This window comes from Variovorax sp. OV084 (genome assembly GCF_900111625.1).
Classification (GTDB): domain Bacteria; phylum Pseudomonadota; class Gammaproteobacteria; order Burkholderiales; family Burkholderiaceae_C; genus Variovorax.
In genome coordinates this window covers 166728-220649 of the sequence record NZ_FOII01000007.1, presented here as the reverse complement: position 1 = coordinate 220649, position 53922 = coordinate 166728, and the positions used below count along the sequence as shown (strand labels likewise).

The 53922-nt window shown below is 66.6% G+C and carries 60 protein-coding genes (2 of these 60 running past the window's edge); 23 read left to right on the top strand and 37 right to left on the bottom strand.

The annotated features are described in order from the left end of the window. The 3 genes in view from BMW87_RS19960 to BMW87_RS19950 are tightly spaced (at most 32 nt apart) and all read left to right on the top strand, a layout consistent with a single transcriptional unit that may run on beyond the window. Positions 1-420, top strand: the 3' portion of a protein-coding gene (locus BMW87_RS19960; RefSeq protein WP_093078184.1) for an ABC transporter ATP-binding protein. Its footprint begins 312 nt before the window's first position; only the last 420 of its 732 coding nucleotides appear in the window; its start codon lies off the left edge, out of view; it ends in the stop codon at positions 418-420. Next, the gene (locus BMW87_RS19955) at positions 413-1117 is read left to right on the top strand and encodes an ABC transporter ATP-binding protein (protein ID WP_176928755.1); all 705 of its coding nucleotides are present in this window, start codon (positions 413-415) and stop codon (positions 1115-1117) included. Before BMW87_RS19960 ends, BMW87_RS19955 begins: the two co-directional genes overlap by 8 nt. 32 nt (positions 1118-1149) lie before the next feature. Then, a complete protein-coding gene (locus BMW87_RS19950; protein ID WP_093078182.1) occupies positions 1150-2136 on the top strand; it encodes a TRAP transporter substrate-binding protein in 987 nt (328 codons plus the stop codon). Here BMW87_RS19950 and BMW87_RS19945 read toward each other — a convergent pair. After that, positions 2118-3038, bottom strand: coding sequence for a LysR substrate-binding domain-containing protein (locus tag BMW87_RS19945; RefSeq protein ID WP_093078181.1), 921 nt, complete (start codon positions 3036-3038; stop codon positions 2118-2120). The two genes, BMW87_RS19950 and BMW87_RS19945, sit on opposite strands and share 19 nt — an antisense overlap. Positions 3039-3108: 70 nt before the next feature. Between BMW87_RS19945 and BMW87_RS19940 the strand changes: the two genes are divergently transcribed. Genes BMW87_RS19940 through BMW87_RS19920 form a run of 5 tightly spaced genes read left to right on the top strand, consistent with a single transcriptional unit; the run spans position 3109 to position 6815 of the window. Further along, positions 3109-3948 carry an amidohydrolase family protein gene (locus tag BMW87_RS19940; protein ID WP_093078179.1) on the top strand — a complete coding sequence of 280 codons (840 nt, stop codon included), beginning with the start codon at positions 3109-3111 and terminating at the stop codon, positions 3946-3948. Continuing rightward, on the top strand, positions 3945-4745 hold the full coding sequence (locus BMW87_RS19935; protein ID WP_093078178.1) for an SDR family NAD(P)-dependent oxidoreductase: 801 nt from the start codon (positions 3945-3947) through the stop codon (positions 4743-4745). The genes BMW87_RS19940 and BMW87_RS19935 overlap by 4 nt, the downstream gene beginning before the upstream one ends. Before the next feature lie 35 nt (positions 4746-4780). Further along, positions 4781-5740 (top strand): Bug family tripartite tricarboxylate transporter substrate binding protein, encoded by a 960-nt coding sequence (locus tag BMW87_RS19930; RefSeq protein ID WP_093051989.1) that lies wholly within the window; start codon positions 4781-4783, stop codon positions 5738-5740. After that, positions 5740-6267, top strand: a complete 528-nt coding sequence (locus BMW87_RS19925; RefSeq protein ID WP_093078176.1) for a carboxymuconolactone decarboxylase family protein — start codon at positions 5740-5742, stop codon at positions 6265-6267. The genes BMW87_RS19930 and BMW87_RS19925 overlap by 1 nt, the downstream gene beginning before the upstream one ends. A 14-nt stretch (positions 6268-6281) precedes the next feature. Then, complete coding sequence (locus BMW87_RS19920) at positions 6282-6815, top strand: DUF4286 family protein (RefSeq protein WP_093078175.1); 534 nt, start codon at positions 6282-6284, stop codon at positions 6813-6815. A gap of 22 nt (positions 6816-6837) precedes the next feature. Here BMW87_RS19920 and BMW87_RS19915 read toward each other — a convergent pair whose 3' ends face one another. After that, a complete protein-coding gene (locus tag BMW87_RS19915; RefSeq protein WP_093078173.1) occupies positions 6838-7491 on the bottom strand; it encodes a hypothetical protein in 654 nt (217 codons plus the stop codon). A 510-nt stretch (positions 7492-8001) separates the two neighbouring features. On the opposite strand from BMW87_RS19915, the gene BMW87_RS19910 reads away from it, so the two are divergent. Together BMW87_RS19910 and BMW87_RS19905 are read left to right on the top strand one after the other, a co-directional pair. After that, the gene (locus tag BMW87_RS19910) at positions 8002-8574 is read left to right on the top strand and encodes a tetratricopeptide repeat protein (protein WP_177192813.1); all 573 of its coding nucleotides are present in this window, start codon (positions 8002-8004) and stop codon (positions 8572-8574) included. Between the two features lie 532 nt (positions 8575-9106). Then, positions 9107-9448, top strand: coding sequence for an RcnB family protein (locus BMW87_RS19905; RefSeq protein ID WP_093078170.1), 342 nt, complete (start codon positions 9107-9109; stop codon positions 9446-9448). A 119-nt stretch (positions 9449-9567) separates the two neighbouring features. Here BMW87_RS19905 and BMW87_RS19900 read toward each other — a convergent pair whose 3' ends face one another. The 20 genes from BMW87_RS19900 to BMW87_RS19805 form a co-directional block, all read right to left on the bottom strand. Then, the gene (locus BMW87_RS19900; protein ID WP_093078169.1) at positions 9568-10179 is read right to left on the bottom strand and encodes an alkylhydroperoxidase domain protein; all 612 of its coding nucleotides are present in this window, start codon (positions 10177-10179) and stop codon (positions 9568-9570) included. A gap of 13 nt (positions 10180-10192) precedes the next feature. Further along, the gene (locus tag BMW87_RS19895; protein ID WP_093078167.1) at positions 10193-10837 is read right to left on the bottom strand and encodes a CMD domain protein; all 645 of its coding nucleotides are present in this window, start codon (positions 10835-10837) and stop codon (positions 10193-10195) included. A gap of 10 nt (positions 10838-10847) precedes the next feature. After that, positions 10848-11921 (bottom strand): putative FMN-dependent luciferase-like monooxygenase, encoded by a 1074-nt coding sequence (locus BMW87_RS19890; RefSeq protein ID WP_093078166.1) that lies wholly within the window; start codon positions 11919-11921, stop codon positions 10848-10850. A gap of 141 nt (positions 11922-12062) precedes the next feature. Beyond that, on the bottom strand, positions 12063-13598 hold the full coding sequence (locus tag BMW87_RS19885) for a GGDEF domain-containing protein (protein ID WP_093078164.1): 1536 nt from the start codon (positions 13596-13598) through the stop codon (positions 12063-12065). Between the two features lie 106 nt (positions 13599-13704). Beyond that, entirely contained in the window at positions 13705-14133 is a 429-nt protein-coding gene (locus BMW87_RS19880) for a hypothetical protein (RefSeq protein ID WP_093078163.1), read from the bottom strand. 146 nt (positions 14134-14279) lie between these two features. Further along, positions 14280-14561, bottom strand: a complete 282-nt coding sequence (locus BMW87_RS19875; protein ID WP_093078161.1) for a hypothetical protein — start codon at positions 14559-14561, stop codon at positions 14280-14282. A gap of 44 nt (positions 14562-14605) precedes the next feature. Beyond that, positions 14606-14875, bottom strand: coding sequence for a hypothetical protein (locus BMW87_RS19870; protein ID WP_093078160.1), 270 nt, complete (start codon positions 14873-14875; stop codon positions 14606-14608). Between the two features lie 284 nt (positions 14876-15159). Then, positions 15160-15429, bottom strand: coding sequence for a hypothetical protein (locus tag BMW87_RS19865; protein ID WP_093052028.1), 270 nt, complete (start codon positions 15427-15429; stop codon positions 15160-15162). 94 nt (positions 15430-15523) lie between these two features. Continuing rightward, positions 15524-16471: a cupin domain-containing protein gene (locus tag BMW87_RS19860; RefSeq protein ID WP_093078158.1), complete on the bottom strand. Its 948-nt coding sequence runs from the start codon at positions 16469-16471 to the stop codon at positions 15524-15526. After that, complete coding sequence (locus tag BMW87_RS19855; protein WP_093078157.1) at positions 16468-17748, bottom strand: Zn-dependent hydrolase; 1281 nt, start codon at positions 17746-17748, stop codon at positions 16468-16470. Before BMW87_RS19855 ends, BMW87_RS19860 begins: the two co-directional genes overlap by 4 nt. Continuing rightward, positions 17748-18629 (bottom strand): alpha/beta fold hydrolase, encoded by an 882-nt coding sequence (locus BMW87_RS19850; protein ID WP_093078155.1) that lies wholly within the window; start codon positions 18627-18629, stop codon positions 17748-17750. Before BMW87_RS19850 ends, BMW87_RS19855 begins: the two co-directional genes overlap by 1 nt. A 25-nt stretch (positions 18630-18654) precedes the next feature. Continuing rightward, positions 18655-19830: a pyridoxal phosphate-dependent aminotransferase gene (locus tag BMW87_RS19845; RefSeq protein WP_093078153.1), complete on the bottom strand. Its 1176-nt coding sequence runs from the start codon at positions 19828-19830 to the stop codon at positions 18655-18657. After that, positions 19827-20660 (bottom strand): SDR family oxidoreductase, encoded by an 834-nt coding sequence (locus BMW87_RS19840; RefSeq protein ID WP_093052042.1) that lies wholly within the window; start codon positions 20658-20660, stop codon positions 19827-19829. Before BMW87_RS19840 ends, BMW87_RS19845 begins: the two co-directional genes overlap by 4 nt. 61 nt (positions 20661-20721) lie before the next feature. Then, positions 20722-21459: a GntR family transcriptional regulator gene (locus BMW87_RS19835; protein ID WP_093053149.1), complete on the bottom strand. Its 738-nt coding sequence runs from the start codon at positions 21457-21459 to the stop codon at positions 20722-20724. Between the two features lie 71 nt (positions 21460-21530). Then, positions 21531-22370 carry a TauD/TfdA dioxygenase family protein gene (locus tag BMW87_RS19830; protein WP_093078152.1) on the bottom strand — a complete coding sequence of 280 codons (840 nt, stop codon included), beginning with the start codon at positions 22368-22370 and terminating at the stop codon, positions 21531-21533. A gap of 43 nt (positions 22371-22413) precedes the next feature. Then, positions 22414-23184, bottom strand: coding sequence for a class II aldolase/adducin family protein (locus BMW87_RS19825; RefSeq protein ID WP_093078290.1), 771 nt, complete (start codon positions 23182-23184; stop codon positions 22414-22416). After that, entirely contained in the window at positions 23184-23942 is a 759-nt protein-coding gene (locus tag BMW87_RS19820) for an ABC transporter permease (RefSeq protein WP_093078150.1), read from the bottom strand. Before BMW87_RS19820 ends, BMW87_RS19825 begins: the two co-directional genes overlap by 1 nt. Next, the gene (locus BMW87_RS19815) at positions 23921-24679 is read right to left on the bottom strand and encodes an ABC transporter permease (protein WP_093078149.1); all 759 of its coding nucleotides are present in this window, start codon (positions 24677-24679) and stop codon (positions 23921-23923) included. Before BMW87_RS19815 ends, BMW87_RS19820 begins: the two co-directional genes overlap by 22 nt. Next, positions 24676-25527, bottom strand: coding sequence for an ABC transporter ATP-binding protein (locus tag BMW87_RS19810; protein WP_093078147.1), 852 nt, complete (start codon positions 25525-25527; stop codon positions 24676-24678). Before BMW87_RS19810 ends, BMW87_RS19815 begins: the two co-directional genes overlap by 4 nt. Before the next feature lie 17 nt (positions 25528-25544). Beyond that, the gene (locus BMW87_RS19805) at positions 25545-26552 is read right to left on the bottom strand and encodes an ABC transporter substrate-binding protein (RefSeq protein ID WP_093052056.1); all 1008 of its coding nucleotides are present in this window, start codon (positions 26550-26552) and stop codon (positions 25545-25547) included. A gap of 137 nt (positions 26553-26689) precedes the next feature. Between BMW87_RS19805 and BMW87_RS19800 the strand changes: the two genes are divergently transcribed. Both BMW87_RS19800 and BMW87_RS19795 read left to right on the top strand, forming a co-directional pair. Continuing rightward, the gene (locus tag BMW87_RS19800; protein ID WP_177192812.1) at positions 26690-28132 is read left to right on the top strand and encodes an amidase family protein; all 1443 of its coding nucleotides are present in this window, start codon (positions 26690-26692) and stop codon (positions 28130-28132) included. Between the two features lie 79 nt (positions 28133-28211). Continuing rightward, positions 28212-28514, top strand: coding sequence for a hypothetical protein (locus BMW87_RS19795; protein ID WP_093052060.1), 303 nt, complete (start codon positions 28212-28214; stop codon positions 28512-28514). Here the strand turns inward: BMW87_RS19795 and BMW87_RS19790 are convergent. Genes BMW87_RS19790 through BMW87_RS19765 form a run of 6 tightly spaced genes read right to left on the bottom strand, consistent with a single transcriptional unit; the run spans position 28444 to position 35060 of the window. Next, positions 28444-29241, bottom strand: coding sequence for an ABC transporter ATP-binding protein (locus tag BMW87_RS19790; RefSeq protein ID WP_093078144.1), 798 nt, complete (start codon positions 29239-29241; stop codon positions 28444-28446). The genes BMW87_RS19795 and BMW87_RS19790 overlap by 71 nt on opposite strands. Continuing rightward, a complete protein-coding gene (locus BMW87_RS19785; RefSeq protein WP_093078143.1) occupies positions 29234-31045 on the bottom strand; it encodes a branched-chain amino acid ABC transporter ATP-binding protein/permease in 1812 nt (603 codons plus the stop codon). Before BMW87_RS19785 ends, BMW87_RS19790 begins: the two co-directional genes overlap by 8 nt. After that, the gene (locus BMW87_RS19780) at positions 31042-31902 is read right to left on the bottom strand and encodes a branched-chain amino acid ABC transporter permease (RefSeq protein WP_176928731.1); all 861 of its coding nucleotides are present in this window, start codon (positions 31900-31902) and stop codon (positions 31042-31044) included. Before BMW87_RS19780 ends, BMW87_RS19785 begins: the two co-directional genes overlap by 4 nt. Next, on the bottom strand, positions 31902-33134 hold the full coding sequence (locus tag BMW87_RS19775; RefSeq protein WP_093078141.1) for an amino acid ABC transporter substrate-binding protein: 1233 nt from the start codon (positions 33132-33134) through the stop codon (positions 31902-31904). Before BMW87_RS19775 ends, BMW87_RS19780 begins: the two co-directional genes overlap by 1 nt. A gap of 54 nt (positions 33135-33188) precedes the next feature. After that, entirely contained in the window at positions 33189-34043 is an 855-nt protein-coding gene (locus BMW87_RS19770) for a fumarylacetoacetate hydrolase family protein (RefSeq protein WP_093078140.1), read from the bottom strand. A gap of 39 nt (positions 34044-34082) precedes the next feature. Further along, positions 34083-35060, bottom strand: coding sequence for a VOC family protein (locus BMW87_RS19765; RefSeq protein WP_093078288.1), 978 nt, complete (start codon positions 35058-35060; stop codon positions 34083-34085). Between the two features lie 157 nt (positions 35061-35217). On the opposite strand from BMW87_RS19765, the gene BMW87_RS19760 reads away from it, so the two are divergent. The 4 genes from BMW87_RS19760 to BMW87_RS19745 all read left to right on the top strand — a co-directional run bounded on the left by BMW87_RS19760 (position 35218) and on the right by BMW87_RS19745 (position 38754). Further along, positions 35218-35886 carry a GntR family transcriptional regulator gene (locus BMW87_RS19760; RefSeq protein WP_177192811.1) on the top strand — a complete coding sequence of 223 codons (669 nt, stop codon included), beginning with the start codon at positions 35218-35220 and terminating at the stop codon, positions 35884-35886. Positions 35887-35959: 73 nt separating this feature from the next. Further along, entirely contained in the window at positions 35960-37117 is a 1158-nt protein-coding gene (locus tag BMW87_RS19755; protein ID WP_093078137.1) for a DSD1 family PLP-dependent enzyme, read from the top strand. A gap of 121 nt (positions 37118-37238) precedes the next feature. Then, positions 37239-38498: an acyl-CoA dehydrogenase family protein gene (locus tag BMW87_RS19750; RefSeq protein WP_093078135.1), complete on the top strand. Its 1260-nt coding sequence runs from the start codon at positions 37239-37241 to the stop codon at positions 38496-38498. Between the two features lie 34 nt (positions 38499-38532). Further along, positions 38533-38754: a hypothetical protein gene (locus BMW87_RS19745; RefSeq protein ID WP_093052083.1), complete on the top strand. Its 222-nt coding sequence runs from the start codon at positions 38533-38535 to the stop codon at positions 38752-38754. Positions 38755-38764: 10 nt separating this feature from the next. Here BMW87_RS19745 and BMW87_RS19740 read toward each other — a convergent pair whose 3' ends face one another. Both BMW87_RS19740 and BMW87_RS19735 read right to left on the bottom strand, forming a co-directional pair. Further along, positions 38765-39079, bottom strand: a complete 315-nt coding sequence (locus BMW87_RS19740; RefSeq protein ID WP_093052086.1) for a hypothetical protein — start codon at positions 39077-39079, stop codon at positions 38765-38767. A 365-nt stretch (positions 39080-39444) separates the two neighbouring features. Next, positions 39445-40275 carry a crotonase/enoyl-CoA hydratase family protein gene (locus BMW87_RS19735; RefSeq protein WP_093078134.1) on the bottom strand — a complete coding sequence of 277 codons (831 nt, stop codon included), beginning with the start codon at positions 40273-40275 and terminating at the stop codon, positions 39445-39447. Between the two features lie 93 nt (positions 40276-40368). Here BMW87_RS19735 and BMW87_RS19730 point away from each other — a divergent pair, with 93 nt between their 5' ends. The 3 genes from BMW87_RS19730 to BMW87_RS19720 are packed head-to-tail and all read left to right on the top strand — an operon-like array spanning position 40369 to position 43161. Further along, on the top strand, positions 40369-42237 hold the full coding sequence (locus BMW87_RS19730; protein ID WP_093078132.1) for a PhoX family protein: 1869 nt from the start codon (positions 40369-40371) through the stop codon (positions 42235-42237). A 38-nt stretch (positions 42238-42275) separates the two neighbouring features. Next, positions 42276-42674 (top strand): DUF488 domain-containing protein, encoded by a 399-nt coding sequence (locus tag BMW87_RS19725; RefSeq protein ID WP_093078131.1) that lies wholly within the window; start codon positions 42276-42278, stop codon positions 42672-42674. Between the two features lie 28 nt (positions 42675-42702). Beyond that, positions 42703-43161: an Lrp/AsnC family transcriptional regulator gene (locus BMW87_RS19720; protein WP_093078129.1), complete on the top strand. Its 459-nt coding sequence runs from the start codon at positions 42703-42705 to the stop codon at positions 43159-43161. On the opposite strand, the gene BMW87_RS19715 is transcribed toward BMW87_RS19720, so the two are convergent. Continuing rightward, a complete protein-coding gene (locus BMW87_RS19715; RefSeq protein WP_093052098.1) occupies positions 43162-44064 on the bottom strand; it encodes an SDR family oxidoreductase in 903 nt (300 codons plus the stop codon). A 152-nt stretch (positions 44065-44216) separates the two neighbouring features. Between BMW87_RS19715 and BMW87_RS19710 the strand changes: the two genes are divergently transcribed. Continuing rightward, the gene (locus BMW87_RS19710) at positions 44217-45089 is read left to right on the top strand and encodes a CoA transferase (protein ID WP_093078128.1); all 873 of its coding nucleotides are present in this window, start codon (positions 44217-44219) and stop codon (positions 45087-45089) included. 4 nt (positions 45090-45093) lie between these two features. On the opposite strand, the gene BMW87_RS19705 is transcribed toward BMW87_RS19710, so the two are convergent. Then, on the bottom strand, positions 45094-46008 hold the full coding sequence (locus BMW87_RS19705) for a hypothetical protein (protein ID WP_093078287.1): 915 nt from the start codon (positions 46006-46008) through the stop codon (positions 45094-45096). A 149-nt stretch (positions 46009-46157) separates the two neighbouring features. Between BMW87_RS19705 and BMW87_RS19700 the strand changes: the two genes are divergently transcribed. Together BMW87_RS19700 and BMW87_RS19695 are read left to right on the top strand one after the other, a co-directional pair. Then, positions 46158-46538, top strand: coding sequence for a tautomerase family protein (locus BMW87_RS19700; RefSeq protein ID WP_093078126.1), 381 nt, complete (start codon positions 46158-46160; stop codon positions 46536-46538). A gap of 17 nt (positions 46539-46555) precedes the next feature. Then, positions 46556-47221, top strand: a complete 666-nt coding sequence (locus BMW87_RS19695; protein WP_093078125.1) for a DUF1294 domain-containing protein — start codon at positions 46556-46558, stop codon at positions 47219-47221. Between the two features lie 3 nt (positions 47222-47224). On the opposite strand, the gene BMW87_RS19690 is transcribed toward BMW87_RS19695, so the two are convergent. Beyond that, positions 47225-49627, bottom strand: a complete 2403-nt coding sequence (locus BMW87_RS19690) for a YgiQ family radical SAM protein (RefSeq protein WP_093078123.1) — start codon at positions 49625-49627, stop codon at positions 47225-47227. 140 nt (positions 49628-49767) lie between these two features. Here BMW87_RS19690 and BMW87_RS19685 point away from each other — a divergent pair, with 140 nt between their 5' ends. After that, on the top strand, positions 49768-50724 hold the full coding sequence (locus BMW87_RS19685; protein ID WP_093078122.1) for a bifunctional helix-turn-helix transcriptional regulator/GNAT family N-acetyltransferase: 957 nt from the start codon (positions 49768-49770) through the stop codon (positions 50722-50724). 7 nt (positions 50725-50731) lie between these two features. On the opposite strand, the gene BMW87_RS19680 is transcribed toward BMW87_RS19685, so the two are convergent. From BMW87_RS19680 to BMW87_RS19665, 4 genes are all read right to left on the bottom strand, one after another. Continuing rightward, positions 50732-51514 (bottom strand): 3-hydroxybutyrate dehydrogenase, encoded by a 783-nt coding sequence (locus BMW87_RS19680; RefSeq protein WP_093052117.1) that lies wholly within the window; start codon positions 51512-51514, stop codon positions 50732-50734. A 46-nt stretch (positions 51515-51560) separates the two neighbouring features. Further along, positions 51561-52310 carry an acetoacetate decarboxylase gene (locus BMW87_RS19675; protein WP_093052120.1) on the bottom strand — a complete coding sequence of 250 codons (750 nt, stop codon included), beginning with the start codon at positions 52308-52310 and terminating at the stop codon, positions 51561-51563. Positions 52311-52383: 73 nt separating this feature from the next. Next, positions 52384-53595, bottom strand: coding sequence for a patatin-like phospholipase family protein (locus tag BMW87_RS19670; protein WP_093052123.1), 1212 nt, complete (start codon positions 53593-53595; stop codon positions 52384-52386). Positions 53596-53659: 64 nt separating this feature from the next. After that, positions 53660-53922, bottom strand: the 3' portion of a protein-coding gene (locus tag BMW87_RS19665; protein WP_093052127.1) for a CHRD domain-containing protein. 187 nt of this gene lie beyond the right edge of the window; 263 of the gene's 450 nt are visible here — the last part of the coding sequence; the start codon falls outside the window, past its right edge — the gene reads right to left on this strand; it ends in the stop codon at positions 53660-53662.

Below are 53922 nucleotides of genomic sequence, written 5' to 3'. Positions count from 1 at the left end.
GGCGGCTTCGTGCGCCACGCCTCGTCGAAGGCGGCTCGCCTGGCCGCACTGCAGGTGCTCGACTTCACCGGCCTCTCGCGCACGGCCGGCACCCTCACCGGCGAACTCACGCCACCCGAGAAGCGCCGCCTGGAGGTTGCACGGGCGCTGGCCACCGAACCCAAGCTGCTGCTGCTCGACGAAGTGCTCACGGGCCTCACGCCGAGCGAGGCGCAAATGGGCGTCGAGCTGATCCGGCGCGTGCGCGACGCGGGCATCACCGTCGTCATGGTCGAGCACGTGATGCAGATCGTGATGCCGCTGGTCGACCGCGCCATCGTCCTCAACCTGGGCACCGTCCTTGCCAGCGGCAGCCCCGCCGACGTCGTGCGCGACCCGGCGGTGATCTCCGCCTACCTTGGAACACGCCATGCTGCTTGAAGTCAATGGCCTGACAACGGCCTACGCCGGCATGGTCGCCATCGCCGATATTTCGGTGTCCGTGAACGAAGGCGAGATCGTCGTCGTCGCCGGTGCCAACGGTGCCGGCAAGTCGACCCTGCTCCAGTCGATTGCCGGGCTGGTCAAGACGCAGTCGGGCCAGGTCCGCTTCGCCGGCGAGGCCATCGATGCCCTGCCCGGCCACCAGATCGCCGCGCGCGGGCTGGCGTTCGTTCCCGAGAGCCGGCGGCTGTTTCCGCGCCTGTCGGTGGAAGACAACCTGCGCCTGGGCAGCTACCTGCATCGCAAGAAGGCAGACCGCGACGCACCGCTGGCCCAGGTGTTCACGCTGTTTCCGCGCTTGAAGGAGCGCCTGAAGCAACGGGCGGAGACGCTGTCGGGTGGCGAGCAGCAGATGCTGGCCATCGGCCGCGCCTTGATGACGCGGCCGCGTCTTCTGATGCTTGATGAACCCTCGCAAGGAATCATGCCCAAGCTGGTCGACGAAATCTTCGAGGCGGTCCTGACGATTCGCAAGGCTGGCGTGACTGTGCTTCTGGTCGAGCAGCGCCTGGCTGAAAGCCTGGAGATCGCGGAGCGTGCCTACGTGCTGCAGACAGGCCGGCTGATGCTGTCAGGCAAGGCAGCCGAGGTGCGCGACAACCCCGAAGTACGTCGCGTGTATCTGGGCATGTGACCCCCCCTTCGCAGCATCAACCGAGGCCATTCATGAACCATCGAGTCACTCGTCGTACCTTTACCCTGCTGGCGTGCGGCGCGGGGGCTCTTTCCTCCGTACGCGGTGCAACTGTTTGGCGGATTGCAACGGGATACCCGCTGGAGAACTTTCACACGGCCAATCTCATCGCAATGGCCAAGGATGTTGAGCTCGCGACGCAGGGGCAGCTTCATATCGACGTCTATCCCAAGAACTCCCTGTATGCGCTGAATGCCATCCAATCCGCCGTGCAGGATGGAAAAGTCGAAGCTGGCGAAGTCATCATGAGCAGTCTTGTCGCCGACCTTCCGATCGCGGGCGCAGATTCGGTTCCATTCATCACCGACAGCTATGCCGATGCACTTCGGCTCTGGCGAATTCAGCGCCCCCTGATCGAGAAAGCCTTCGCAAGCCGGGGACTGGAGGTTCTGTATGCCGTGCCGTGGCCACCGCAAGGCTTGTACTCGACCCGACCGCTTGGCGGATTGGGGGACATGCGTGGCATGCGAATGCGCACGTTCAACGCAAACACTGCAAAGATCGCAACGCTCATGGGCACCGAAGCCGTCGATGTTCCAGCTACAGAACTCAACAAGGCACTCGCTGATGGACGCATCGACTGCATGATGACGTCCGCCGTAACTGGAGTGGAAAGCCGTGCATGGCAGTCCATGCACTACTTCTACGAAATCAATGCGTTCTTTCCCAAGAACATTGTGTTTGCCAACAAGAAGGCATGGGACGCCATTGGCGCCCCATTGCGCGAGGCATTGAAGAACGCGAGCGCAGCGGCAGAACTTCGCGGATGGTCCAACAGCGCATCGGTTGCCGCTCAGTCCCTGGAAGAGTTGAAGCGAAGCGGCATGAAGATCGAATCACCTTCCTATTTGTTCGGCCGAGACGTCAAGCGTCTCGGGGAACGTTTTTCGCTGGATTGGGTGAAGCAAGTAGGCGTATCCGCCAACGATGTCTTCATTCCCTATTTCGACAAGCGATAGATATCTCCCGGATCCGTCTCGCGACGCCGGAAATCCAGCTCCTGAAGAACTTCTGCCGTGCCGCGGACAAGACGGGTGGCCGGACGCGCGGTCGGTGTCGCAAGCACCAATGCATTCCAGATGCTGGGCGGCCCGATCGGCGCCCGCGGCAATGCCTCGCCGCCGGGTGCGCCGAGGGCACTCTCCGGAAGAATCGTGCACCCGACCCCGGTTGCAACGAGCGCAAGCACGGTGTGGACAGCTCCCACCTCCGCAAGCACCTGGAGCTCGATGCGACGCGGGCCAAGGACGGAGTCGAGCAGGTGCCGGATTGCGTTTGGCGCGCTGGGCAACACCATCGGGTAGTTCGCGAGTGCCGCCAGTCCGACGCGAGCCGGCAGCTTGCTCTTGGGCGGCGCGACCAGCAATAGCTTTTCGCGCATCAAGGGCTGAAAGCTCAGCTGGGGCGAAGCGGCGGGATCGAACAGCAACGCCAGATCCAGCCGCCCCGCGATCAGGGATTCGCGCAGCGAGACGCTCAGGCCTTCGAGGATGGTGATGACTGCGCGCGGAAACCTCTCCCGGAACTGCTGGATCAGGGGCGTGCTCAAGCCCAGGGCCACCCGCGGCGGCATGCCGACCACGATACGGCCGCCGGGACTCTCATCCAGTTCCTGCAATTCGTCGCGGGCACGGCGGGAGATGTCCAGCATCGCGCGTGCGTGAACGAGCAGCGCAGCGCCTGCATCCGTCGTGGTCACGCCGCGTCCGGTTCTCACCAGCAAGCGTTGCCCGAGATCTGCCTCCAGCAAGGCGATCTGCCTGCTCAAGCTGGGCTGCGCGAGGTTGAGCGCTACCGCGCCGCGGCTGAAGCTCCCCGCATCGACCACGGTGACGAAATACAGAAGCTGGCGCAATTCCATAGGAATTCAGCATAGCTGATATAGGCATGTTGTCCTTACGCCGGTGGCTATCGATGGGGAAACTGCCTGCATGACCTTCCCCCTTCCCCCAGGCGCCTGCAACGCCCACTGTCATGTGTTCGGGCCCGGCGCGCGCTTTCCTTACGCCCCGGACGCCGCCTCCATTCCCGAAACAGATGCGCCCAAGGAAGCCCTGTATGCGCTGAACGACCGCCTCGGCCTGCAACGCTGCGTGGTCGTGCAGTCGACCTGCCACGGCTTCGACAACCGCGCCGCCGAGGACGCCGTTGCGTCGCGGCCCTCGAGCTACCGCGCGATCTCCCTGCTGCCGACCGACGTCGACGACTCAGAACTCGAGCGGCTCCACGCCGCAGGCTTTCGTGGCGTCCGCTTCAACTTCATGGGCCACCTCGGCCGGCACGCGGACATGGAGGGGATCCTGTCGTTGGCGGGCCGCTTCGCGCCGCTTGGCTGGCATCTGCAGATTCACGGCGATCCCGCGCTGCTCACGGACCTGGCGCCCGCACTGCGTCGCTCGCCCACGCCGGTGGTCATCGACCACATCGGGCGCATCGATGCGGCGTTGGGTCTTGACCAGCCGGACTTCCAGGCGCTGCTGCGGCTGATGGCGGACGAGCGCTTCTGGGTCAAGGTGAGCGGCATGGACCGCATCACGCGGCTGGGCCCACCCTACGCCGACGCCCAGCCCTTTGCCCGAACGCTGGTCGCCGAGTTCGGCGACCGGGTCGTATGGGGCAACGATTGGCCGCACCCGAACCACGCCGGCCCCATTCCCGACGAGCAGCAACTTGTCGACCTCATTGCCGAGATCGCCCCCACGGAATCTGCGCGCCATGCGCTGCTGGTCGGCAATCCGGAACGCCTCTATCAGTTTGGAGACAGGCCATGAGCCTCCGATTCGAGAACAAGATCGCCATCGTGACCGGCGCCGGTTGCGTCGGCGCCGGCTGGGGCAATGGCCGCGCCATCGCCGTGCGCCTCGCCCAGGAGGGCGCCAGGGTCCTGGCGGTCGATCGCGATCGCGCCCGGCTCGACGAGACGCTCGAGCTGGCCGGTGACGTCCGCGCGTCGATCACGCCATGGGTCTGCGACGTCACGAACAGCGAGAGCGTGGCGGCCATGGCGGCCGCGTGCCTGGACGCGTACGGGACCATCGACGTCCTCGTCAACAACGTGGGAGGGTCCGCGGCGGGCGGGCCGGTGGAGTTGGCCGAAGAAGCATGGGATCTGCAGGTCGACACCAACCTCAAGAGCGTGTTCCTGACCTGCAAGCATGTACTTCCCACGATGCTGGCGAAGGGCGCGGGTTCGATCGTCAACATCTCTTCGACTTCCGGCCTGCGCTGGACCGGCAGTGCACAGGTGGCGTACGCCGCGACCAAGGCCGGCGTCATCCAGATGTCGCGCGTGATCGCGGTCCAGCACGCGGCCAAGGGTGTCCGGGTCAACAGCGTCGTGCCGGGACAGCTGCACACGCCAATGGTCGAAACACGCCTGGCGAAGCAGCGCGCAGGCGGCGACGTCGACGCACTGCTGGCCCAGCGCCAGAAACGCATTCCACTCGGCTTCATGGGCGACGGCCGGGACACCGCGAGCGCGGTACTGTTCCTGGCCAGCGACGAGGCACGATTCATCACCGGCACCGAACTGATCGTCGACGGTGGCATGACCGCGCGCTGCGACTGAGATTCGAGTTACCCAAAAAAAAGACGGAGACATTCATGACCATCCAACGCATCCTGCTCGCGGCAGCATTTGCCATGGCGCTGGCGCCCGCTGTCCATGCACAGCCGAAGACGACGCGGATCGTCGTTTCCTTCACCTCCGGGGGACCTGTCGACTCGGTCGCCCGCATCCTCTCCGAACAGCTCGGCAAGGAGCTGGGCCGCACGGTCATCGTCGACAACAAACCTGGCGCCAACGGCGCGATCGGCGCCGTCGATGTCATGAAGTCGGCCCCGGACGGCGGCACGCTGTGGTTCACCAGCGTCGGCGCGGCTGCGATCAATTCTTCGCTGTACGAGAAGCTCCCCTACGACATGCAGCGCGACTTCGCGCCGGTCTCGCTGGTCGTCAACAACGTCGAACTGCTGGTGACCCAGCAGAGCAACCCGGCCAAGGACGCGGCCGATTTCGTGGCAGCAACGAAGAAGCGCGCCGAAGCGACACCGATGGGCTCCTCCGGCACGGGCAGCATTCCGCATCTGGCAATCGAGCAGCTGGCCGATTCGAGCGGCGCCAGGCTGCTTCATGTCCCCTACAAGGGTGCAGCGCCGGCCATCACGGACCTGATGGGAGGCCAGATCGGCGGATTCTTCGGCGACGTGCCCGGGCTGCTTGGACATCTGCAAGGCGGACGGCTCAAGGCGCTGGGTGTGGCTTCGAACAAGCGGCACCCTTCTTTGCCGGACGTGAAGACACTGGAGGAGCAAGGCATCCGGGGCGTCGACACCAACAACTGGTATGCGCTGTTTGCGCCCGCGAAGACGCCGCCCGAGATCGTCGAGGCGCTCAGCAAGGCGGTGCGTAACACGCTGGCCAACCCGGGCGTGCGCGAGAAGTTGCTGAAGACGGGCACGGAGCCTGCCGGGTCCACGCCCCAGGAACTGGCGACCATCCAGAAGCGGGACACCGAGAAGTGGGCGAAGCTGATCCACACCAAGAACATCAAGGCCGAGTGATGACGACCACCCCTGTCCGCGTACCCCTCGTACAGCCCGGCACACGCCCCGAGCTGGCCGAGATCGAGTCCCGCATCATGGCGCAGCGCGGTCGCGTGTCGCTGCTCTATCAGGTGCTCCTCAACAGCGAACCGATCGCCTCGGGCTGGGAGCGCATGCTCACGGCGGTTCGCAACCAGACTGGCGTACCCGCCGATCTTCGCGAACTGATGATCCTTCGGGTCGCCGTGCTCAACGGCGCCAGCTTCGAGTACGACGCGCACGTGCCGCATGCACAGAAGGCAGGCGTCAGCGCGGAGAAGATCGACGCCGTCCGGCAAGAGGTGCTGCCCGGCGTGTTCGCGCCGCTGGAGCGCCTGGTGCTCGAACTCACGGATGCCATGACCCGCCAGGTCGTGGTTCCGGAAGAGCTCATGGGCCGGATCCAGCAGCACTTCGACCCCAAGGGCGTGGTGGAAGTCGTGGCGACAGTGGCGGCCTACAACATGGTGTCGCGCCTGCTCGTTGCCCTGAACGTCGCGCATTGAACGAGGAGCCCGGAATGCAGGATCTATGGCTTCTCAAGTCCGACACATCCATGGCCGAACAGCCGCTCGCGCCGGTCCGCACGCTGCTGCCTGGAGTTCAGCCATGGCAGGCAATGAATGGCACTTGGGTCTATTTCTACGCGGCAGGGAGCACGCCGCCGGTGCTCACGCCCCAGGGGGTTGCCGGCGAGTGGAAACGGCTCGCCTGCTTGCAGGAGGTACAGGGCGCGTCGGCCGGCCAGGTTGCTTCGCACCACTATGTTGTGGAAACGGACGTGCTTCCCGAGTTCGAGGACGACCTCAACGCCTGGTACGCGCAGGAACACCTGCCCGGACTGGCCGCCGTGCCGGGGACCATCCGGGCGGCCCGGTACATCGACACCGCAGGCTCGCCGCGCTACTACGCCTGCTACGACCTCGCGGGCGCCGAGACCCTGGGCAGCCCCGAGTGGCTGGCCGTGCGTGCAACGCCTTGGAGCTCGCGGATTCGCCCCGCTTTCCGGAACACGGGGCGAACCATGTTTCGTCGGCTGTCGGCCGCACGCTGAGCACGGCTCGCATCGCCGAAGCCTATCGCGCGGATGGTCTGGCCAGCGTAGCGAGCTTCTTCCTGGCCGCCTGCAAAAGACTGCCCCGTTCGACAGGCAGTGCCGCCTTGGTATCTCCGAGCGCGACGACCTCATGCACGGTGGTCGCGGAGAGCTTCGAAGACAACGGGTCGCGCGGCGACATGCCATTGAGCCTGTTGATCGGGATGACGTGCACCTTGAGGTGGCGGCCCATGGTCTTCGACAACTTCTGACAAGCTGTCGTCATGGTGGCTTCGTCAGGGACCAGCCGACCATGCACGACCAGCAGTTCCACAGTGCCTTGCGCGTCCTCTCCCAGAACGAACGCGCGCACGACCGAGTCCTTGAACTTGGAACGCAGCATGGCGCGGATCGGCTCTGCCGCGGCGAACGATTTCAATGCGATGTTCCGCAGTTCGTTGTGAAAGACGAACGAGCGATCGACCTGAACGGTATCGCCCTGGTCTGCCTTCGCCGCCAGCCGCTTCACGATGCCGCTGCGGACGAGATGCTCCACGGTGAGGGCGGTCTCGGCCTCCTCCAGCTTCGCCCGCCGCGCAAGCTCACTCGTCGAGAACTGTTGATCGGGCGCCGCGTACAGGACCGTGAGGAGCTTCTGTACTTCGGGAGAGAAAAGGAAATCCGCGGCACTCATTCTTGCTTTGCTGCTGACACAAAGACCGCATTATCCAAGCGGCATGGAAGAGGTCGGCACCGACGCATCATCTATCGCAGGGGCAGCGCCTGAGTATGAGAGGAAAAGTGACAGCGGTCGGCATCGAGGCGGTTTCCCTGAGCGGCTTTTTTCTCCCTGGCCTCTACCAGCGCCGAACCACTGTCGAGAGGCAGTGTGCGCGCCCCCATCGAAACCAACGTGGAGTCTGTGCGGGAGTTCTGTAAAACGATACCTGCCGTCCTGTGAGGCGCGACCTCGAGGCCTTCGACAAGGTCTCAAGGAGGCCAAAGTAATCCTTTCGAGGAGCAATCACAGAAACCAGAAAAGGACTTTTGATTGCCTCATTGAGCATGTCGTTACGCTTGTTCCGGTCATTGCGGCACGATCTGTGTGCCCGACAAAGTCGGCCAATGCATCTGCAGATGCCGGCCGTAGAACTGTTTGCGGACCGGTTGCCGAAGCGACTCGATGAGACAAGGCCCTGAACGCATGCATGCAGACCGCGAAGAAAAACTGGTCGCCGCCCGCAAGGCATACACGGACGGCCTGCTTTATCTGGCCTTTGATCTCTATCAAGTGCAGGCAGACGAAGGGCATGTCGAAAGCCAGGTTTTTGTCGCCTGGATGTTGTCTCAAGGGGTTGGCTGCGAGAAAGACGAGAGCCAAGCTGCTGCCTACTACGAGCGAGCAGCAGTTCACGGGCATCCGCTGGGCTGCTTCTACTTCGCCCGTTGGTTGACGCGAGCTGGCGAACATGCGAAGGCCCATCGCTTCTATGCGATGGGCGCAGAAAAGCGACATCTGCCCTCGATGTTTCGTGTCGGCTATTCGTTGGCTCATGGCAAAGGCGTTTCACGCGATCTTCAGCGGTCCTATGAAGTCCTGAAAGAAGCTGCGATGCATGGTCATGCCTTCGCGCTGCGAGAACTGGGTCTTCAAGATCTGCGCGGCAGACGAGGTATTGTTTGGCAGCCTATCGGGCTCGTGGAGATTCTTGCCGCAGTGTGCTGGGGCTTCATGGTCTCCATGGTCAATGACGATTCGGATCTTTTGATCTCCTAGACCTTGCTCTGCCGCACAACAATGCTCACGCGGCCGTGATTCGCGTCGAAGAAGTAGATTAAGGCCCTCTTCCTCCAACCTCGTCGTGAGTCCCGTCGCTACAGTCCTAGCAAGTCATCCATGAGAGATTTTTTTGTGAAGTGGCGAAGACTCGTTGTGTTCAGCAGCGTGGCGGTAGTTTGGGTCGGAGTTCTTCTCTATTTCGGAGTCTCCCCGGATCGAGCTGGTGAAAAGCGCCGCAACGCTTGCACTGCTCAGTGCAAGCCACTTGTCGGAGTTCTGGAGGGAGAGAAGTACGTCGGACCGAGCTGGAAAACCAACGAAATCAATTCAACGTGCGTTTGTAGATAGTGACTGTGAGGTTCGCCGCGTTGGGGCTGGGAACAGACATCGGGGCTTTGTCGCGGCCTGCAACTCGACCTTCAATCCCCTCCGGGAGACCGGTCAACCGGCACCTCTCATCCCATCTCCAAATTTCGGCCCAAGTGGTGGCATAGGCTGAGCCTCCGTTGTTCAAAGGAGCTCAACCAACATGCGATACATCACCCAGAAACTTACCGCGGTCTCCATGGCCGCCATCGTTGCGGCATCCACTCTCGGCGGCTGCGTGGTCGCGCCAACTCCCGTTTCCACCAATGTGGTCCTGGCACCTGGCTCGCCCCTGCCGCCCGGGTATCAAGGCGAGGTGTATGTCGTGAGCGACTGGCAGTCCAGAGGTCTCTATGCGCCTCCACAGGGCTACGCCTGGCGCTATGTCGACGGTCAATATGTGCTCGTGGCCGTAGCCACCGGCATCATCGCTGCGACTTTCCTGGCTGCATTTTTTGGACATGGCGGCCATGGCGGGTCGGGGCCAGGTTTTGGTCCTCGCTGAAACAGCGCATCTGTTGCATTGCAGGGCGGTGAACTTGCTGGACGCACTCCGGGCTTTATGGGCGGCAATGGTCGCCATTGGTCAATTCTTCAACTGGCTCCTGAGCTTGTTGGCGTGACTCAATCTCCTCCACGCTCCTGCGGCTCGCCCAGCGACAGCATCAGCCGGTTGGCCCAGTTGAAGAACGCCGCGCCGTGGATGACGTCGGCAATCGCGAGGTCGTCCAGGCCTTGCGCACGCAGCTGCTCGATGTGCTCCGCGCCAAACGCAGATGGCGTAGCCGACAACGCGACCGAGGCCGCCACGATCGCATTCCAGCGCTCGCCCAGGTCGGCCTTCACGCCTTCGTCCAGCAGGCGCTGCACATCGTCCGTGCGCTGCGAGAAATGCGAGGCGAAGCGCGCATGCACCGAGGCGCAGTAGATGCAGCCGTTGTAGCGCGAGGCCGCAGCGGCCGAGAGTTCGCGCTCGGCGCGCGGCAGGCCGGCTTCGGGGTTGTAGAAGATGTCCTTGTCGGTGCGGGTGCGCGCGCCCAATATGTCCGGGTCGCGCGCCAGCAGGCGGAAGTACGGCGACTTGGCGCGCGATGCGTCCACCAGCCCTGCGAAATGCCGCTCGGTCAGTTCAGTCTCGGGCAGCGGTTCGAGCCAGGGCAGCCATTCGAGCTGCGCCTGCGTGAAGGCATTCGGATGCGTGTTGTGGGGATGGCTCAGGACCGATTCGGCAGTCATGGTGTTCCTCGGGTCAATCGACAAGGGTGACGGGGCGTTGCGCCAGCGCCCTGAGGCCGGTGACGACACGGATCTGGAATGCCAGGAAGGCCACGAGCTGCGACAGGGTCACGATCTCGGTGCTCGACCACCCCGCATCGAGCAGCGACTGCAGCGCGGCCGGGCTCGCGTCGCGTGGATGAAAGACCAGCAGGTGCGCATGCACGAGGCCGGCCGAAAGCCGCTCGCCAAGCACCGGACGCTGCGCGGCGCCCACCGCATACGAAGGGCCAGGGGCATCTTCGGCGCTGAGCGGGCCTGCGGGATAGCGCCCGTACGGCCCTTGCGTGGAACCCCGCTTCGTTTCGATGGCGATGGCCTCCGCCACCCCGGCGCGAGCGCCCTGCCCCGCCAGCGCATCGGCATAGAAGCGCGCCACATCGGCCCGCCCGTGCAGTCCGGCGACGAAGGCCGCAACGGCGAACCGGTCTGCGATTTCGAAATGCCCGAACACGGGCGGCGTCGGCGCGAACAGCGAGAGATAACTCTGCTGCGCATGGGTACGCGCCTGCTCGCGCTGCACGCGGATCTGGTCGAGGTGGCTGCCCGGCTCGATGCCGACGAGCCGGTCGATGACATCAGGCACAGCAGACGCAGAAGAAGAAGCGGTGGCGTTCATGAAATCCAGCCTATAGAAGTGCAAGGGATTGAAGGTCCGACACGCTCGCATCGCGCGCCCAGCCGAGGGCCGGCGCGACCACGGTGGCGGTCAGTTCGATGGAGCGCAGGATCGCCTCGTGCGGCGGATCGACGGAGTGCACCTGGCAGACCAGGTCGGTCACGCGTGCGAGCGTTCTGTCGGCGCGCAGAGAGGCGATCACGTCGTCGGGCGATCCAACGTGCACGTCGTACGCGGCGATCAATTGTTCGAGCGGGGCATCAGGGCCGGCGCGGTCAGCGAGGCCGATCTGTCCCGAAGCAGCGAAGCGGGCCGCCGAGCGGCGCAGACCGATGTCGGCCAGGCGCAGCGCCTCCTTGCGGGTCTCCGCGACGAAGACGCTGCGCGAACCCACGATGCGCGGCGTGCTGCCGGGCGGCAATGCAGCAAGGTAGGCATCGACGATCGGGTTCTGAATGTCGGCGAGCGACGCGTCGGGCGCGTGCTCAGGACGCGGCTGCGTGCGCGAGAGCATCAGGCCGTCGCCAGCCTCCCCCGCTCGTGTGCCGCCGCTCACCGAGAACGTGGCCTGCCAGATGCGGTCCAGCAGCGGCGAGCCCGCGGGGTACAGCGTGTCGCCGCCCTGCAGCGGCTTGCCGGCCCACGCTGCGCGCACCGCGGCAAGCTGTCTCGCGAAGATGGCCGAACGGTCGTTGCCATCCAGCCCGAAGGCCGCGAAAGATTCGGGCGTGCCGCCGGTTCCCACGCCCACCTCGAGCCGGCCTTGCGAGAGCAGATCCAGCACGACCGCATCCTCCGCCACGCGCACGGCGTTTTCCAGCGGCAGCGTGACGATGCCCGTGCCCAGGCGAATGCGCTTCGTGCGCGAGGCCACATAGGCCAGGAAGACGAACGGCGACGGCAGCCCTCCCTCGTGTTCGTGAAAGTGGTGCTGCGCCACCCAGGCCGAATCGAAGCCGAAGGCCTCGGCGTGGGCGATCTGCGCAGCGGCGAGACGGTAGCGCTCGGCGGCTGTCGCGTCGTCGAGCAGGCGGCTGAAGAAGCCGAGGCGAAGCTGGCGCGGGGAGTGAGAAGTGCCGGGCATCCGAAGAGAAGAAGGCTGGGTTGTCGAAAGCCTTCGAGTCTTGCCCGTGATGCGGTCCGCAGGGAAATCCGGATTTCGCGCTTGTTTATGCGGTTTGCGTGTATCGCCGCCTGTCCTCGCAGCGGGAGCGCGGAAAGCCGTTCACGCCGTCGTAGGGCGTATCTCCGCCGTGCAAACGCGATTCCGGCCTCCCATCTTGGCCGCGTACAGGGCCTTGTCGGCGGACTGAATCAACTCCTTCGGCGGTCCGTGGGTGACCGAGGGGCTGAGCGCATCCACGCCGGCGCTCAGTGTCACAAAGCCGTCGGGAGCACCGGCGTGCACGATTGCCAGGTCGCGCACCGCGCTGCGGATTCTTTCCGCCAGCACGGCCGCGCCAGCCACATCGGTGTTCGGCAACAGCACGGCCAGTTCCTCCCCGCCGTAGCGAGCCGCGAGGTCTCCCGGGCGGCGGGATGCGAGGCCCGAGATAGTGCGGCCGATCGTCTGCAGGCACTCGTCCCCGGCCGTATGGCCGTAGATGTCGTTGAACTGCTTGAAGCAATCGACGTCGATCAGGATGAGCGCCAGGGTGCTCGCGTCTCGCATGGCACGGCTGAACTCGTTGTCGAGCGTCACGTCGAACTGCCGGCGATTTGCCAAACCCGTAAGGCCGTCCTCCATCGCGAGGGTGTTCAGGGTCTTGTTGAGCGTCTCCAGCGCGTCGCGTGCGCGCCGCAGCTCGGCCTCGGTCTTGCTGCGCAGCTCCATCTGCTTCACCAGCCGCCATCCCACGAAACCGACGATCAACGCCAGGAGAATGACGCCTCCTGTATGCCAAAGCGTTTCCCGCCACCAGGCGGCCAGGATCTCGTCCTTGGAGAGGGCCGCCGCAACGAACAGCGGGTAGTTGGTGAGGCGCCGGAAGCTGTTCAGCCGCGTGATGCCGTCCTGCGCCGACAGGATTTCAGCCGTCCCGACCGGGCCCTGGGTCACGTACGAACGGTAGAGGCCGGTGTCCAGCATGTTTCTTCCGACCATGTCTGTGCTGTACGGCCGGCGAGTCATCATCGTCCCGCTCTCGAGAACCAGCGCGACTGCGCCTGCCTGGCCTATGTCGAGGCTGTCGTAGAACTTCGTGAAGAAGCTGATGTCGATCGTCGCGAGCGCCACCCCGCCGAAGCTGCCGTCCGCGCGATTGATGCGCCGTGACACGGGAATGAGCAGTTTGCCGTTGACGCGGCTCTTCACCGGCACACCGATGTGCGGTCCCCGCTCCTCGTGTTCGCGGTGATAAAGAAAGTACTCCCGGCTCGCGTTGTTCAGGTTTTGCGGCGGTGTCTGCCGGGAGTTTGCGACCCAGTTTCCATCCTTGTCGTAGATGTGAAGCCCGTCGAGCTGCGGGAGCTCGGCCACCCGTATCGCGAGCACCTTGCGAAGCCGTTCGATGGCGGCCGGCCCCGTGCCGTCGTATTCCATGCGTTCGACCATGCCGACCAACGCGGTGTCGGCCTGCTTGATCGTGTCGTCCGCCTGCTGTGCCATTGCACGTGCGAGATTCGACGTCGCAACGCTCATCTGCTGAAGCTGGACCCTTCGCGAGTGCCAGCTGTTCAAGCCGTCGAGCGCCACGAGGGCGAGGCAAACCACGGCCACGAAGGCCGTCGTCCGGAAGGTGATGGATCGTCGACGAAACACGATGCACTTTCGAAGCAGTGATGTCTGAAGCCTTGCCCGACTTTGACACAGCTGCGGCCGAATCGTCACCCTCCGCGCAATCTGCAGGCGCGGTCGTCAGCGCGGCTCAGATCGACCGCACGTCGAAAAACGCCTCGTCGGTGTCTCCCAGGTCGCGAAAGCCCGCGGTACGCGCCGCGTCGTAGGCCTTGGCCCAGCGCTTGGCCATCGCGATCTCCGCCTTCGACAGATCGCTTTCGCTCGATTCGCTCGCGTTCTGGAATGCGCGCAGCGCCTCGACCACATCGGCGCCCAGCTGCCGGTCGATCTCGCGCCGGAAGCGCTGCTCGGCGACCTTCACGGCATCGGCTGCCGGGTGCGGATAGTCGGCTAGCCGCACGGCGTACGTGACACGCGCCTCGACCTCGACGTCTTCGAACTGGAACGGCTCCTCGCGATCTTCTTGCGGCAATGACGGCGGCGGCGCTTGTTGCGACAGTGCGATGGGCAATGCCGTTGCTGCGACCCGCGGGAAGAAAAGCTCAAACTGGTTCATGGTTCATCGCCCCCAAGCGCGTACCGCGCTGAACAAGGCTTGCGGCCAAAATACTGTACGAATATACAGTTTTTTGCCATTGTTAACCAGTCTGCGGCTGCTTGGGCAGTCGATTCAGCGACCGCTGGCGACCAAATGGGGGGCGATCAGTCGGGCTTCGAAGGCAGGTCGCCCTCACGCAGCTTGCGGCCCACCCACATCATTCCCGTCGCGTAGTCGGCAGCCCCGACCTGGATGCCGCCCACAGTTCGCAGCGCACCCGTGCCGTCGTCGGTGGCCGGGCCTTCACCGGTGTATTCGCCCGGCACCAGCACCCGCCCGTCTTTCAGGAAATCGGCGATGCGCAGTTCGCGCATGGCGCGACCCCAGTGCCATTGCTTCTTGACGTCGTAGCTGCTGGTTTTCTTCGGTGGGTTGGTTTTCTTCATTTCATTCGGCTGCATCAAACACTGCCGCCGAGCATAGCCGCGCCCTACTCGGCGCAAGGCCTGGCTGTGCCCCCCGGCACCGACGGCTGAAGCTTCACCGGCTCAGTTGCCTCCCCTGCCTCCACATAGTTGAGGTCAACAGGGTGAACAATTGCCGCGGCGAACTCGCCGTCGAACTTGACGAGGACGTGTTCCCCGCTGGCACCGGTGATGACACCGAATCTGCCGTTGAGCTCGACACGGCTTCCGCGTCGCGCGGGCACTTTGAAACGCACACGGATGTAGGGCAGTCCTACCCGGAAATACTCGACCATTTGATTCCCCGACTTTCTTGTGGCTCGCATCGGCGGCTGTCTTGACAGGACACACCCACCGGCCGCGACACCTGCGACATGCAGTGATGCACTGTCTGCGCATGGCCACGGGGATACGTGTCGGTCAGAGCCTACGCTTGCTGACAGCCATTGGACATCCGCCAATTGGCTAACACCACCCATGTTTGTGGGTTCCGTCAATCGGTATAGGCGCGCAGGCGGGCGCAAATTTCGGCGCGACCAACTTCTGCGCGCCGACAGCGAAAGATTGGGGGGATGCGCCGCTAGTCGAGCTCGCCGACAGCGTCGTCTTCTTCAGCGAACACCGATTCGTCGACCTCTTCGCGCGGGCCGACGTTCAGGTCTTCCGACAGGCCGCGCAGCACGGTGTAGCCCGCCTGCAACGCCTCGGCGTAGGTATGAAAGCCCTTGGCCGCCTCCATCAGCGGTTCGAACTCCATCGAGTTGTCGAAGGATTCCAGCAGCACCCAGAAATAGTCGCCCTCGTCGTGTTGATCCACTGTCAGGGCGATGGAGATAAGTTGACCAGCCATCCGCGCATGGTGGCGCGCCCAAATGACAATCCGAAGAAGCGGGTGTGAACGTTCGGCTTCTACGTTGCCTTCTCCGCCGGCCACCGCTCACCGGTCAGCCGGCGGCCTCCAGAAACTCGAAGCCCATCGTCCGCGCGTGGTAGTGCAGCCCGCCGTCCTGCACGATGAGGAAGAGCGCGCCGCGCGGGCCTGCGTTGTGGTGCGAATGCGGCGCACCGGGTGGCGTGACCAGCGTGGACCACGGCGCCCACGGGCACACCGCACCGCCCACCACCGAATGGCAGCCCTCGCCCTGCACCACCAGCGTGATGGCGGCGGAGTTGTGGCGGTGCGTGCGCTGGTGCGTGTTCGGCTCGAGCGTGTTGAAGCTCAATGTCAGCGTGGGCGTAAGGTTGCGTGCGGCGGCCTGCCGGTCGGACGAGAAGATCAGCGCGCGGCCCGAGGTCTCCTCGCTCGTGCCGCTCGAAAAAATCAGCGCGAACTGGTGCTCGATCTCCGCGGCCGAATAGTGCACGGCGTCGATGGTCGCCTTGGCCACGGGCGCCGGCTGCGCGCGTTCAAAAGCCAGCTGCGGCTCGTTGCCGACAGTCCACAGCAGCACGTCCTCGGCGCCCGCTTCGAGCCGGTAGCCCGGCGCGCCGGGCAGCAGGAACACGTCGCCCTTGCCGAAAGTCAACCTGTCGACCGCGCCTGTCAGGCTGCCGCTGCCGGAAATCACGTACCAGACCGACCCAGTGGCGCACACGTCCAGCGGCAGCAGCGCATCGCGGGCGGCAATGCGCACGTAGCGCGCGAGCATCAGCGGCGTGGTGGCCGGGAAGCCACAGCCCAGCGCCCGCGACTGGTCGCAATCGAACATGCCATAGCGTCCTTCCGGCGGCGGCGAGAAGAGCCGCGCGGGCACCTCTGGCAGCTTCACGTTGAAGGCGTTGCCGGAATTGAAGAAGCGCGCCCTGGCCTGCGCGACGCTGGCCGGCGCGCGCGGATGCTGCATCGGCAGATCGGCCATGTCGACGACGGTGGCGATGTCTGCGGCAGTCATGCTCCGGCTCCCACATAGGGCATCACCACACGCAGCAGCACGTTCGCGCCAGCCGCCACGTGCGCCGGCTCCGCCCACTCGTGTTCCGCATGGCTCACGCCGTCGCGGCAGGGAATGAAGATCATCGCGCTCGGGCACAGCGGCGCCATGTGGCGCGCGTCGTGGCCGGCAGCCGAAAGAATCGGCATGTGCGGCTGTCCGATGCGCTCGGCGGCTTGCGCAATCGCCTGCTGCAAGGCGGGATCGAAGCCATTGGACGGCGCATCGACCAAGGGGGTCACGCTCGCCTGGCAGGGCGCGGCAAGCGAATCGCACAGCGCGGCCAATCGCTGTCCCAGATGTTCGAGCACCGCGTTGTCGGGATGCCGCAGGTCGATGCGCAGCGTCACCCGCTCGGGCACCACCGAGGGTGCGTTCGGCTCGACCTGCAGCCGGCCGATGGTGAATTTCACCGCGTCGTCGTGGCCGCCGATCTCGGCATAGAGCGCCGTCGCGATGCGCGTGAAGGCTGCGAGCGCATCGCGCCGCTCGACCATCGCGAGCGTGCCGGCGTGACCACGCTCACCCTCGATCACGACATCGAATGTCTTCTTGCCCTGGATGCCGGTGACGACACCGATCACGCACTCCTGCGCTTCCAGTATCGGCCCCTGCTCGATGTGCGCCTCTACATAAGCCGCCATCGGAAAGCCCAGCGACCGCCGCCGCAGCGACGGGAACGCAGCGTGCAAGGCATCGAGCGCATCGGCGACAGAGATGCCGCTGGCATCGCGCACCGCACGCACGGCCTCGAGGCTGCGCACGCCGGCAAAGGCCTCCGAGCCCATCATGCCGGGCGCGAAGCGCGAGCCCTCCTCGTTCATCCACGCCACGCAGACGATGTCCACCGGCGGACGCACGCCACGCCCGGCCAGCGTGGTCAGCACCTCCAGCGCAGCCACCACGCCGTACACGCCGTCGAAGCGCCCGCCGCCGGGCTGGCTGTCGAGATGGCTGCCCGCGAGCACGGGTGGCGCGTCGCGGTCGGCGCCCGGCAGCGCGATGAAGAGATTGCCGGCCGCATCGGTCGAAGGCTCCAGCCCTGCCGACAGGGCCCAGTCGATCATCGTGCGCCACGACGCGATCTCTTCCGCGCTCAGCGCCTGCCGGTCTACGCCGCCGCCCGGCGTGGCGCCGATGCAGGCGAGCGTCATGAGCCGGTCCCACAGGCGATCGGCATCGATGCGCCAGATGCCTTGCTCTCCGGCGACTTCTTCGGTGGCGGTTTCGGCGGTCATCAGTCGGTCTTCATGATCTGGCTGGGGAGCGCACGCGGATCACGCGGCTTCCACTGGCCGGCCTCGACCTGCGCGAAGAACTCGGCCAGCAAGGCGTTGAACGCGGCTGGCTCTTCCAGGTTGAGCGTGTGGCCGGTCTTGGGCATCACGGCCAAGCCGCAGGCCGGTACGGTCTTCTTGAGGAAGACGCCGGGCTGCAGGCAATGGTCGTCCTCGTCGCCGACCACCACGAGCGAGGGCACGTTCATCGCGCGCAGATCGCTCTCCAGGTCGTAGATCGACGGGCGCCGCGCCTGCACGCCGCGCATGGTGTTGGCCGCGCCGACGGCGTCGTGCTCGCCGAGCCAGGTCGCAAACTCCTGCCAGCCGCGCGGGTCCTTGTTCTGGAATTGCACGCGGCTCGCGCCCAGCGAATAGGTGCGGGCGAATTTCTCGGAGCCCTGCGCTTCGAACTGCTTGGCCACTTCGAGCGAGACGCCGCGGAAATATTCCTCGTGCTCTTTCTCCGCGCCGTAGCCCGCGCCGGCAATCACCAGCGACGAGGCCCGCTTCGCATGGCGAAGGCCGAAGTGCAGCGTAGCGAAGCCGCCCATCGACAGGCCCACAATGTGCGCGCGCTCCAGTTCCAGCGCGTCCATCACGGCGGCGATGTCGTCGGCCGCGGTGGCTTGCGAATAGCGCTCCATGTCGGCCGGCACGTCCGACGGCGGATAGCCGCGCGCACCGAAAGTCACGCACTGGTGGCGCCGCGCGAAGTAGCGCATCTGCGGCTCCCAGCTGCGGTGGTCGCCGCCGAACTCGTGCACGAACACGATCGGCGTGCCGCTGCCGGCGGTCTCGTAGTAGAGGCGAACGCCGTCGGGGGTGATGGCAAAACTCATCGTCGGCCTTTCTTCTTCAGGACGCTCAGAACAGCGCTGCCGTGGCCGGCAGGCTGCGCGCACGCTCGACCGCCTGCGGCAGCACGTCGCACAGCGCCTGCGCCCAGGCCTTCGGTACGGTGGTGGAGATCTTCACGAAGCGATGTCCGAAGCGCGGCGTGTGATACGTGCCCTGCCGCACCATGATGTCGTGCTCGCCCAGCGCGCTGACCAGCGCCTCGGGCGTCACGCCAGCCTTGCTGCACTCGACCACGATGAAGTTGGCCTGCGACGGGAACACCGGCACCTCGAAGCCCGGCAGCTTCGCGAAAGCGTCGACGATCATTCGCTGGTTCTCACGCTGCTGCGCGATCACTTCGGCCATCCATTCGTCCTTCACGCCCAGGCCCGCGATGGCCGCGCGCTGCGCCAGCACGCTCGCACCCAGCGGCGCCTGCGAATGCGGAAGGATGCGCGCGAGCAGTTCGGGCGAAGCCACCAGTGCTCCGAGGCGCAGGCCCGCGAGGCCGAGCCATTTCGAAAAGCTCACGATGGTCACGGTGCCTTCCGGGTAGAAGCGCGAAGCCAGCGTGTGGCTGTCGGCAAAGTCGCGGTAGGTGCAGTCGTGAATGAGGATGGCGCCGATCTCGCGCGCGCGGTCTGCAAAGGCACGGATCTCATCTTCGGTGTAGGTGGTGCCCAGCGGGTTGTTCGGGTCCACGAGGTAGATGACCGCTGTGTTCACGTCGGTCGACGCGGCCAGCGCTTCGGCCGACAACTTGAAGCCGTACTCCGGCCCGTAGATCGGAATCTCGGTGATCGCCGAACCGGCCTTGGCGGCAAACTGCAGCGGCCATTTCCAGCCCGGGTCGGTGGTCACGAAGCCCTTGCCCGCCCCGCAGAAAGCACGGCAGGCCAGCGCCAGTGCGGACACCGCGCCGTCGGTCACCACGGCCGACTGGTCCGGCACGCCCAGGTCTTCCACGATGGCCGAGCGCAGAGCTTCCATGCCCAGCGGCGGCGCATAGGCGTGAAAGCTCTCGTCGTCGATGGCGTCGTGCAGCGCCTTTCGCACGGCAGGGTGCAGCGGAAAGTGATTGGTGTTCTGGCCCAGCCACATCAGGTCTGGGTTGGTGAACAGCCGGTCGAAATACTGGTTGCGGGTTTCGGCGTCGCTCGTCACGGCCGGCACTGCAGCGGCGGGGTTCAGCGCCGCGTTCATGCCGCGAGCCTCCGGGCCTGTTCGGCCTCGACCACCTTCTTGCTGGTCTTGATGATCGAGCCGCGCGCCGCGATGCCGCCGTCGATGGTCACCACCGTGCCGGTGATGTAGCCGGCGCGCGGTGAAGCCAGGAACACCATCAGCTCGGCCACTTCTTCCGGCGTGGCCGGGCGGCCGCCGGGGTAGTTGTCGAACAGCTCTTCCCAGCGGCCTTCGTCGCCATGGGTGTCGAAGGCGCGGCGCTTCATGAGCTTGACCATGCGGTCGGTCGCCACGGGGCCGGGGTTCACGCCCACCACGCGGATGCCGTCGTCCAGGCTCACGCCGCCCAGGGCACGCGTGAAGGCCATCACTGCGGCGTTGCCGGTGGAGCCGGCGATGTAGTTGGCGTCCCAGTTCTCGCCGGAGTTGCCGATGTCGTTCACGATCACGCCGCCGCCCGCGGCCTTCATGCGCGCGTAGTAGATCTGGCTGAGCTCCATGTAGCCCAGCACCTTGAGCTGGAAGCCCCGGCGCACCACGGCGAAGTCGAGCGATTCGATGGGGCCGGCCGGAATGTCGCCCGCGTTGTTCACGAGGATGTCGACGTGCCCGGCCGCTTCGGCCAGCTGCGCCATCGCGCCGGGCGCGGCCAGGTCCATCGGGTGGACGCGCACGTTGATCGGGTAGATCTTCTCGATCTCTTCCTTGGCGGCCGCCAGGGCGGCGCCGTCGCGTGCGGCCAGTTGCAGGTGGCAGCCTTCGGCCGCGAACGAATGGGCGGCCGCAAGGCCGATGCCCTTGGAGGCGCCGGTGATGAGTACGGTCTTGCCTTCGAGTTCGAGTTTCATGGAGTGATGTCCTGGGATGCGATCGAAAAAGGGTGGCGTTGAGTGCGTTGAAAGAAGGGGCTCAGGCAGCCCCGTTGTCCTGCTCGGACAGCGCGGCGATCAGGTCGACGATGTCGTCCTCGAGCAGGCTCACGTGGTCGATGGCGGCGTTGAACGCTGCCCCCGGGTCATTGCGCCGGATGGCATCGAGGATGGCGCCGTGCTCGCCGATGGTGGCGGTCATGCGACCGGGCTGGAAGGTCACGTAGCGGCGGTACACGCGCACGCGCTTGCGCAGCGCGCGCGTCTGCTCGGCGAGGTAATGCGTGTTGGAGGCTTCGTAGAGCGCGTCGTGGAAGTCCTGGTTCACGTCGTAGAAGCGCGAGTGGTCGCCCGAGGCGAGGATGCTCGTCAGCTCGTCGTGCAGCTGGCTCATGCGCTGCTTCTGCGCCTCGGTGGCGCGGCGCGCGGCGAACTTGGCGCACAGGCCTTCCATCACCGCCATCATCTGGAACATCTCGATGAGCATGGGCAGCGAGATGCGCGCCACGCACACGCCCCCCTGGCGGCTGCGCAGGTCGACGAGGCCGGTGGCGGCCAGCGCCTTGAGCGCCTCTCGCACCGGCGTGCGCGACACCTTGAAGCGTTCGGCCAGCTCGGCTTCGTCGAGCCGCGCGCCGGGCTTCATGACGCCGCTGACGATCAGGTCTTCGAGCGTGTCCTTCAGTTCGTCGGACAGCGTGGCGCCCTTGCCGCGCTGGCGCTCGCGTCCGCGCAGCGCCGGAGGTTCTGCTGCCATCTCGGGTTCGTTCGGTTCCATGTTCTTGCCTTCCTTGTTGTGCTTGTCTTTGTCGGTTTTCAAACGCGGGGCCTGCTCGGCGGATCGGAATGTCAGAAGGGACGATCACCGGCAACGGTGGTGCGATGCATCACGCGGCGGTACACGTTGTCGTCGTAAGGCGTGGCGCGGTGCATGGTGCAGCGGTTGTCCCACACCAGCAGGTCGCCCGCGAGCCACTTGTGGCGGTAGCTGAACTCCGGCGAGATGGCGTGCGCGTTCAGCTCGGCCAGCAGCGCGGTGCTCTCATCGGCGGGCAGGCCGTCGATGTGCTTGACCACGTCTTCGCCCACGTACAGCGAGAGGCGGCCGGTTTCAGGATGCGTGCGCACCAGCGGATGCACCACGTCGGGCGTGGCCGCCAGTTGCTCGGGCGTGAGCGGGTTGCGGTCGGCAAAAGCCTTGCCGTAGTAGTTGGCGTAGCTGTGCGTGGCCGTCATGTGGCGGATGCGCGCCTTCATGTCGTCGTCAAGCGCTTCGTAGGCGGCGTGCATCGAGGCGAAGAAGGTGTCGCCTTCCACCGGCGGCACTTCGAGCGCGTAGAGCAGCGCGCCCATCGAGGGCTCGGCCTTGTACGAGAGGTCGGAGTGCCAGTTCCAGCCCTCCTTGTGGTTGCCGATGGGCTTGCCGTTCTCCGACACGTTCGACAGCACGTAGACCTCCGGGTGCTCCTTCTTCAGGAACTGCGTGAGCACGTGGCCCAGCAACGTACCGAAACGGCGCGAGAAGGCCACGTGCTGCGATTCGTTGATGCTCTGACCGCGCAACAGCAGCACCGAGCGCTGGTTGAGCGTGTCGCGCAGCACCGCGAAGTCGGCGTCGCTCACGGGCTCGCGCAGGTCAATGCCTTTGACTTCGGTGCCGATGAAAGAGGTGAGGTTCTCGAGTTGCATGGTCGAAATGTGTCTCTGGGAATGAAGAGGAAAGTGCCGGCACTCAAAGCCGGTAGTCGGGTTGGGTGCGCTCCAGCATGCGCAGGAACGCAGGCCATTCGCGCGTGCCGGGCGGCAGGATGTCGCCGGCGAATTCGGTGAACTGGCGCGCGGCCAGATCGCTCACTTCGGGCTGCGGGTACACCGGCGATTCGCCGGGCGCCACACCGCCCTGTGCGAGCAGCTGCACCTTGGCCGCCTTCTCGAAGTAATACATGAGGATGAAGGCCTCGGGAATCGTGCGGCCCACCGTCAGGATGCCGTGATTGCGCAGCACCAGCGTGTGGTGCGGCCCCAGGTCGCGCACCAGCCGCTCGCGCTCGCCGGTTTCCAGCGCCACGCCTTCGTAGTCGTGGAAGGCGGTGTGGCCCTGGTAGCGCATCGCGAACTGGCTCAGCGGCGCCAGGCCGTTGGGCATGGCGGCAATGGCGGTGCCGGCCTCGGAGTGGGTGTGCAGCACGCACAGCGCATCGGGGCGCCCTGCATGGATCGCGCTGTGGATCACGAAGCCGGCCTGGTTGACCTCGGCGTCCGTGTCGTCCACCTTGTTGCCGTCGAGGTCGATCTTCACCAGCGACGAAGCCGTCACCTCGGAGAACAGCAGCCCGTAGGGGTTGATGAGGAAATGATGTTCCGGCCCCGGCACGCGTGCCGAGATGTGGTTGTAGATCAGGTCGTCCATGCCGAAGTGCGCCACCAGCCGATAGCAGGCGGCGAGCTGCACGCGCAGCCCGGCTTCGGTGTCGGGGTATGCCGCGGGATTCGTCTTTGCCATCAGCGCCACCACACGAGTTTCTGATCGATCCATACCAGCAGGCCGTAGAAGACCATGCTCGCAATCGATGCAACAAGCACTGCCGACCACACGCTCAGCAAGTCGACCTGCTGGGTCGATTCATAGATCATTCGCCCGAGCCCCGCATAGGCGCCCAGCATCTCGCCGACGATCGCGACGATCATGCTGCGCGGCACGCCGATGCGCAGCGCGGTGACCACCGAGGGCATTGCCACCGGCAGGCGCAGGCGCCACACGATCTTCAACTGCCCTGCCCCGAAGCTGCGCATCAGGTTCACGGCCGCGACGTCGGCCTGCTTCAGGCCGTGCAGCGCGTTCACCAGCATGGTGAAGCCGACAGCCAGCGCCACCAGCGCGATCTTCGAAGCGGCGCCGAGGCCGAACCAGATCAGGAACAGCGGCGCATAGGCCACGGTCGGCACGGCGTTCACCGCCACCGCCAGCGGCATCACGATGCGCTCCAGCGGCGGAGCCAGCAGCAACACCACGGCCAGCAACAGCCCGAGCACGCTGCCCAGTGCATAGCCGCCGAGCGCCTCGCCCAGCGTGGCCAGCAATGCGCTCATCAAGCGCCCCGGGTCGGTGAACGCATGCTGCACGATCGTGCCCAGGCTCGGCAGCACGAACGGCGGAATATTGAAGAGCAATATCGCGCCCTCCCACACCGCGAGCAGCACGACGATGCCCAGCACCACCGGCACGACGGGCGACTCCATCAGCTTTCGCTGCGCCACCATACGAGCCTCCTTTCCACGAAGGTGAGCAGCCCGTAGAGCAGCGCACCCATCAGCCCACAGGCAAACATCACCACCCACAGGCGCACCACGAGGTCGGCGTTCATCGCCTCCATGAGCATCACGCCCAGGCCCACGGTTTCGCCGAACCATTCACCCACCACCGAGCCGATCAGGCTGAGGCCAACGGCCACGCGCAGCCCGACCATGATCTGCGGCAGCGCCGAAGGCACGGCCAGCTTGAAGAACATCACCAGGCGGTTGGCGCCGAAGCTCTTCATCAGCGCGATGCGCTGCGGGTCGCACGACTTCAGGCCGCGCAGCGTGTTCACCGTGACGGGGAAGAAGGTCAGGAAGAACGCCGTCATCACCTTGGCCAGCAGCGAATTGCCGAACCAGATGACGATGAGCGCGCCGAAAGCCACCACCGGCACCGTCTGCGACACCACGAACAGCGGGAACACCGAGCGCTCCATCCAGCGCGAATAGGTGAACACCGTGCCGCAGGCGCAGCCGAACACCGCGCCCATCGCGAAGCCGAGCACGGTTTCGAGCAGCGTGCGGCCGAAGCCACGCGCAAGCTGCGGCCACACTGACCACGCGTCCTGCGCGATGGCGCTCAGCGCCGGCAGGTAACGCGGCGAAGGCGCGAAGGCGTGTACGCAGATCTCCCACACCAGCGCCAGGCCCACGAAGGCCAGCGCGGGCGAGCGCACTGCGCGCTGCAAGAGGGCGTTCACGAGGCGGTGCCCTCCTGCGCGAAGGTCTTCTGGCTTTCTTCCTCGATCTCGGCCAGCAGGCGCTGCTTGATGCGGATGAACTCCGGCGACAGCACCACCGACGGGTCGCGCGGGCGCGGCAGGTCGATCACGGTCTCGCTCTTCACCGTGCCGGGGCGCGCCGTCATCACCAGCACCTTGTCGCCGAGCAGGATCGCTTCGTCGATGTCGTGCGTGATGAACAGCACCGTGCGGCGGTGCCTGGCCCAGAGCTCCAGCAGCCAGTGCTGCATGCGGGTGCGCGTGAGCGCGTCGAGCGCGCCGAAGGGTTCGTCGAGCAGCATCAGGTCGCGCTCGAACAGGAAGGTGCGCATCAGCGCGACTCGCTGGCGCATACCGCCCGAGAGTTGGTGCGGATAGTGGTTGGCGAAACCCGCCAGGCCGAACTCGGGCAGCATGGCGCGGGCCCGTTCGCGCGCTTCCTTGCGCGGCACGCCTTCCACCTCGAGCGCGAGGATGGCGTTGTCGAGCACGGTGCGCCATGGAAACAGCAAGTCGCGCTGCGGCATGAACGACACCTTGCCGAGCAGCTGGCCGTCGCGCTGCGGTGCGCCACCGAACAGCAGCGAGCCGTCGTCGTCAGGCGGCAGCAGGCCCGCGATCATGTTGAAGAGGGTCGACTTGCCGCAACCCGAGGGGCCCACGAGCGTGACGAACTCGCTCTTCGCGATCCGCAGGTTGACGCCCGACACCGCGACGGTCCTGGCCTGCGCTTCGCCGAAGCGCTTCCATACGTTGACCAGCTCGAGCATGGGCGGCGCCGTGTCGCTCACGGCGGGCGGCATCACTTCGTGAGGCATGAATTTCATGGCTGCGGCGATGCGGCTCAGAACTTCTTGTCGGCCGCGGGCACCTGCGTCCAGAAGCTGGCGTCGTAGGCCTTCGACAGGTCGGCCGGCGCCTTCAGCGCCTTGTAGCCGACGAGCTGCGCCTGCATCTTCTCCACCGTGGGCAGGTCGATGGCGAGGATGCCGTCGGTGGTGCCCTTGCCGGCCTTCACGAGCTTCTCGAATTCGTCGAGCATGGCCTCCTGGTGCGCGCGGTTCAGGCTGGGGGCGGCAGCCATGACGATATCGATGGCTTCCTTCTTGTTCTGCAGCGCGTACTTCCAGCCCTTGATGGTGGCGGTCAGGAAGGCCTGCACCTGCTGCGGCTTCTCGTTGCGGTACTTCTCCGACACGAGCACGGTGTCCTGCTGCACGACCACGCCGTAGTCGTCGGGCTTGATGAGCGTGAGCTTGTCGCCCAGGCCCTGCTCCTTCAGCGTGTTGAGCTCGTTGTAGTAGGTGGCCGCGGCCACGTCGAACTGCTTCTCGACGAAGGGCGCCATGGAGCCCGACTGGGGAACGATGGTGAGGTCGCTCTGCTTCACGCCGGCCGAGGCCAGCATCGAGTACAGCGTGTACTGCGTGCCGGTGAACCAGGTCGCGACCTTCTTGCCCGCGAAGTCCTTCACCTTGGTGATGCCGGAGTCCTTGTAGGTCACGTATGTGAAGGGCGTGTTCTGCACGGTCACGCCGATGCAGACCAGCGGCAGGCCTTTCTCGCGGGCGAGCAGCACGGTCTCGGTGCCGCCGGCCAGGCCGAAGGTGTCGTTGCCCGAGGCGACCAGCGTCTCGACGTTCAGGTTGGGACCGCCCGGGTTGATCGTCAGGTCGAGGCCGCCCTGGTCATAGAAGCCCTTGGCCTTGGCTACGTAGAAGCCGGCGAACTGCGCCTGCGCCAGCCACTTGAGGCGCAGTGAGACCTTCTCGGCGGCAGACGCGGGCATGCCCGCCAGAAGAGCCATCGACGTTGCGACGGCGGCCAGGATACGCAAGGACTTGAAAGACATTGGATGGCCTCATGGATACAAAAAACTCTCATAGCAGTATTCATGCCATACAATTTCAGCCTGTTTTCTGGCGCCAGAAGCGCGAATTGGCCCGAAACATGCACCGGAGTGCAGCTTCCGCCCCACTTCGAGCCTTCATGAACCGAATCCATGCGCTGACTGATCTTTCCGCCCGCGAGGCCGCCGGTCAGATGGCGCGCGGCGAACTGCGCGCCACCGACTACGCGCAGGCGCTGCTGGAACGCGCCGGCGCAATCGCACCCTTCGGCGCCCTGCTCCACCAGGACCCCGCGGCGCTTCGCGCAGCCGCCGCCGCGCTCGATGCAGCGCCGCGCCCCGTGCCGGGAACGCTGCCTCTATATGGCGTGCCGTTGGCCTTCAAGGACAACATCGACGTCGCCGGCATGCCGACCACGGCTGGCAGCCCGTGGATGGCGGACCACCGGCCGCGCATGCACGCCGGCGTGACGCAGCGGCTGATCGACGCAGGCGCGCTGGTGCTCGGCAAGACGAATCTGCATGAGTGGTCGCAGGGCGTTACCGGCAACAACCACGGCTTCGGGCCGTCGCGCAATCCGTTCGACGCTGCACGCGTCACGGGCGGCTCCAGCGGCGGCAACGCTGCGCTGCTGGGTCTGCGCGCCGCGCCGGTGGCTATCGGCACCGACACGGGCGGCTCGGTGCGCGTGCCGGCCGCGCTGTGCGGGCTGGTGGGCTTCAGGCCGACGGTGCACCGCTGGCCGGACGAAGGGCTGGTGCCGATATCGCCAACCTTCGACACCGCCGGCGTCATGGCGCGCTGCGTGGACGACTGCGTGCTGGTCGACCACGCGGTGGCCGGCGGGCCGCTGCAGATTGCCCCGACACCGCTCACAGGCGTGCGCCTTGGCGTGCCCGAGGCCTACTTCTGGGAAGAGGTCGATCCGCCCGTGGCCGAACTGGCCCGCGAGCGCCTCGAGCTGCTGCGCACAGCCGGCGCCGTGCTGGTGCCTTGCGACCTGGCCGAAGCCGGCGCACTGTTCCGGGAAGGATCGATGACGATCTCGCTGCACGAGATCCTGCCCGCGCTGGCCGCCTACTTCGCGCGGCACGACCGCCCCTTCGACGCGCGTGCGCTCACCGACGCGGTGGTCAGCCCCGACGTGCGCCCGCTGTTCGAGCGCCTCTTCGGCGCGACGGCCATCACGCCCGAGGCCTACGCCCACGCGCTGCACACCCTGCGCCCGCGCATGCAGGCGGCGTACCGAGATTGCTTCGCGCGGCACGACCTGGCCGCCCTCGTCTTCCCGACCAGCCCGTTGACCGCCGCGCGCATCGGAGAAGACGTGGAAGTAACGCTGTGCGGCCGCCCCACCTCTGCTTTTTCGGCCTACATCCGCAACACCGGCCCGGCCGGCATGGCGGGCTTGCCGGCGGTGAGCCTGCCGATGGGCCTCGCCTCCAACGGCCTGCCTGCCGGGCTGGAATTGACCGGCGCGCAAGGCACCGACACGGCGCTGCTGGCACTGGCGCTCGGCATCGAAGCCGCGCTGCCTGAAGCACCAATCGCCCCAAGCGTGCAGAAGTTGGCAAGCCACTGAACGCGGCGTCGCCAAAACACTACGCCCCTTCGCGTAACAGGCCTTCACGGCTTGGTGCGGGATCGGCGATGCTCAAGGCATGCCCGCAAATTCACGACCGCCCCAACGCCCCGGATGGCGCGCCGCCGCACTGATCTACACGATCACCGGCGCCGTCTGCATCCTGGCCTGCGCTGTCGTGCCCGACAGCGAGGCCGGCATGCTGGTCGCCATCGCGGGCGGGTTGCCGTGGTCGCTGAGCCTGCTGACGCTCGACCTCTCGCCCGGCGTCGCAAACACGGCGCTGATGATGCTGGCCGGCAGCTGGGCGATCAATGCCGCGCTGCTGTGGTGGCTGGCGCTGCGGCGGCCCGGGCACCATGGGCCGTCGCACCCGGCATAGCGCCACCCTCTGCGGCATCGGCATCCAGCCCCAGGTAGGCGCGCCGCAACTCCGGCCGCGCCATCAGTTCTTCCGGCCGGCCCAGCGCGACCATGCGCCCTTCTTCCAGCACCGCGGCGCGCTCGGCCACGTCGAGCGCCATGCCCACGTTCTGCTCCACCAGCAGCACCGCGATGCCGTCGGCATGGATGCGCCGGATGGCGGTGAACATGTCGAGCACGATGCTCGGCGCCAGGCCCAGCGAGGGCTCGTCGAGCAGCAGCAGCTTGGGGCGCGCCATGAGCGCGCGGCCGATGGCCACCATCTGCTGCTGGCCGCCCGATAGCGAACCGGCCGGCTGCTCCAGCTTTTCGGTCAGCGCCGGGAACAGCGTGCAGACGTGCTCCATCGAGCGAGCACGCTCCAGCCGCGCCGCGCGCAGGTAGCTGCCGAGCTCCAGGTTCTCGCGCACCGTCATCTCGGTGAACAGGCGCCGCCCCTCCGGCACCAGCGCGATGCCCTGGGCGCAGAAGCGATGCGGCGCCAGGCGCGAGATGTCCTGTCCCTCGAAGCGCATGCGCCCGGCGCTGATGCGGTGCAGCCCCGCCACCGCATTGATGAGTGTGCTCTTGCCCGCGCTGTTCGGCCCGACGATGCACAGCAGTTCGCCCTTGCCGATGGACAGCGACACATCCCACAGCGCGGTGGCCTGCCCGTAGGCAACGCGGATGGATTCGAGTTCAAGCATGGGCCAGCTCCCTTTCGACACCCGCCACGGACGACGCGGCAGTTGGCGCGGCGGGCGCCTCCGGCTCCATGGCCTGGCCCAGGTAGGCCGACACCACTTCGGGCCGCTGCATCACGTCATGCGGCGCGCCTTCGGCCAGCACCTCGCCGCGGTTGAAGACCACGATGCGGTCGCACAGCGCCATCACCGCGCGCATCACGTGCTCGACGAAGACGATGGTCGCGCCCTGGTCGCGGATGCGGCGGATGAGCGCCACGGCCTCGTCGATTTCCGATGGCGTGAGGCCCGACAGCACCTCGTCGAGCATCAGCACCTGCGGCCGCGAGGCCAGTGCGCGCGCGAACTCCAGGAACTTGCGCTGGTGCAGGTTCAGCTCCGCCGGCAAGGCGTGCGCGCGCTCGGTCAGGCCAGTGAAGGCCAGCCATTGCCAGGCTTCGGCCTCCGCCGTCCTGCGGTCAAGCGCGGCGGCGCCGAACATCGCCGGCAGCGCCACGTTCTCCAGCACCGTCAGGTGCGCGAAGGGACGCGGGATCTGGTACGTGCGCGCAATGCCGCCCTGCGCGATGCGGTGCGCCGGCACGCCCGAGATGCGTCGCCCCTCGAACTCGATGACCCCGGCGGTCACCGCATAGTGGCCGCTCGCGACGTTGATGAAGGTCGACTTGCCAGAGCCGTTGGGCCCGAGCAGGCCGAGGATCTCGCCGCGCCGCACTTCGAGGCTCACGCCGCGCAGCGCGTGCACGCCCTTGAAGGACTTGCGCACGCCCTCGGCACGCAGCAGCACTTCGCCGGTGATGGCAGCGGGCTTTTTCGCTTCATCAGCCACGGCCACATGGACCGGCGCGGACGAGGCCGCGGGCGCACCGCGCCGAGCGTTCCACCACTTCAGCGCCTGCCCCAGCAGGCCTTCGGGCATGAAGAGGATCACCACAATCAGCACCAGCCCCGTCATGCCCTTGCCGATGATTGCGCTGTCGCCGCCCGTGAAGGCATACAGCAGCAGCGTGATCGCCGTCGCGCCGACGATCGGCCCGGCCCAGTGGCGCGTGCCGCCGAGCACCGACATCAGCACCACCGTGAGCGGCATCGCGATGGTGAACGTATCGCCCGTGGTCACGTACGACACGAAGAGCGCATGCACGCCGCCCACCACGCCCGCCAGCCCGCACGAGAGCGCGAAGGCGCCGAGCTTGAAGCGGTACGTCGGCACGCCCATCACTTCGGCCACATCTTCGTCGTCATGAATGGCGAACAGCCCGGTGCCGAAGCGCGAGTGGTACACGGCCAGCGACGCCAGCACCGTCAGCACCGCCACGCCCAAGGCCAGCAGGTAGAAGGTGCCAGAAGCTGTCGGTCCGATCTGCGGCACCGCCACCGCGCTCATGTACACGCCGGGTCCGCCGTCGATGGGCGTGTTGAGGATGATGGTCGCCACCACGAAGGTGGCCGCCAGCGTGAGCAGCGAGAACAGCTCGGCGCGCACCGCCTGCACGCGGAAAGCCACGGCGCCCAGCAGCGTGCCGAACAGCGCGGCCACCACGGCGGCGGCCGGCAACGTCCAGAGAAACGGAATGTCGAAGCGCGTTGCCAGCGTAGCCGTGGTGTACATGCCGATGCCGAAGAACGCACCGTGCCCGAACGAGAAATACCCCGAGTAGCCCGACAGCAGGTTCCACGACGTGGCCAGCGCGACCCAGTGCAGCACCAGGTACAGGATCGATTCGTAGAACGCCGGCAGCCCGAGCCACGGCACCACGGCAAGCCCCGCGCCGGCCGCAAGAATCAGCAGGAACGAGCGCTTCATGCCACCCTCCCCGGCCGCACCAGCAGCACGAACATCAGCAGCGAGAACGACACCAGCGGCGCCCACGATGGCGCGGTCACTGTCATGGTCACGGCCTCGGTCACGCCGATGATGCAACCCGCGATCAGCGGCCCGAGCGGCCGCCCGAGCCCACCCAGCATCACGGCCGCGAACACCACGCCGATCCACGCATAGATCTGCGAGGGCGACAGCGTGTACGCCAGCGCAATGCACACGCCCGCCACGCCGGCCAGCGCCGCGTTGAGGCCCGAAAGCATCAGCGCCAGCGCGTTCTGGTTCACACCGAAGGCGGCGGCGATGGGTGCGTCTTCGGCAGCGGCGCGCATCGCCTTGCCCAGGTCGGTGCGGCGCAGCGCGAACCACACCGCAAGCGAGATGCCCACGCCCAGCGCCAGCGTGATGAGCTCGGGCACCGGCAGGTAGAGCGGGCCGATCTGCAGCTTGTGCTCCGCGTAGCTCGATTCGAGCTTGCGGTAGTCGGCCGTCCAGGTCCACTGCAAGAGCGCTTCGATGATCACGGTGATGCCGAAGGTGACGAGCAGCGAGTTGAAGGGGCTCACGCGAAAGCGCGTCAGCACCCAGTGCAATGCCACGCCCAGCACGAAGAACAGCGGCACGATCACCACCAGCGTGAGCAGCGGATCGACGCCATGGTGGCTCGACAGTTCGTACGTGAGGTAGGCGCCGAGAAAGGCGAGCGCGAAGTGCGCGAGGTTGATCTGCCGCAGCATCCCCCACGACAGGCTGAGGCCGAGCCCCAGCAGGCCGTAGAGCGCCCCGGTGAACAGGCCCGCCAGGATCGACTGGGCCAGCAGCGTGGCACTGGGGAAGCTCATCAGCTGGTCACCCCGCGCGTCTGCAGCTTCGTGCCGGGGGCGGCCCACTCCTTCGGCCACACCACCACCCACTTGCCGTTCTGCACCTGCTTCACCTTGCCCAGGTCGTCGCCGAAGTTGCCGCGCTCGTTGAAGCGCAGCTTGCCCTGGATGGTGTCGACCTTGTTGGCGCGCAGCCAGGTGGCCATGGCCTTGTCGTCGATGCCCTTGGTGGCGACCACGGCGGCCTCGATGATCTGCCAGGCCGAGAACGACGCGGCGGCCTGCGTCTCCACCGCCGTGTCGGGCATGCCGGCCTTCGCCGCGCGCTCGCGGTAGACCTTCACGAACTCGGCGGCCGTCGGGTTGTCGGTAAACGGCGGATGGTCTTCGAAGATGGTGGTGGCCAATGCGCCGTTGGCCTCGGGCGCCTTGAGCATCGGCGCGGGCGCGGGCACGTGATAGAAGTGATGCAGCGGCGCGTAGTCGATCTTCTTCATCGCATCGAGCAGCTGATTGCCCTCGAGGCCGATGGCGCCGTTCCAGATGAAGTCGGGGTTGGCCTCCTTCAGCCGGCCTGCGATGGGGCCGAAGTCGCGGTTGCCGAAGTCCCATTCGAGGAACAACACCTCCTTCAGGCCGCGCTGCTTCGCCACCTCGCGCGCGCCCAGCGCCACGAAGTGCACCGAGGGGAACTTGCTGGTGACGATGGCGATGGTCTTCGGCGGCTTGGGCGAGGTGGCCAGCGCATCCATGACCATGGCGGGCATCGTCTTCTCGGGGTCGGGGCCGAGCGACCACGCCGGAAACTGCTGGTCGTACTTGGCCAGGCTCGGAATGCCGAAGGTGTGGTGCACCAGCGTCTTGTTGTAGCGCTGGGCCACGCCCATGGCGGAAAGAATCGCGCCCGTGGCATACGGGCCGATGAGCAGGTCGACCTTGTCGGCCGTCACGAGCTGCTCGTACAGCGTGCGCGCGAGGTCGGGCTTGGACTGGTCGTCCTTCAGCACCCACTCCACCGGCCGGCCGAGCAGGCCGCCGCGCTGGTTGAGCGACTCCACGTAGATCTCGCCCGTGAGCTTGTGCACGAGCCCCGTGGCCGAGAGCGGCCCGGTGAGCGCCAGCGTGCCGCCCACGCGGATGGGCTTGCCCGAAGGCTGCTGTGCGGCGGCGGTGCCGCTGAACAGCGCGCCAGTGCCGAGGGCACCGAAAGCGCTGGCGGCCGCGACGAAGGAACGACGATCGATGCTCATTTTTTGTCTCCGTAATTGTTTTGGTCAGCGCGGCCTTGGTGCTGCTGCCGCTGCTCAGTCTCCGTCGACGACGGGGTTCGAAAGAAGGCCCACGCCTTCGATCTCCACTTCGCACACGTCGCCGGCCTTCATGAAGATCTGCGGCTTGCGCGCCAGGCCCACGCCCGAGGGCGTGCCGGCGATGATGATGTCGCCCGGCTGCAGCGCGAAGGGCTCGGAGCACACCGACACCAGCGTGGCGACGTCGAAGATCATGTCGCGCGTGTTCGCGTCCTGCAGCACGGTGCCGTTCAGGCGCGTCTGCAACTTCAGGCCCGTGGCCCCCGCAGGCAGCTCGTCGGCGGTGACGAACTCGGGGCCGAAGGAGCCCGAGCGGTCGAAGTTCTTGCCCATCATCCATTGCGCCGACTTGAACTGGTAGTCGCGGATGGAGCCGTCGTTGAACACCGAGTAGCCCGCCACGTGGCTCAGCGCATCGCCCTTCTTGATGTAGCGCCCGGCCTTGCCGATGACCACCAGCAACTCGCCCTCGTAGTCGAACTGCGTCGACACGTGCGGACGCACGATCGGCTGGTTGTGGCCGACCCAAGACGACGGAAAGCGATGGAACAGCACCGGGTAGGTCGGCGGGTCGAATTTGCTTTCAGCGGCGTGGTCGATGTAGTTGAGGCCCACGGCAATGGCCTTGGAGGGCGACTGCACCGGCGGCAGCCAGTCGATGCCTGCGAGCGGCAGGCGCGCGCGGGCCGCGTCGCCGGCCTTCTTCGCGGCGGCCATGGCTTCGGGGCCGGCGCGCAGCAGTTCATCGAGCGTGGCGGGCAGGCCTTCGGCGGTGAGGTCGACGACCTCCTGGCCGAGGCGCAAGCCGAGGGCCGGCTTGCCGTTATGGTTGAAGGCGAGGAGACGCATGGGATTCCTTTGTGATTCGGATGCAGAGAAGAAACGGTCTCAGGCCTTGGCGGCCTCGACCTCGAAATTGGTGACGAAGTCCTCGGGCACCTTCGGGCCCCAGGCGTAGAAGGAGTCTTCGGGCGGGTGGTCTGCGGCGCGCCAGTCGTAGTCGCCGGGCACGAAGTCCATGTCGCAGGAGTACTCCGAGTAGCTGCCCCACGGGTCGCGCACGTAGTGGAAGTAGTTCGAGCCCAGCACGTGGCGCCCCACGCCCCAGCCGCGCACGTGGCCCGCTGCATACATCTGCTCCATGCCCCGGCCGACTTCGTCGATGTTCGCGACGTCCCAGCTCAGGTGGTGCAGCCCCGGGCCGTTCGAATGCGCCATCGCAATCAGGTGGTGGTCGCTGCCGTGCACGCCGTGCATGAACACGATGAGATCGCCCGAGCGGTCGGTAACGCGCAAGCCCAGCGCGTCTTCGTAAAAGCGCAAAGCCTCTGGCACCTTGGCGCAGAACATCAGGATGTGCGAGAGCCGGCGCGGATGCACCTTCGGAATGCGCGCGCGGTTCGGCGAGGCGCCAGTGCCGACGGGCGGGCGCGGCGCGACGACGGGCTCGCTGCCCGCGTCTGGCGCGCTCTTCGCGGCCACGACGACCTGCACCGGAAAACCGTCCGGGTGCAGCACCCACAGGCCGCGGTCGTCGCCCAGCGGGTGCGGCGAGCAGCGCGGCACGCCCAGGCGCTCGATGCGCGCGGCGATGGCGTCGAAGTCTTCCGCGAAGCAGGCGAAACGCAGGTACTGCAGCTTCTTCACCCCGGGCGCCTGGTACAGCGAACCCCAGGCGTGCGGGTGGCCTGCGGTGTACAGGTCGAGCCGGTCGCCCTCACGTTTCGGCTCCAGCCCAAAGGCGTCGTAGAAGCGCGCGGCCTCGTCGAGATCGGGCACGGTGAAGACGAAGGCATCGAGCGAATGAACGCTGTGCAACGCCGCGCGCTCGGGGCTTTTGTGGGTGCGAAGCTGGATATCGGCCATGTCGTATGTCTCCAATCGGCTATCCATGTTGGAACAAATAATATATTCTTTCAACGTTAGTCTATTGTTTAGCCATCCATGGATCATTAGGGTTAACAAGTAACATCAGGCCGTTTTCCGCGGTGACGGGAGTGCAATGAACGAAAAAACGAAAGGCATGAGCCAGACACGACAGGTGTTCACCGAGCTGCGCACGGCCATCGTGGGCGGGCGGCTGCTGCCGGGCTCGAAGCTCAACATCGCCGCGCTGGCCGAAGAGCTGGACGTGAGCGCAGGCGCGGTGCGCGAAGGCCTCGCCATGCTGGAAGCCGAGGCGCTGGTGGTGTCGGAGCCGGCGCGCGGCTACCGCGTGAGCCCCATTTCGGCGACCGACCTCGAAGAGCTGGTGAAGGCACGCATCGAGATCGAAAAGCTGTGCCTCGCTGAAGCCATCCGCCACGGCGACCTCGCCTGGGAAGGCAGCGTGGTCTCGGCGCACCACCGCCTCTCGCGGCTGGCCGAGCGCGACGCGGCCATGCCCACGATGCTGAGCGCCGAATGGACGGCGAGCCACGCGGAGTTCCACAACGCGCTGGTGGCGGGCTGCCCGAACGGCTGGCTGCTGCGCATGCACCAGATGCTCTACCAGCAGAGCGAACGCTACCGGCAGCTGTCGGCGCCGCTGTCGAAGCAGGCGCGTGACGTGGGGGCCGAACACCAGGCGCTGCTCGATGCGGTGCTCAACCGCGACATCCAGGCGGCGCAGACGCTGATTGCCGAGCACCTGCAGACCACCGGCCGCCTGCTGATGACGGCGCTGAAGACGAACCCGCCGGCCGACAGATAGGAGGCAGGCATTTCGGTGCGATCATCTCGCCCCGATCTCCTCCACAAAGCGCCTCCACGAAGGCTTTTCCCCGATGCCCCAAGACCTGCTGCAAGTCAACGCGCCGCTGATCGGCGTTCCCGGCGGACGCCATCTTCTCGACACCCCCGCCCTGCTGATCGAGCTGCCCGCGATGACGCGCAACATCGAACGAATGGCCGCCTTTGCCAAGGCCCGCGGCGTCAACCTGCGCCCGCACGTGAAGACGCACAAGTCGGTCGAGATCGCACGGCGCCAGGTGGCGGCCGGCGCCGTCGGCGTGAGCTGCGTCACGCTGGGCGAGGCGGAGGTGATGGTCCAGGGCGGTATTCCGGGCGTGCTCATCACCTCGCCCGCAGTCACGCCGAGCAAGATCGCGCGGCTCATCAAGCTGGCGCAGCGCGCGCGCCCAGGCGACGTGATGGTGGTGGTCGACAACCCGCAGAACCTGGCCGATCTGGCGCGCGCCGCGAGCGAACTCACGCATCCGCTCGACGTGCTCGTGGACTACGGCGCGGGCTACAACCGCACCGGCGCCGCCACGCAGGCGAAGGTGCTCGAGCTGGCGGCGCTGGCAGCTGCCGAGCCACGCCTGCGACTGCGCGGACTGCAGTCGTATGCGGGCAACCTGCAGCACATCGTGTCGCGCGACAAGCGCAGCGCGGCGGCGGCCGGCCTGCGCGAAACCGTGGCGGGCATCGTCGCGGCGGCAAAGCGGCAGGGCCTGAACTTCGACATCGTGACGGGCGCGGGCACCGGCACGCACGACCTCGATTCGCAGGAGAACGCGTTCACCGAACTGCAGGCGGGCTCGTATGTGTTCATGGACGCCGAATACACGAGCGTGCTGGCCAGCGGCGAACAGCCCTCGCCCTTCGACGTCTCGCTGTTCGTGCAGACGGCGGTGGTCAGCACGAATGCGCCCGACTGGGTGACGGTGGACGGCGGCACCAAGTGCTTCTCGACCGACAGCGGCGTGCCGCTGGTGGCGAAAGGCGCCGACGCGTCGAGCCGCTACGCCTTCTTCGGCGACGAGCACGGCAAGCTGATGCTGCCCCCGGGCTCGCAGGCGCAGCGGCCGGCGCTGGGCGCTCGCGTGGAGTTCATCACCCCGCACTGCGACCCCACAGTCAATCTGCATGACGCATACCACGTGGTCGAAGGCGGCACGCTGGTCGCCATCTGGCCGGTGGACGCGCGCGGCCGGCGGTAAGGGATAGGAACGGGCGGCATAAGAAAACTCGAAAAGCGTATTTCACAAGGGCCCCGCCGCGGGGGACAGTCGGGCGCCTGTCTCTCTCTTCCGGGCGCCCTTCCAGGGACGCCCTGCCTCCATGGAATCCATCCAAGCAACGACGCGGCCCGCAACACATGCCCTGGGCGTGCAAGCGCCTTCCTCGCAGCAGCTCGCAGCCCGCTTCCGCCCCATCTTCCAGCGCACCGCCGAGCATGCGGCGCAGCGCGAGAACGAACGCGAGCTCGCCTACGAGCCCGTGGCCTGGCTCAACGCAGAGCGCTTCGGCGCGCTGCGTGTGCCGCTCGAACATGGCGGCCTGGGCGGCTCGGTCGAGCAGCTCTACGACCTGCTCATCGAACTTGGCGAGGCCGACTCCAACCTGCCGCAGATCCTGCGCGCGCACTTCGGCTTCATCGAGCGGCTTTTCGCGGAGATCGACCCCGCCCTGCACGGCCCATGGATGCGCCTCGCGGCCGAGGGTGTGATCTTCGGCAACGCCACCACCGAGCTTGGCGAAGGCCCGCTCGGGGCACTGCAGACCACGCTGAAGCGCGACGGCGACGCATGGCGGCTCGATGGCGACAAGTACTACAGCACCGGCACGCTGTACGCCGACTGGATCTCGGTTTCAGCCCAGCGCCTGAACGACGACGGCAGCAGCGATCGCGTGATTGCGCTCGTGCCGGCCGAAGCACAGGGCGTGGAGCGCGTGGACGACTGGCGCGGCTTCGGCCAGCGGCTGAGTGCATCGGGCACCACGCGCTTTCGCAACGTACGGGTGAAAGCCGAGAACGTGCTGCTGTACGTGCGCGACCAGCCCACGCCGCTGACCGCGCATTTCCAGCTCACGCACCTCGCCACGCTGGCCGGCATTGCCCGCGCCATCGTGCGCGACGCCGTGGCCTTCGTGCAGCCACGCAAGCGCGTCTACAGCCACGGCAGCGGCGACACGCCGCGCGAAGATCCGCTGGTGCAGCAGGTCATCGGCCAGCTTGCGAGCACGGCGTTCATCGCGACCTCGACCGTGCAGGCCGTGGCGCGCGGGCTGGGCGAAGTCGACCGCTTCCGCCAACGCGGCGAAGCCGTGCCCGAAAGCCTGCTGTTCGAGGTAGAGCTGAACACCGCCAAGGCACAGGCCGGCATCGTTGATGCGGTGCTGCAGGCGGGCACGCGGCTGTTCGACATCGGCGGCGCCTCGGCGCTGCAGGAAGACCGACGGCTAGACCGGCACTGGCGCAATGCGCGCACGCTGGCGTCGCACAACCCGACCATCTACAAGGGGCGCGTGGTGGGCGACCATCTGCTCAACGGGGCAAGGCCGACTTTCTATTGGGCGGTGGGAAGCAGCAGCGCTTAAAGTCGCGGGTCTTTCACCGGACCCGACTTCTTTCATGCGCCGATTGCTGCTCGCCCTTCTTCCCCTCGCCACCGTCATTGCCGGCTGCGCCACTCCCGTGACCGGCGTGGTGCGTCTCTACGACGGGATCCTTCGGGCGGCGAGTCCGCAGGAAGCGGAGGCCTACTGCCGCAAGGACGGAAACCCGATCCGCTTCCTGGAGCAGGCCGATGCGCCGAACACACCGGGCAACGGCGTGCTCTTCAGGTGCGACTGAAGGGAGTGCGTCAGACGCGCGGAAGCGCCGCCAGGAAGGTGGACACGACAATCGCGGCGGCGCGGTCGAGCTGCAGGATGTCTCCCACTTCGAAAGCGTGCGGCGCTGTGCGTCCACTCGAACCGAGTGGTTTGCGGATCTCGACAAGAACTTCGGCCGCCAGCTCGCGGTCACTGCGCGGCTGGCCGTCGGGGTGCATCACCCATTCATCGACTTGATCGAATGGAATGCTGCGAAAGACCCCCACGATGGGGATGTACTTGTAGCGATCCTCGCCCACCAGAATGGGCACGCTGAGGTTGCAAAAAAACGTGGTCGTCGACATGCAGGATCGCCGTCGCTAAGCAAAGCTTTCAATTGTTAATGAGTGCGCTGTCAGGAGCCATCCTCCGCGGAAGCCATCAGAGAGGAAGACGTGACCTTCTGCACACAAATTGCCTCCATTCCCGTTCATTCTCCCTTTAAAACAACTACTTAATTCTTACACAAAGACACTTAAAAAGCACTTTGCATTCTTTTCGGCTGTTTGGGCGCGAGATTGAAGGGCCCGCCCACAGGCAAACGCGGGCTCGACTGCACCCGTAGAAGATGGGGTGCGAGGGTGCGCGAAGTTCGGCCCCGGCGGGCTGGGGGATTACCCGGCTGCCCGGGCACAAATGATGAGTCGCACGGGCCCGGGAGCCCGGCGGATCAGGCCGGAGCGCTGAAACGCGGCGCGCGCCGCTCGATGTTGGCCTTCACGGCTTCGACCTGGTTCGGGCTGCCGATCAGGGCCTTCTGCTCTACCGACTCGGCCAGCAGCATCTCGGCTGCGCTGTGCGATGCCGACGCGTTGAGCAGCCGCTTGCCGGCGCGGATCGCGTCGGGGCTCTTGCCGGCGATCTCGTGTGCCATCTGCAGCGCCCCGGCCAGCGGATCGGCTATGACGCGGGTAGCGAAGCCGATGCGCAGGGCTTCCTCGCCCGAGAAGATGCGGCCCGTGAAGGTGAGTTCGCGCACCACGTCGCTGCGGGCGAGTTCGCGCATCAGCACCATGCCGGCCATGTCGGGCACCAGGCCCCACTTGATTTCCATCACCGAAAGCTTGGTGTCGGGCGCGACGATGCGGATGTCCGCACCCAGCGCTACCTGCAAGCCGCCGCCGAAGGCCACGCCATGCACGGCGGCAATGACCGGCACCGGCACCTCGCGCCAGACCATCGCCACCTGCTGCGCGGCGTTCGAGATACCGTGCGTGCGCACCAGCAGGTCGGCGCCGGCAGCGCCCTCGCCCAGCACTCCGGAGCCCGCGCCTTGCTTCTGCATGCGCTCGAAAGACGCCATGTCGAGCCCCGCGCAGAAAGCCTTGCCGCGGCCCGAGATCACCACGGCCCGCACCGCCTTGTCGTCGCGCAGCGCCTCGCCGGCTTCGATCAGCGCGTCGAACATCGCGGGGTCGAGCGCGTTCATCTTGTCGGCGCGTGCGAGCTGCAGTTCCACCACGCCGTCGGCGTGGCGGGTCCATTCGATGCGGTCGGTCATTCGATGTCTCCTGGGCGGTTGCCGCGCCAGTATCGCCGGGTGCGGCGCCCGGCGATGATCGTGGCTGTCGCCTACACAACAACACCCACTGCCATGCCCCTGGATCGTCGTCACTTTCTTCTGCAATCGGGCTCCGCCGCTGCCGTGGTGGCGCTCTTCGGCCAGGGTTGCGCCGTGCCTTCCTCGCCCACGGGCCGCGGCAACGTGCTGGGTTTCACGGGCGTGCCGGCCTCGTTGCGCGACGGCATCGTCGTGCCGCCCGAATACGAGTGGCAATTGCTCTATCCCTGGGGCACGCCCACCGGCGTCGCGGGCAGCATGCCGGCCTTCGCGCCCGATGCCGGCAACAGCGCCGACGACCAGGCCGTGCAGGCCGGCATGCATCACGACGGCATGCACTTCTTCGCGCTCGACGCAAGCGGCGACCGCGGCCTGCTCGTGATGAACCACGAATACACCGACGAGCAACTGCTGCACACCGACGGCGTCAAGGCGTGGACTGCCGAGAAGGTGCGCAAGTCGCTGCACGCCATGGGTGTCTCGGTGATCGAGATCCGGTGCACCGGCCAGGGGTGGCAGCAGGTGCGGCCCTCGCCCTTTGCGCGTCGCGTGCACGGCAACACGCCGATGCGCATCACCGGCCCCGCCGCGGGCACGCCGCTGATGCGCACTGCCGCCAACCCGGCGGGCGACGCAGTGTTCGGCACCTTTGCCAACTGCGCAATGGGCGTCACGCCCTGGGGCACCTACCTCACCTGCGAGGAAAACTTCCATGGCTATTTCGGCGGCCCGAAGGAAGCGGCTCAGGGCGCAACGGCGGCGCAGCGCCGCTACGGCACGGTGGCCGGCTCGCAGTGGGTCGAGTACTGGCGCTTCGACGAGCGCTTCGACCTGAGCCGGCATCCGAACGAGCCGCACCGCTTCGGCTGGGTGGTCGAAATCGACCCCTTCGATCCGACCGCCGCGCCCATCAAGCGCACCGCACTCGGCCGCAAGCGGCAAGAGAGCGCCACCTGCACCGTCGCCCGGGACGGCCGGCTGGTGGTCTACATGGGCGACGACTCGCGCTTCGAATACATCTACAAGTTCATCAGCCGCGAGAAGGTGCGTCCCGGCACCGATGCCGCCGCTCGTGCCGCCAACAGCCACCTGCTGGACGACGGCACCCTCCACGTGGCGCGCTACGACGCCGGCGGCCGCGGCCGATGGCTCGAGCTCGTGCACGGTCGCGATGGCCTCGACACGGCGCACGGCTTCGCCGACCAGGCCGAGGTGCTGATCCATGCGCGGCTGGCGGGAGACGTCGTGGGCGGCACGAAGATGGACCGCCCCGAGTGGATTGCCATCCACCCGCAAAGCGGCGAGGTCTACGTCACCCTCACCAACAACAGCCAGCGCGGCGACGCCGGCAAGCCCGCCCCCGACGCGGCCAACCCGCGTGCCAACAACCTCTTCGGCGGCATCCTGCGCTGGCGAGAGGACGGCGGCGACGCCGCCAGCACCGGCTTCGCCTGGGACCACTTCGCGCTCGCCGGCGATCCGGCACAGCCCGGCAGCGGCGCACGCTATCCGTCGGGCGATGCCGACATGTTCGGTGCTCCCGACGGCCTGCACTTCGACCGGGGTGGCCTGCTCTGGATCCAGACCGACCTGAGCGGCCAGGTGCTCGGCAAGCCGCCCTACACCTCGCTGGGCAACAACCAGATGCTGTGCGCCGACCCGGCTTCGGGCCGCATCAAGCGCTTTCTTACCGGGCCCAACGGCTGCGAGATCACGGGCTGCGTGGTCACGCCCGACCGGCACACGCTGTTCGTCAACATCCAGCATCCGGGCGAGGCGCGCGACGACGGCGACACCAGGCACAACAGCGCCTGGCCCGATGGCACCGAGCCGGGCAGCGCGCGGCCGCGCTCGGCAACGCTGGCAATACGCCGGCGCGACGGCGGTATCGTCGGCACCTGAGACATCGGCTCAAAGCCCAAGGGAAAAGGAAGAACACCATGAGCATCCGCATCGTCCGCCTGGGCACCCCGCGTGCGCCCGGCGAAGGCCTGCGCGTCGGCACCGTGCGCCGCCCGCCGCGCGGCGTTCCGAAGACCGAGTTCGCCTCGCAGGACTGGTACGACGTGTGGTACCCGAACCTCGCGCCCTCCGTCGAGACGATGAAGCAGGCGCAGGAGGCCCAGAAAGCCGACTCGCCCGCGCAATGGAACGCCTTCGTGCGCAAGTTCAGGGCCGAGATGGCCGAGTCCGACGCGAGCCGCAGCCTCGACCTGCTGGCCGCGCTGTCGCACGGCACGGCCCTGTCGGTGGGCTGCTACTGCGAGGACGAAGCGCACTGCCACCGCTCCGTGCTGCGCAGCCTCCTGGCCGAGCGCGGCGCGGACATTGCGGACTGAGCAAGGGCAAGGGCAAGGCGAACCTCGCATGAACATCGACAGGAAAGACCGGCAGATCCTCGAAGCGCTGCAGGCCGACGCGCGCCAGAGCCTGGCCGCGCTGGGCAAGCGCATCGGCCTCTCGCAGCCGGCCATGAGCGAGCGTGTGCGCAAGCTCGAAGAGGCCGGCGTGATCGAGGGCTACGGCGCGCGCGTCAACCTGCGCGCGCTGGGCGTGGGCCTGCAGGCCATCATCCGCATCGACACCACGCACGCGGGCATCGCCAAGTACCTGAAGCTGTTCGACGCCATGCCCGAGGTGCTGAGCGCCGACCGCGTGACCGGCGAAAGCTGCTTCATCGTGCGCTGCGCGATCGCCGAGCCGGCCGACCTGGAGCGCGTGGTGGACGCGCTGGCGGTCGACGGCTCGGTGACGACATCGCTGGTGCTGTCGAGCCCGGTGAACAAGCACGTCACCGTGCAGGCGGCCAGGACGCCAAGGAAGTAGTCAGCGCTGCGCCTTGTCCTTCTGGTTCTGCGCCTCGATGCGTTCGCGCGCGGCCAGCCAGTCGGCATCGCTCCACTGGCGCAGTTCGTAGAAGTTGCCGCCGGTGGCCAGCGCATTGCCGCCGTCCATCATGATGCTCTGGCCCGTGAGCCAGTCGCACTGCCCCGGCGCCATCAGGAAGGACGCGAGGTTCTGCAGCTCGCTCATGCGGCCGGTGCGCGCCATCGGGTTGCTCTGCTTGCTGCGCGCGCCGGGCTCCTCGCCAGGGTTCAGGCGCTTGCTCATGCCCTCGGTCGGAATCTCGCCGGGGCCTACGGCATTCAGGCGAATGCCGTGGCGCGCCCACTCCACCGCGAGCGACTTGGTCATCACCTCGATGCCGGCCTTGCTCATGGCCGAGGGCACGACGTAGGGGCTGCCGTTGTCGACCCAGGTGACGATGATGCTCATCACGCTGCGGAAGGCATCGCCCTGCTTCCACTGGCCCGACTTGGCCTGGGCCACCCAGCGCTTGCCCACGGCCTGCGTCACGTAGAAGCTGCCGTGGAACACGATGTTGGCGATGGCGTCGAAGGCGCGCGGCGAGAGGTTTTCGGTCGGAGAGACGAAGTTGCCCGCCGCGTTGTTGACGAGCCCCGTGAGGCCGCCGCTCTGGAACAGGCTCTCGACCATCTCGTCGACCTGCTGCGCGATGCGGATGTCCACGCCGAAGGTGTCGATGCGCCGGCCCGGGAACTGCTGCCGCCATTCGGCCGCGGTTTCTTCGCAGACCGACTGGCGCCGGCCGCAGATGGCCACGTCGGCGCCAAGGCTCAGGAAGCGCTCGGCCATTGCGCGGCCGAGGCCCGTGCCGCCGCCGGTCACGAGGATGCGCTGGCCGTTCATCAGGGAAGCTTCGAACATGCTTTGTCTCCTTGGTCGTTGCGGCAGCGGCAAGGACAAGCGCTGCCATGGCGCATGCTACGCGCGCCGCCTCGATGGCGGCTTGCGGAATCTGGCTTCCCACTCCGCACGGGTGAGAATGGCTGCTGGCCTGTTTTCCGGATCGACGCCCCATGTCCAGCCCCACCCAAGACTCCTTCCAGCCGCTAGAAGGCGTGCGCGTGCTGAGCCTTGCGCTCAACCTGCCTGGGCCGGCCGCGTTGCTGCGCTGCCGCGGAATGGGCGCCACCTGCCTGAAGCTCGAGCCGCCGGGCGGCGACCCGATGGCGCTCTACAACAAGCCCGCGTATGCCGCACTGCACGAAGGCATCGCCATCGAAACAGCCGACCTGAAAACGGACGCGGGCCAGCAGCAACTGCACGCCGAACTCGCGAAGACGGACGTGCTGCTCACCTCGTTCCGCCCTTCCGCGCTGCGCAAGCTCGGCCTCGATTGGCCTGCGCTGCAGGCGCGCCATCCGTCGCTGTCGCAAGTGGCCATCGTCGGCGCGCCGGGCGAACGCGCCGAGGAGCCGGGCCATGACCTGACCTATCTCGCCGAAAGCGGACTGGTCACCGGCACCGAACTGCCGCCAACGCTCTACGCCGACATGGGCGGCGCACTGCTCGCAAGCGAAGCGGTGTTGAAGGCCATGCTGCTGCAGTCGCGCAAGGCGGGCGGCGTATACCTCGAAGTAGCGCTGAACGCCTCGGCCGACTGGCTCGCCCTGCCCCGCACCTGGGGGCTGACGCAGCCCTCGGGCACGGTCGGCGGCGCGCATGCCGGCTACCGCGTCTACCCCTGCGCCGATGGCCGCGTGGCCGTTGCCGCGCTGGAGCCGCATTTCGCCAGCCGGCTCTGCGAGGCGGCGCAGATCGACTCGCGCGACATGCTGGCGCCTGCCACGCACGAAGCGCTGGCCGCATGGCTGGCGACGTGCACGCGCGCCGAACTCGAAGCCATGAGTCGCGAGCGCGACGTGCCGCTGCTCACGCTGGCCAGCTGATTCATCAGCGACTGGCGCCGTCGCGCTGCCGGTCTTCGCGCTTGAGCGCGAGGTAAGTGTCGAGATCGACTTCGTGCAGCTGGCGCGGGTACTGCTCGGCCGCCGCGAACCAGCGACGCTGACGACGGTCGGCCTGCTCCGGCCCCGGCGCCGAGAGGTAGGCATCCAGCGTCAGGAAGTAGCGCATCGCATTGCGCTCCACCAGCCCGCGCAGGCCGCGGATGTAGTCGAGCTGGCCTTCCGGCGTCTTGCCCAGCACGGTAAAGCCCACCTTGTCGCTGCCGAAGGTCGCCAGGTAGGCCATGGTGCCCAGCCGCACCATGGTGTTGTGGTCATAGCTGTAGCTGAAGTGCAGGAAGCTCTTGCGCTCGTCGAGCGCCACGGCCTCCAGCGTGACGCGATAGTTGCTGGTGCCCAGCGGCCCGCTCTCGGCCGACAACTCGACCATCAGGTGCTCGGGCGTGGCACTGGCGACCCGGTAGACGAACGGCAACTCGAAGGCCTGGTCGATGGGCTTGTCATAGCGCCGCACCACGTAGAGCGTCAGCATCTCGCGCCCCTGCGGGCCGCTGGCCGTGCTGCAGCGCCGGTTGTTGATGTGCAGGGTCAGCACCTCGCACCAGTGGGCCGACCCCTTCAGCGCGGTGCTGATTTCCGCGAGCGGATGCTCGACCACGGCGTAGACGTCGCCCTGCAGGCCATCCGCCGTCTCCATGGAATCGAGCTGCACGGGCCGCCCGAAGCTGCTCTTGTCGAGCTTGTCGCTCAAGCGCTGGTGGGTGGCGCGCAGCGCCTGGGCGGAAGAATTCTCCGGTGCGGCGGCAAGCGCCTGTTGCGCCGAGGCTGCAAGCAGTAGCAGCAGCGCTCCCGTCAGGGTGCGCATCGTCCATGAAGCCGACGGGTAGTACGAACTGCTCATGGACCACACCATACAGCGGACCGCCCCACCCTCGCCTTCAGTCGGACTGCGTGGGCTTGCTGCGCCGCACCAACAGCGGCATTGCGCCCGCCATGGCCGATCGACACGGGATGTACCTTAGGCTTCCACTCTTTTTCGAGGAACCAAAGATGCCACTCGTCCGGATCGATCTTTCCAATGGCAGCCCCGAGACCCTGGGTCCGGCCATCGGGGATCTCATTTATCAGGCCATGCGGGACACCATCAACGTGCCGGAAGACGACAAGTTCCAGGTCATCACGCGGCACGAGGCACGCGAGCTGGTCCATCCGGCAAGCTACCTCGGTGTTGTCTACTCGCCGGGCTTCGTGCTGATCCAGATCACGCTGAATCACGGAAGAACGACGGAGATGAAGAAAGCCTTCTACAAGCGCGTGGCCGACGACCTGCACGCCCGGCAGGGCATCCGGCGCGAGGATGTCTTCATCAACCTCGTCGAGGTGGCGAAGGAGAACTGGTCGTTCGGAAATGGCGAGATGCAGTACGCATAGCGGCGAGAATCCCGCCGATGAAACGCCAGGGCACGCTAGTTCGATGGGAGAAAGATCGGGGCTTCGGCTTCATCCGCTGCCCCGAAATCTCCGCCGATGTGTTCGTGCACCTGCGCGACTTCGCCGACCGGGGCACCGCGCCGCAGGTCGGCATGAGGGTGAACTTCGAGGAGATCCATGTGGGCGGCAAGGGGCCGCGTGCGATGTCGGTGCAGGTAGCCGGTGCGGTGCGGCAGCCGCAATCACAACCGCAGCGGAGGTCCGCGCCGCCTCGCCGGCAACCTGATCGCTCGGTGCGTTCCTCGACCTCTTCTTCGTCCCCTTTGCCGATGGTTCTTCTGCTCGTGGCGTACGGCGCGCTGCTCGGCTATGGCGTTTGGACCACACGCCTTCCGCCAATCGCGCTTGGCGTATTGGCGCTGCTCAGCCTGCTGACTTTCTTCATCTACGGCTTCGACAAGAACGCAGCCGAAACAGGCCGCTGGCGCACCGCGGAGAACACGCTGCACCTGCTCTCGCTGATCGGGGGTTGGCCGGGCGCCTGGGTCGCGCAGCGGTTGTTCCGCCACAAGGTGCGCAAGGCGAGCTTCATGGCGGGCTACTGGGCCACGGTGCTGGCACACATGGCGGCCGTGGGCGCCTGGGTCGGCAAGCTGCTGCCAGCGGGACTGCTGGCGTTCTGAAGCTCAGCGCGGCTTGCGGATGCTGCCGCGCACCGGGCCGGCAGCCTTGCGCGGCGCCGCGGCCGAACCGTTGTCGCGTGGCGGCAGGCCGGTGTGCTGCGTAAGGATGCGGCCCTTCGAGGGCTTCACCGGCGCCAGCTTGACCGGTGCGGACTTGTTGACCGCCGGTGCGACGGTCGAGTTCTTGCGACGCGCGCTCGTGTAGCCGCCGTCGGTCAGCGGCTGCCACGTCGGGATGAGGTGGTGCTTGCCGTTGCCGATCAGGTCGGCGCGGCCCATGCTCTTGAGCGCCTCGCGCAGCAGCGGCCAGTTGTTGGCGTCGTGGTAGCGCAGGAAGGCCTTGTGCAGGCGGCGGCGCTTGTCGCCGCGCACGATGTCCACCGTCTCGCTCTCGCGCGTGATCTTGCGCAGCGGGTTCTTGTTGGTGTGGTACATCGTCGTGGCCGTGGCCATCGGGCTCGGGTAGAACGTTTGCACCTGGTCGGCGCGAAAGCCGTTCTTCTTGAGCCAGATCGCGAGGTTCATCATGTCCTCGTCGCTGGTGCCCGGATGCGCGGCAATGAAGTACGGAATCAGGTACTGCTTCTTGCCCGCCTCGGCCGAGTACTTCTCGAACATCTGCTTGAACTTGTCATAGCTGCCGATGCCGGGCTTCATCATCTTCGTGAGCGGGCCTTGCTCGGTGTGCTCGGGCGCGATCTTCAGGTAGCCGCCAACGTGGTGCTGCACCAGCTCCTTCACGTACTCGGGCGACTGCACGGCCAGGTCGTAGCGCAGGCCCGAGCCGATGAGAATTTTCTTGATGCCCTTCAATGCACGCGCCCGACGGTAGATCTTGATCAGCGGGTCGTGATTGGTGTTGAGGTTCGGGCAGATGCCCGGGTACACGCAGCTGGGCTTGCGGCAGGCCGATTCGATCTCGGGCGACTTGCAGCCGATGCGGTACATGTTGGCCGTGGGGCCGCCGAGGTCGGAGATGGTGCCGGTGAAGCCCTTCACCGAATCGCGGATGGCCTCGACCTCCTTGATGATCGAATCTTCCGAGCGGCTCTGGATGATGCGGCCCTCATGCTCGGTGATCGAGCAGAAGGTGCAGCCGCCGAAACAGCCGCGCATGATGTTCACGCTGAAGCGGATCATTTCCCACGCGGGGATCTTGGTCGCGCCGTCGTGGCTGCCGTTCTCGTCGGCGTAGCGCGGATGCGGGCTGCGTGCGTACGGCAGATCGAACACGTGGTCCATCTCGGCCGTGGTGAGCGGAATGGGCGGCGGGTTGATCCACACGTCACGCGCCGTGGCGCCCTCGCCGTGCGCCTGCACCAGCGCGCGGGCGTTGCCCGGGTTGGTTTCGAGATGCAGCACGCGGTTGGCGTGCGCGTAGAGCACCGGGTCGCTGCGCACCTGCTCGTAGGCCGGCAGGCGGATCACCGAACGGTCGCGCGGAGGAACGGCAATCTTGCCGCGGGGCTGCAGCGCCGGGTTGGGCACGAAGTTCAGCGGCTTGATGGCTGGGTTGACCACCGAGCCGGCGGCCGACCCAGCGGCTTCGGCCGCCTTGGCAACGGCGTCAGCCTCGTCTTCCTTCGCGCAGGTGGCGCCGTTGGCCTTGGCCTGGTCGGACACCATCAGGTAGGGGTTGACGTGCGCCTCGACGCGGCCGGGTTCGTCCACGCTGGTGGAGTTGATCTCGAACCAGCCCTCGGGCGTTTCGCGCCGCACATAGGCGGTGCCGCGCACGTCGGTGATCTGCTGCACCGGCTCCTTGGCGGCCAGGCGGTGCGCGATCTCGACGATGGCGCGCTCGGCGTTGCCGTACAGCAGCAGGTCGCACTTCGAGTCGACGACGATGGAGCGGCGCACCTTGTCCGACCAGTAGTCGTAGTGGGCGATGCGGCGCAGGCTGCCTTCGATGCCGCCGAGGATGATCGGCACGTCGTTCCAGGCTTCCTTGCAGCGCTGCGAATACACGATGGCCGCGCGGTCGGGGCGCGAGCCGCCGACGTCGCCGGGGGTGTAGGCGTCGTCGCTGCGGATCTTCCGGTCGGCCGTGTAGCGGTTGATCATCGAATCCATGTTGCCGGCAGTCACGCCGAAGAACAGGTTCGGTTTGCCCAGCGCTTTGAAGGGTTCGGCGCTCTGCCAGTCGGGCTGCGCGATGATGCCGACGCGGAAACCTTGCGCCTCCAGCATGCGGCCGATGACCGACATGCCGAAGCTGGGGTGGTCGACGTAGGCGTCGCCCGTGACCACGATGATGTCGCAGCTGTCCCAGCCGAGCGCTTCCATTTCCTTGCGCGAAGTCGGCAGGAACTTGGCCGTACCGAAACGGGCCGCCCAGTACTTGCGGTAGCTGGTCAGCGGCTTGGCGGCGCGCGCGAAAAAGGAGACGTCGACGGGGGCGTTCATCGGAGGGAGTAGACAGCGCCGTGGGAGCGCCGTTGTGGGCAACCCTCGATTTTAGGGTTTTCCATCATGTCTGTCGCGGCAAACATCCTGTGACCGGGCCTCTTCGAAGCCTCAATTGATTGCCAAAGTCAACCTTCTGAATGACAATGGCAACCATGTCAGCCACTTTACCCAACATCGACCCCGCCGCCGTCAAGGCGATCCGTCAATTCAACCGCTTCTACACCCGCCGCATCGGCGCCCTCGACCCCTACCTCGGCAGCGCCATGTCGTTGACCGACGTGCGCGTGCTGTACGAGCTGGCGCACCGCGAGGTGGCGGTCGCGAGCGAAATCGGGCGTGACCTCGGGCTCGACGCGGGCTACATGAGCCGCATCCTGCGCCGCTTCGAAAACGAAGGCTGGCTCACGCGCGAGCCGCATCCGCGCGATGCGCGCCAGAGCGTCCTGCGCCTGACCGAGGCCGGCCACGCCGCATTCGCGCCGCTGCAACAGAAATCGCGTGAAGAAGCCACCGCCCTGCTCGCCTCGCTCGCGCCGCCACAGCGCCAGCAGCTGGTGCAGGCCATGGGCACGGTGCAGTCGCTGCTCGACCCCGAAGCCGCCCCGGCCAAGACCCAGGCGGCCATCCTGCGCGACCCGGCACCCGGCGACATCGGCTGGGTGGTGCAGCAGCATGGCGAGATCTATGCGCGCGAGTACGGCTGGAACAGCACCTTCGAAGCGCTGGTGGCCGGCATCGCGGGTGAATTCCTGCTCAAGTTCCAGCCCGAGTGGGAGCGCTGCTGGATTGCCGAGCTCAACGGCGAGCGGGTGGGCGCGATCTTCGTGGTGCGCAAGTCGGCCGCGGTGGCGCAGCTGCGCCTGCTGATCCTCGCGCCCGCCGCGCGCGGGCTCGGCCTGGGCGGCAAGCTGGTGGACGAATGCATCGCCTTCGCGCGCCTCAAGGGCTACAAGAAGATGGTGCTGTGGACCAACAGCTGCCTGGTGGCCGCACGCGGCATCTACGCCAAGCGCGGCTTCCAGCTCACCAAGTCGGAGCCGCACGAGGGCTACGGCTCGCCACAGGTCGGTGAAACCTGGGAGTTGAAGCTGTAGCGTCTGCTTATTGCATGAACCAGCCGTGGCTCACGACGAGCGACTGGCCGGTGAGTGCATTGGTCGGGAAGCCCGCGAACAGCAGCGCGACGCGCGCCACGTCTTCCGTGGTCGTGAATTCGCCGTCGACCGTTTCCTTCAACATCACGTTCTTGATGACTTCCTGCTCGCTGATGCCCAGGGTCTTGGCCTGCTCGGGAATCTGCTTTTCGACGAGCGGCGTGCGCACGAAGCCCGGGCAGATCACGTTGGCGCGCACGCCGTGCTTGGCGCCTTCCTTCGCAACCGTCTTGGCCAGGCCGATGAGACCGTGCTTGGCGGTGACGTAAGGAGCCTTCAGCAGTGAGGCTTCCTTCGAGTGCACCGAGCCCATGTAGATCACGCTGCCGCCGCGACCTTGTGCATACATGTGCTTCAGGCAAGCTTTCGTGGTGAGGAAGGCGCCGTCGAGGTGAATGGCGAGCATCTTCTTCCAGTCGGCGAAGCTGAACTCTTCCACCGGGTGAACGATCTGGATGCCGGCGTTGCTGATGAGGATGTCGATGCCGCCGAAGGCCGCAGCGCCCTCTTCGACCGAGGCGTTGACCTGGTCTTCGTTCGTCACGTCGACACCCACGCCGATGGCCTGTGCGCCGGTGGCCTTGAGCTCGGCCGCGGTGGCGTCGGCCGCTTCTTTGTTGAGGTCGGCAATGATGATCTTGGCGCCCTCCTGCGCGAACAGGATGGCGATTTCCTTGCCGATGCCGCTGGCCGAGCCAGTGATGTAGGCGACCTTGTCCTTGAGTTGCATGGTGATGTTCCTTGGTAAGAGTCGGGTTTGAAAAGGGCAGCAAGAATCAGGCGAGATAGTCGTGCTCGACCGTGCCGAGTGCGAGCGTCATGTCCGCGATGTAGTGCACGGCCGATTCGACCTTGAGCACCGGCAGGTCGGCCACGGGTGCCAGCGCGTGCGGGTGCAGTTCGAGCGAGCCGGGCCCGCCCCATGCGCCGTGCAGCGTGACGTCGACCATGTGATAGCGCACCAGTTCGCAGATGCGCGCCGTGCCGTCGACGTGCGGAATGATCTTGAGCAGAAAGTTGGGTTGCGCAATGCCCGCGAGGATGGGCTCCGGGTCGAGCGCGCGATGCTTGAAGCCCATCGTGGCCTTGGCCACGCGCACCTTGCCGTAGTCGAGCGTTCCGACCACCACGTCGGTCTCGTAGTCGAGCACCGGCGAGGCGAGCTTCTTCGGAAAGCCCCAGAGCTCGCGCCCGCCGGCAATGGGCGGATGGTCGTTGAGGTACATCGCGTGCACGTACGCGCCCTTCTCCACGCCCCTGGCGGTGCGCAGCTGCACCGGAATGACCTGGCCCGACTCGGTGTAGTCGCCGAAGCCGGTGGAGTCGGGCATGCGGATGAATTCGTACTTGACCAGCGGCTCGACCACTTCGAGCGGCTCGGGCACCACGGCGCGCAGGGCGTCCATGTCGGTGCGGTACGTGAGGATGAGAAATTCGCGCCGCACGAAGCGGTAAGGACCGGGCGGAAAGGCGGGATTGGTCAGCGGCATCGCGAATGCCGTTCGTCGCACATCTTCAATGTTCATGAAAACATTTCCTCCTGTTGAAGTGACGGCCCAGTCTCGCGCTGGTTTCTTAGTTGAGGCTGAATCGTCCGTGTCAGCGCGACAGGCCCGGCCGCTTGACGCGCCCCGAGCCGTGCTCGCCAAGGTCGAAAGTGGTCACACCGTTGACGGTTGCGTCGGCGCGCAGCGTCTCGGGGTGGGCCAGCGTGTTGCGCATGTCGCGCGCACCCGAATCCCAGTGCTCTTCAACGGCGGCGCGCGAGAACTCGTAGTCCTTGGACTCCAACTCGTAGGGCTTGTCGCGGTAGATCAGGTGGAAGATGTCTATGGGCTCGTGCGTGAGCTGCGACTGCACCGCGAGCACGCTCGGGTCGTTGCGCAGGCCTGCCGGCAGCTTGGAGATCAGGTCGGCAATCGCCTGCTGCAGGTTCATGTTGGCGGCCAGCGCATCGGTGTTCATGCGGGTGCGGCTGGAGTAGGTGATGTCCTTCTGCCGCTCCATCACGCCCGCCATGGTGCGCGGCATCTCGCCGCGCGCATTGAACAGGTCGACCTGCAGCACCACCAGCGGCTCGCTGCGCGGATGCGTGTCGAGCACGTACTGCAGCGGCGTGTTCGACACGATGCCGCCGTCCCAGTAGTCGTCGCCATCGATGCTGATTGGCGCGAAGCCCGGCGGCAGCGCGCCGCTGGCCATGATGTGCTCGGGCCCGATGAGCTGGCGCGTGTTGTCGAAGTACACCGAGTTGCCGGTGCGCACATTGACCGCACCCACGCTGAAGCGCGCCTCGCAGGCATTGATGCGGTCGAAGTCGACGAGGCGCTCCAGAGTGGACTTGAGCGCGGAGGTGTCGTAATAGCTCAGCAGCGGCGCCGCGCCACCCATCAGGAAGGCCGGCGAGTACCGCGGCTCGAAGAAGCCCGGAATGCCCACCAGCGAGGCCATGGTGGCGCTGTACTGGTTCTGCAGGGCCCGGTCGCCCAGCCAAGAAGGCAGGCGCTGCGAGGGGCCCGAAGACACAAGGTGCCAGAACTCGCGCAGCCGGTCGACGCGCGTTTCCGGTGCATTGCCCGCAATCAGTGCCGCATTGATGGCGCCGATGGAGACGCCGGCAATCCAGTGCGGCTGCAGCTCGGTTTCGCTGAGCGCCGCATACACGCCGGCCTGGTAGGCGCCGAGCGCGCCCCCACCCTGCAGCACCAGCGCCTTGCGGGCGGTGCGCATGTCTTCGCGGCGCGAAGCAAAAGGGTTGAGGGGCTTGGAGGAGGCGGCACGGGGTTTCTTCTTCGGTGGTGTCGTCGTCATGCGTTCATTTGACACCAGCCCCGCGACACCAACCTGACCAGGGGTTGTTGCCCCCGGGACGATGTCACATCTTCGGCAGCATCTGTCCGCGGATCTCGCCGCCCGGGTTGGCGGCGGTGTGCACGTTGGCGTACCACTTGCCCGCGGACAGGTCGGCCGCCTGTGCCGGCGTGAGCGTGGCCTGGCCTTCGATCGGGCTCGCCGGGTTGGCAAAGGGCAGCACCACGCCCGCATTGGCGCCCGCGGCGGCCGGGCCGTGGAAGTGCGCCATGGTGGCCGGACCGCTCAGGCCGGTGTAGGTGATCTTGTACTTGAGCACGTTGGTGT

Bases quoted from the DNA above. Each gene is read 5' to 3' on its own strand.
- BMW87_RS19835 (WP_093053149.1), bottom strand. From the start codon at position 21,459: ATGGAACCGAACGAACCCGAGATGGCAGCAGAACCTCCGGCGCTGCGC.
- BMW87_RS19725 (WP_093078131.1), top strand. From the start codon at position 42,276: ATGAGCATCCGCATCGTCCGCCTGGGCACCCCGCGTGCGCCCGGCGAA.
- BMW87_RS19805 (WP_093052056.1), bottom strand. From the start codon at position 26,552: ATGTCTTTCAAGTCCTTGCGTATCCTGGCCGCCGTCGCAACGTCGATG.
- BMW87_RS19740 (WP_093052086.1), bottom strand. From the start codon at position 39,079: ATGTCGACGACCACGTTTTTTTGCAACCTCAGCGTGCCCATTCTGGTG.
- BMW87_RS19905 (WP_093078170.1), top strand. From the start codon at position 9,107: ATGCGATACATCACCCAGAAACTTACCGCGGTCTCCATGGCCGCCATC.
- BMW87_RS19895 (WP_093078167.1), bottom strand. From the start codon at position 10,837: ATGAACGCCACCGCTTCTTCTTCTGCGTCTGCTGTGCCTGATGTCATC.
- BMW87_RS19945 (WP_093078181.1), bottom strand. From the start codon at position 3,038: ATGGAATTGCGCCAGCTTCTGTATTTCGTCACCGTGGTCGATGCGGGG.
- BMW87_RS19750 (WP_093078135.1), top strand. From the start codon at position 37,239: ATGGAATCCATCCAAGCAACGACGCGGCCCGCAACACATGCCCTGGGC.
- BMW87_RS19720 (WP_093078129.1), top strand. From the start codon at position 42,703: ATGAACATCGACAGGAAAGACCGGCAGATCCTCGAAGCGCTGCAGGCC.
- BMW87_RS19755 (WP_093078137.1), top strand. From the start codon at position 35,960: ATGCCCCAAGACCTGCTGCAAGTCAACGCGCCGCTGATCGGCGTTCCC.
- BMW87_RS19870 (WP_093078160.1), bottom strand. From the start codon at position 14,875: ATGGTCGAGTATTTCCGGGTAGGACTGCCCTACATCCGTGTGCGTTTC.
- BMW87_RS19685 (WP_093078122.1), top strand. From the start codon at position 49,768: ATGACAATGGCAACCATGTCAGCCACTTTACCCAACATCGACCCCGCC.
- BMW87_RS19930 (WP_093051989.1), top strand. From the start codon at position 4,781: ATGACCATCCAACGCATCCTGCTCGCGGCAGCATTTGCCATGGCGCTG.
- BMW87_RS19860 (WP_093078158.1), bottom strand. From the start codon at position 16,471: ATGACTGCCGCAGACATCGCCACCGTCGTCGACATGGCCGATCTGCCG.
- BMW87_RS19735 (WP_093078134.1), bottom strand. From the start codon at position 40,275: ATGACCGACCGCATCGAATGGACCCGCCACGCCGACGGCGTGGTGGAA.
- BMW87_RS19790 (WP_093078144.1), bottom strand. From the start codon at position 29,241: ATGCTTGAACTCGAATCCATCCGCGTTGCCTACGGGCAGGCCACCGCG.
- BMW87_RS19745 (WP_093052083.1), top strand. From the start codon at position 38,533: ATGCGCCGATTGCTGCTCGCCCTTCTTCCCCTCGCCACCGTCATTGCC.
- BMW87_RS19825 (WP_093078290.1), bottom strand. From the start codon at position 23,184: ATGGCAAAGACGAATCCCGCGGCATACCCCGACACCGAAGCCGGGCTG.
- BMW87_RS19785 (WP_093078143.1), bottom strand. From the start codon at position 31,045: ATGAAGCGCTCGTTCCTGCTGATTCTTGCGGCCGGCGCGGGGCTTGCC.
- BMW87_RS19810 (WP_093078147.1), bottom strand. From the start codon at position 25,527: ATGAAATTCATGCCTCACGAAGTGATGCCGCCCGCCGTGAGCGACACG.
- BMW87_RS19890 (WP_093078166.1), bottom strand. From the start codon at position 11,921: ATGCCCGGCACTTCTCACTCCCCGCGCCAGCTTCGCCTCGGCTTCTTC.
- BMW87_RS19855 (WP_093078157.1), bottom strand. From the start codon at position 17,748: ATGACCGCCGAAACCGCCACCGAAGAAGTCGCCGGAGAGCAAGGCATC.
- BMW87_RS19865 (WP_093052028.1), bottom strand. From the start codon at position 15,429: ATGGCTGGTCAACTTATCTCCATCGCCCTGACAGTGGATCAACACGAC.
- BMW87_RS19850 (WP_093078155.1), bottom strand. From the start codon at position 18,629: ATGAGTTTTGCCATCACCCCCGACGGCGTTCGCCTCTACTACGAGACC.
- BMW87_RS19845 (WP_093078153.1), bottom strand. From the start codon at position 19,830: ATGAACGCGGCGCTGAACCCCGCCGCTGCAGTGCCGGCCGTGACGAGC.
- BMW87_RS19940 (WP_093078179.1), top strand. From the start codon at position 3,109: ATGACCTTCCCCCTTCCCCCAGGCGCCTGCAACGCCCACTGTCATGTG.
- BMW87_RS19730 (WP_093078132.1), top strand. From the start codon at position 40,369: ATGCCCCTGGATCGTCGTCACTTTCTTCTGCAATCGGGCTCCGCCGCT.
- BMW87_RS19710 (WP_093078128.1), top strand. From the start codon at position 44,217: ATGTCCAGCCCCACCCAAGACTCCTTCCAGCCGCTAGAAGGCGTGCGC.
- BMW87_RS19925 (WP_093078176.1), top strand. From the start codon at position 5,740: ATGACGACCACCCCTGTCCGCGTACCCCTCGTACAGCCCGGCACACGC.
- BMW87_RS19765 (WP_093078288.1), bottom strand. From the start codon at position 35,060: ATGGCCGATATCCAGCTTCGCACCCACAAAAGCCCCGAGCGCGCGGCG.
- BMW87_RS19705 (WP_093078287.1), bottom strand. From the start codon at position 46,008: ATGAGCAGTTCGTACTACCCGTCGGCTTCATGGACGATGCGCACCCTG.
- BMW87_RS19800 (WP_177192812.1), top strand. From the start codon at position 26,690: ATGAACCGAATCCATGCGCTGACTGATCTTTCCGCCCGCGAGGCCGCC.
- BMW87_RS19690 (WP_093078123.1), bottom strand. From the start codon at position 49,627: ATGAACGCCCCCGTCGACGTCTCCTTTTTCGCGCGCGCCGCCAAGCCG.
- BMW87_RS19880 (WP_093078163.1), bottom strand. From the start codon at position 14,133: ATGAACCAGTTTGAGCTTTTCTTCCCGCGGGTCGCAGCAACGGCATTG.
- BMW87_RS19900 (WP_093078169.1), bottom strand. From the start codon at position 10,179: ATGACTGCCGAATCGGTCCTGAGCCATCCCCACAACACGCATCCGAAT.
- BMW87_RS19780 (WP_176928731.1), bottom strand. From the start codon at position 31,902: ATGAGCTTCCCCAGTGCCACGCTGCTGGCCCAGTCGATCCTGGCGGGC.
- BMW87_RS19775 (WP_093078141.1), bottom strand. From the start codon at position 33,134: ATGAGCATCGATCGTCGTTCCTTCGTCGCGGCCGCCAGCGCTTTCGGT.
- BMW87_RS19795 (WP_093052060.1), top strand. From the start codon at position 28,212: ATGCCCGCAAATTCACGACCGCCCCAACGCCCCGGATGGCGCGCCGCC.
- BMW87_RS19950 (WP_093078182.1), top strand. From the start codon at position 1,150: ATGAACCATCGAGTCACTCGTCGTACCTTTACCCTGCTGGCGTGCGGC.
- BMW87_RS19840 (WP_093052042.1), bottom strand. From the start codon at position 20,660: ATGAAACTCGAACTCGAAGGCAAGACCGTACTCATCACCGGCGCCTCC.
- BMW87_RS19770 (WP_093078140.1), bottom strand. From the start codon at position 34,043: ATGCGTCTCCTCGCCTTCAACCATAACGGCAAGCCGGCCCTCGGCTTG.
- BMW87_RS19875 (WP_093078161.1), bottom strand. From the start codon at position 14,561: ATGAAGAAAACCAACCCACCGAAGAAAACCAGCAGCTACGACGTCAAG.
- BMW87_RS19670 (WP_093052123.1), bottom strand. From the start codon at position 53,595: ATGACGACGACACCACCGAAGAAGAAACCCCGTGCCGCCTCCTCCAAG.
- BMW87_RS19830 (WP_093078152.1), bottom strand. From the start codon at position 22,370: ATGCAACTCGAGAACCTCACCTCTTTCATCGGCACCGAAGTCAAAGGC.
- BMW87_RS19910 (WP_177192813.1), top strand. From the start codon at position 8,002: ATGCATGCAGACCGCGAAGAAAAACTGGTCGCCGCCCGCAAGGCATAC.
- BMW87_RS19935 (WP_093078178.1), top strand. From the start codon at position 3,945: ATGAGCCTCCGATTCGAGAACAAGATCGCCATCGTGACCGGCGCCGGT.
- BMW87_RS19760 (WP_177192811.1), top strand. From the start codon at position 35,218: ATGAGCCAGACACGACAGGTGTTCACCGAGCTGCGCACGGCCATCGTG.
- BMW87_RS19680 (WP_093052117.1), bottom strand. From the start codon at position 51,514: ATGCAACTCAAGGACAAGGTCGCCTACATCACTGGCTCGGCCAGCGGC.
- BMW87_RS19715 (WP_093052098.1), bottom strand. From the start codon at position 44,064: ATGTTCGAAGCTTCCCTGATGAACGGCCAGCGCATCCTCGTGACCGGC.
- BMW87_RS19675 (WP_093052120.1), bottom strand. From the start codon at position 52,310: ATGAACATTGAAGATGTGCGACGAACGGCATTCGCGATGCCGCTGACC.
- BMW87_RS19915 (WP_093078173.1), bottom strand. From the start codon at position 7,491: ATGAGTGCCGCGGATTTCCTTTTCTCTCCCGAAGTACAGAAGCTCCTC.
- BMW87_RS19820 (WP_093078150.1), bottom strand. From the start codon at position 23,942: ATGGTGGCGCAGCGAAAGCTGATGGAGTCGCCCGTCGTGCCGGTGGTG.
- BMW87_RS19700 (WP_093078126.1), top strand. From the start codon at position 46,158: ATGCCACTCGTCCGGATCGATCTTTCCAATGGCAGCCCCGAGACCCTG.
- BMW87_RS19695 (WP_093078125.1), top strand. From the start codon at position 46,556: ATGAAACGCCAGGGCACGCTAGTTCGATGGGAGAAAGATCGGGGCTTC.
- BMW87_RS19920 (WP_093078175.1), top strand. From the start codon at position 6,282: ATGCAGGATCTATGGCTTCTCAAGTCCGACACATCCATGGCCGAACAG.